Annotated in this window: 33 protein-coding genes and 1 riboswitch; of the genes, 16 read left to right on the top strand and 17 right to left on the bottom strand. The window is 38.0% G+C overall.

Annotation, left to right across the window (positions count from 1 at the left end; translation table 11 throughout):
• Nucleotides 1–99: 99 nt before the first annotated feature.
• The gene (locus tag ACOVQ4_RS13695; RefSeq protein WP_421821193.1) at nucleotides 100–1,338 is read right to left on the bottom strand and encodes a NupC/NupG family nucleoside CNT transporter; all 1,239 of its coding nucleotides are present in this window, start codon (nucleotides 1,336–1,338) and stop codon (nucleotides 100–102) included.
• A 179-nt stretch (nucleotides 1,339–1,517) separates the two neighbouring features.
• Nucleotides 1,518–2,060 (bottom strand): YfiT family bacillithiol transferase, encoded by a 543-nt coding sequence (locus ACOVQ4_RS13690; protein WP_421821192.1) that lies wholly within the window; start codon nucleotides 2,058–2,060, stop codon nucleotides 1,518–1,520.
• A gap of 1,601 nt (nucleotides 2,061–3,661) precedes the next feature.
• Between ACOVQ4_RS13690 and ACOVQ4_RS13685 the strand changes: the two genes are divergently transcribed.
• From ACOVQ4_RS13685 to ACOVQ4_RS13675, 3 genes are all read left to right on the top strand, one after another.
• A complete protein-coding gene (locus tag ACOVQ4_RS13685; RefSeq protein WP_421821191.1) occupies nucleotides 3,662–4,834 on the top strand; it encodes a pyridoxal phosphate-dependent aminotransferase in 1,173 nt (390 codons plus the stop codon).
• Nucleotides 4,835–4,975: 141 nt separating this feature from the next.
• Nucleotides 4,976–6,523, top strand: a complete 1,548-nt coding sequence (locus tag ACOVQ4_RS13680; protein WP_421821190.1) for a flavin monoamine oxidase family protein — start codon at nucleotides 4,976–4,978, stop codon at nucleotides 6,521–6,523.
• A 216-nt stretch (nucleotides 6,524–6,739) separates the two neighbouring features.
• On the top strand, nucleotides 6,740–7,696 hold the full coding sequence (locus tag ACOVQ4_RS13675; protein ID WP_421821189.1) for a Hint domain-containing protein: 957 nt from the start codon (nucleotides 6,740–6,742) through the stop codon (nucleotides 7,694–7,696).
• 665 nt (nucleotides 7,697–8,361) lie between these two features.
• On the opposite strand, the gene ACOVQ4_RS13670 is transcribed toward ACOVQ4_RS13675, so the two are convergent.
• A complete protein-coding gene (locus ACOVQ4_RS13670; protein WP_421821188.1) occupies nucleotides 8,362–9,339 on the bottom strand; it encodes a GSCFA domain-containing protein in 978 nt (325 codons plus the stop codon).
• 160 nt (nucleotides 9,340–9,499) lie between these two features.
• A riboswitch (cobalamin riboswitch) is annotated at nucleotides 9,500–9,705 on the top strand.
• Between the two features lie 132 nt (nucleotides 9,706–9,837).
• Between ACOVQ4_RS13670 and ACOVQ4_RS13665 the strand changes: the two genes are divergently transcribed.
• The 6 genes from ACOVQ4_RS13665 to ACOVQ4_RS13640 all read left to right on the top strand — a co-directional run bounded on the left by ACOVQ4_RS13665 (nucleotide 9,838) and on the right by ACOVQ4_RS13640 (nucleotide 17,083).
• Entirely contained in the window at nucleotides 9,838–11,799 is a 1,962-nt protein-coding gene (locus tag ACOVQ4_RS13665; RefSeq protein ID WP_421821187.1) for a TonB-dependent receptor plug domain-containing protein, read from the top strand.
• A gap of 133 nt (nucleotides 11,800–11,932) precedes the next feature.
• Nucleotides 11,933–12,571, top strand: a complete 639-nt coding sequence (locus ACOVQ4_RS13660; RefSeq protein WP_421821186.1) for a diphthine--ammonia ligase — start codon at nucleotides 11,933–11,935, stop codon at nucleotides 12,569–12,571.
• Nucleotides 12,571–12,795 (top strand): cysteine-rich CWC family protein, encoded by a 225-nt coding sequence (locus ACOVQ4_RS13655; RefSeq protein WP_421821185.1) that lies wholly within the window; start codon nucleotides 12,571–12,573, stop codon nucleotides 12,793–12,795. The genes ACOVQ4_RS13660 and ACOVQ4_RS13655 overlap by 1 nt, the downstream gene beginning before the upstream one ends.
• Entirely contained in the window at nucleotides 12,776–13,294 is a 519-nt protein-coding gene (locus ACOVQ4_RS13650; protein ID WP_421821184.1) for a PAS domain-containing protein, read from the top strand. Before ACOVQ4_RS13655 ends, ACOVQ4_RS13650 begins: the two co-directional genes overlap by 20 nt.
• A gap of 519 nt (nucleotides 13,295–13,813) precedes the next feature.
• Nucleotides 13,814–14,185 (top strand): hypothetical protein, encoded by a 372-nt coding sequence (locus tag ACOVQ4_RS13645; RefSeq protein WP_421821183.1) that lies wholly within the window; start codon nucleotides 13,814–13,816, stop codon nucleotides 14,183–14,185.
• A gap of 225 nt (nucleotides 14,186–14,410) precedes the next feature.
• The gene (locus ACOVQ4_RS13640; protein WP_421821182.1) at nucleotides 14,411–17,083 is read left to right on the top strand and encodes an MGH1-like glycoside hydrolase domain-containing protein; all 2,673 of its coding nucleotides are present in this window, start codon (nucleotides 14,411–14,413) and stop codon (nucleotides 17,081–17,083) included.
• A gap of 465 nt (nucleotides 17,084–17,548) precedes the next feature.
• On the opposite strand, the gene ACOVQ4_RS13635 is transcribed toward ACOVQ4_RS13640, so the two are convergent.
• The 6 genes from ACOVQ4_RS13635 to nadC form a co-directional block, all read right to left on the bottom strand.
• Entirely contained in the window at nucleotides 17,549–18,595 is a 1,047-nt protein-coding gene (locus tag ACOVQ4_RS13635; RefSeq protein WP_421821181.1) for a phytase, read from the bottom strand.
• 138 nt (nucleotides 18,596–18,733) lie between these two features.
• On the bottom strand, nucleotides 18,734–19,981 hold the full coding sequence (locus tag ACOVQ4_RS13630) for a right-handed parallel beta-helix repeat-containing protein (RefSeq protein WP_421821180.1): 1,248 nt from the start codon (nucleotides 19,979–19,981) through the stop codon (nucleotides 18,734–18,736).
• Between the two features lie 20 nt (nucleotides 19,982–20,001).
• Entirely contained in the window at nucleotides 20,002–22,710 is a 2,709-nt protein-coding gene (locus ACOVQ4_RS13625) for a TonB-dependent receptor domain-containing protein (protein ID WP_421821179.1), read from the bottom strand.
• A gap of 283 nt (nucleotides 22,711–22,993) precedes the next feature.
• On the bottom strand, nucleotides 22,994–24,622 hold the full coding sequence (locus tag ACOVQ4_RS13620) for a tetratricopeptide repeat protein (RefSeq protein WP_421821178.1): 1,629 nt from the start codon (nucleotides 24,620–24,622) through the stop codon (nucleotides 22,994–22,996).
• A gap of 439 nt (nucleotides 24,623–25,061) precedes the next feature.
• Nucleotides 25,062–26,051, bottom strand: a complete 990-nt coding sequence (gene nadA, locus ACOVQ4_RS13615; RefSeq protein WP_421821177.1) for a quinolinate synthase NadA — start codon at nucleotides 26,049–26,051, stop codon at nucleotides 25,062–25,064.
• 313 nt (nucleotides 26,052–26,364) lie between these two features.
• Complete coding sequence (nadC, locus tag ACOVQ4_RS13610; RefSeq protein ID WP_421821176.1) at nucleotides 26,365–27,219, bottom strand: carboxylating nicotinate-nucleotide diphosphorylase; 855 nt, start codon at nucleotides 27,217–27,219, stop codon at nucleotides 26,365–26,367.
• 194 nt (nucleotides 27,220–27,413) lie between these two features.
• Between nadC and ACOVQ4_RS13605 the strand changes: the two genes are divergently transcribed.
• The 5 genes from ACOVQ4_RS13605 to ACOVQ4_RS13585 all read left to right on the top strand — a co-directional run bounded on the left by ACOVQ4_RS13605 (nucleotide 27,414) and on the right by ACOVQ4_RS13585 (nucleotide 35,097).
• Nucleotides 27,414–27,779 carry a hypothetical protein gene (locus ACOVQ4_RS13605; protein ID WP_166552893.1) on the top strand — a complete coding sequence of 122 codons (366 nt, stop codon included), beginning with the start codon at nucleotides 27,414–27,416 and terminating at the stop codon, nucleotides 27,777–27,779.
• Between the two features lie 200 nt (nucleotides 27,780–27,979).
• Nucleotides 27,980–30,937, top strand: a complete 2,958-nt coding sequence (gene secDF, locus ACOVQ4_RS13600; protein WP_421821175.1) for a protein translocase subunit SecDF — start codon at nucleotides 27,980–27,982, stop codon at nucleotides 30,935–30,937.
• A gap of 147 nt (nucleotides 30,938–31,084) precedes the next feature.
• Entirely contained in the window at nucleotides 31,085–32,563 is a 1,479-nt protein-coding gene (locus ACOVQ4_RS13595) for an APC family permease (protein WP_421821174.1), read from the top strand.
• 179 nt (nucleotides 32,564–32,742) lie between these two features.
• Nucleotides 32,743–34,344 (top strand): peptide chain release factor 3, encoded by a 1,602-nt coding sequence (locus ACOVQ4_RS13590; RefSeq protein ID WP_421821173.1) that lies wholly within the window; start codon nucleotides 32,743–32,745, stop codon nucleotides 34,342–34,344.
• A gap of 294 nt (nucleotides 34,345–34,638) precedes the next feature.
• Complete coding sequence (locus ACOVQ4_RS13585; RefSeq protein ID WP_421821172.1) at nucleotides 34,639–35,097, top strand: TM2 domain-containing protein; 459 nt, start codon at nucleotides 34,639–34,641, stop codon at nucleotides 35,095–35,097.
• A 63-nt stretch (nucleotides 35,098–35,160) separates the two neighbouring features.
• On the opposite strand, the gene ACOVQ4_RS13580 is transcribed toward ACOVQ4_RS13585, so the two are convergent.
• The 7 genes from ACOVQ4_RS13580 to ACOVQ4_RS13550 all read right to left on the bottom strand — a co-directional run bounded on the left by ACOVQ4_RS13580 (nucleotide 35,161) and on the right by ACOVQ4_RS13550 (nucleotide 42,004).
• Entirely contained in the window at nucleotides 35,161–36,051 is an 891-nt protein-coding gene (locus ACOVQ4_RS13580) for a hypothetical protein (RefSeq protein WP_421821171.1), read from the bottom strand.
• Nucleotides 35,987–36,862 carry a hypothetical protein gene (locus tag ACOVQ4_RS13575; RefSeq protein WP_421821170.1) on the bottom strand — a complete coding sequence of 292 codons (876 nt, stop codon included), beginning with the start codon at nucleotides 36,860–36,862 and terminating at the stop codon, nucleotides 35,987–35,989. Before ACOVQ4_RS13575 ends, ACOVQ4_RS13580 begins: the two co-directional genes overlap by 65 nt.
• 24 nt (nucleotides 36,863–36,886) lie before the next feature.
• Complete coding sequence (gene yidD / locus ACOVQ4_RS13570) at nucleotides 36,887–37,306, bottom strand: membrane protein insertion efficiency factor YidD (RefSeq protein WP_421821169.1); 420 nt, start codon at nucleotides 37,304–37,306, stop codon at nucleotides 36,887–36,889.
• On the bottom strand, nucleotides 37,287–38,006 hold the full coding sequence (locus tag ACOVQ4_RS13565) for a hypothetical protein (RefSeq protein WP_421821168.1): 720 nt from the start codon (nucleotides 38,004–38,006) through the stop codon (nucleotides 37,287–37,289). Before ACOVQ4_RS13565 ends, yidD begins: the two co-directional genes overlap by 20 nt.
• 89 nt (nucleotides 38,007–38,095) lie before the next feature.
• Nucleotides 38,096–38,623 carry a hypothetical protein gene (locus tag ACOVQ4_RS13560; protein WP_421821167.1) on the bottom strand — a complete coding sequence of 176 codons (528 nt, stop codon included), beginning with the start codon at nucleotides 38,621–38,623 and terminating at the stop codon, nucleotides 38,096–38,098.
• Nucleotides 38,624–39,041: 418 nt separating this feature from the next.
• On the bottom strand, nucleotides 39,042–40,796 hold the full coding sequence (locus tag ACOVQ4_RS13555; protein ID WP_421821166.1) for a phospho-sugar mutase: 1,755 nt from the start codon (nucleotides 40,794–40,796) through the stop codon (nucleotides 39,042–39,044).
• A 263-nt stretch (nucleotides 40,797–41,059) separates the two neighbouring features.
• Nucleotides 41,060–42,004: a 3-oxoacyl-ACP synthase III family protein gene (locus ACOVQ4_RS13550; protein WP_421821165.1), complete on the bottom strand. Its 945-nt coding sequence runs from the start codon at nucleotides 42,002–42,004 to the stop codon at nucleotides 41,060–41,062.
• Nucleotides 42,005–42,673: 669 nt separating this feature from the next.
• Between ACOVQ4_RS13550 and ACOVQ4_RS13545 the strand changes: the two genes are divergently transcribed.
• Both ACOVQ4_RS13545 and ACOVQ4_RS13540 read left to right on the top strand, forming a co-directional pair.
• Complete coding sequence (locus tag ACOVQ4_RS13545) at nucleotides 42,674–43,936, top strand: glycosyltransferase family 4 protein (protein ID WP_421821164.1); 1,263 nt, start codon at nucleotides 42,674–42,676, stop codon at nucleotides 43,934–43,936.
• A gap of 14 nt (nucleotides 43,937–43,950) precedes the next feature.
• Nucleotides 43,951–44,709 (top strand): glycosyltransferase family 2 protein, encoded by a 759-nt coding sequence (locus ACOVQ4_RS13540; protein WP_421821163.1) that lies wholly within the window; start codon nucleotides 43,951–43,953, stop codon nucleotides 44,707–44,709.
• Here the strand turns inward: ACOVQ4_RS13540 and ACOVQ4_RS13535 are convergent.
• On the bottom strand, nucleotides 44,684–45,119 hold a 436-nt coding region (locus ACOVQ4_RS13535; protein WP_421821162.1), incomplete at its 5' end, for a hypothetical protein. The genes ACOVQ4_RS13540 and ACOVQ4_RS13535 overlap by 26 nt on opposite strands.

Here is a 45,119-nt window from a genome sequence, read left to right as displayed (position 1 = left end):
TTGCCTTGTGCCTAAACTTATAAATCAAATCTAATGCTACACAATTCCTAAATATACTCTATGCCAGTAACTGATCTACTGTTAACTAATAACTTCCTTTTACAACAAAAGACCAGCTAGCGTTGCCGACAAATAACTTGCTAATGTTCCACAAATCAATGCCTTGAATCCTAATTTTGCTAGGTCCGAACGACGACTCGGAGCTAGTTCACCAATACCTCCGATTTGGATAGCCACGGAGCTAAAGTTGGCAAAACCACAAAGAGCAAAGCTGGTAATGGCAATTGTTTTAGGGGCAAGCGTATGTTCTTGTTTAATCAAATCCAGATAGGCTACAAATTCATTTACCACCATTTTGGTACCCATCAGAGCGCCTGCCGCTTCGATATCTTTGGACGGAACACCCATCGCCCATGCAAAAATGGCAAATAATTTACCTAAAATAAAGTTGAAACTTAGCTCAGGTAAACCGACCATGAATCCAATTTTACCTAAAATTAAATCCAACAATGCGATTAAAGCAATAAAACCAATCAGCATCGCGATTACGTTCATACCCACTTTCAAACCGTCACTAGCACCACCAGCAATAGCATCCACGAGGTTGACGTGTGCTTTTTCAACCTTTAATTTTACCACACCTTGGGTTTCTGACTCTTCTGTTTCAGGCATTACGATTTTCGAAATCACCAAAGCTCCTGGTGCTGCCATAATACTTGCTGCCAAAAGATACTGTGCTGGTACGCCCAAAGCAATGTAAGTAGCCATTACACCACCTGCAATACAAGCAAAACTACCTGTCATCGAAGCCAAAAGCTCCGAGTTGGTCATGCCTTTGAGGTAGGGTTTAATCATAATTTGAGCTTCTACCTGCCCAACAAACGTACTTGCTACGTTTGAAACTGCTTCGGCACCACTTACTCCCATCAACCACTTCATACCTTTGGCCATTACCGCAACTACACGCTGCATCAAACCAATATGATAGAGGATATTTACCAATACTGCCACAAAGATGATGGTAGGTACAACTTTAAAAAAGAAAATAAATCCATTTTCTGGACCGAATACTTTACCCAAAAGCTCTTGCTTTACTAATGGACTAAATACAAACTCGGCACCTTTGTCTGACATTTCTAATAGGCGTTTGATTTTTTCGCCGAGCCATTGGAAAATGTTTTGACCAAGGTCTGTTTTTAAAATAAAAATAGCTAGTGAGGCTTGTAAACCTAGTCCCACACCAACTGTACGGTAGTTGATTGCCTTTCGGTTGTTCGACATCAAATAGGCGATTCCTAGTATCAATACAACTCCGATTAGTCCTGTAAAGCGTTCCATGTTTTATGTAATTAGACCGAGATTAGTGCTTAGTTTTATAGTTGATGAATTTTGCAAAAACAGGTAAAGATAGGAAAAAAACTTCTAAACCTATACGAATATATAGGCGATAGAGCTCAAATGACCTTTTTGGCCAGAAAATTCCTGAAGAAATAATTTGTATTGCCCTTATTCTGTTTTTACCAATTCATTCGTTTGCGTAGCTCCAAGATGTGCGCTACATGGTGTCGGCCGTGCCACGAATACATACCAGTCATTACACTCAACGGATTAGTATGGCGTGTAGCTGGGTGATATAATTGTTTATTAAAATCGGCCTTAGTCATATTTTCTAATAACATTCCCCATCTCAGGTGTAGTGCTTCTAATAAAGTCAACGACCATTCGATAGGAGCGTTTTTGCCATCAGATAGCTCCGCCCAAAGTTGTTCCTCGTAGGGTCTAATGGTAGGGATATCTTCGGTAAGGGCTAGCTTGAATCTGGTATATGCATTGATATGCGAGTCGGCCACGTGGTGTACCGTTTGTCTGACTGTCCAGCCATCAGGGCGATAAGGTGTTGCCAGTTGTTCTTTGTTGAGGCCTTCAGCTGCGTCAGCAAGCTGTTGTGGTAATCTTTTAATGTCAAGAATCCATTCTGCCAAGATAGACTCTGTTATTTCATGGGGTTTTTCAAATTGTCCAATCGGATATTTTAGTAATTCTATATCTTCTTTTTGCATAAGGTAAAAATGGTTTATAACGAATGGAAGGTCTTCTAGGATAGAAGCTTTCCCTAATTTATCAATTTCAGTTGTAAAATAGCTCAACTAAACCGAAAAATTAAGTATTAGGTCATTTATGAATGGCTTCAATAAAATCATAGTCTAAGGATTTCAATCTTTGGGTATACTTGATTGAGTACAAATGCTCATAGTTGTTTTGAAGTTCGTATGATTTTGATAATCCTGATATGAAGAAAACCCTCAAATGGATATGTTTTATAAATTCTTTGAATAGTTAAATTTTCGAAAAAGATGTATGCTCTTGTTAAAAGAAAAAGTTGAAAAATGGCGAAAATTTTAAAATTATATTTTGTTTTTTAGAAATTTTTTGTAAAATAGTGTAAGCTTTTTCCAAAAACACAAAATATAATACTGATTTAAGAAAGGTGTAAATTCAATAAAATTTATCTACTAAGTATTATTTCTTAGACCAGTTTAGTTGCCTCAAACAATCCCAAAATCGCTTCAATTTATAAAAGTATTCATCAGCTTGGAGGAGCCCATCTCCGCTCTCACTGATATGTATTTGATAGAATTTCCCATTGATACCTATATTAAACTCATTATTCACCCTTAAAAAAACAAGTTATGAAACATTTAGACAAACTACCTCCAGTGGTATTAATTATGTTATTTGTTTTGTTGACCTTGGTTAGTGCTTAATAAGTAATGCCATCGTTTTCCAAACACAGCGATATTCCTTTGCTGATAACATGCAATGCCTTGTTCATGACAGGTGATAGGAATCATCATCTGGACCCGTATCCAATTTTTAGATTTTACTTGATTACAATCTTATCAGCTTTTGCCGAGCTTTATAGTTAATAGACCTGTGAAGTTGTATTTTACAGGTCTTTTTGTTTTACATGATGTTCTATTCCTTTTTGAGCCGAAATGAGAGGTTTGCCTTTACACTGAGATTGTATGACCCGCATACGTTTATTTATTGTATCTTATCTAATGCTACTAATTGGGTAATCGAGTCAAATATTTATTGAAATAATACAATAATTACTCTTTTTTGTCTCTTGGAAATATCTTTTACGAAAGGTTTTAATTTGTTCCTATTTTTTGTATTTTTACATAAATGAAAAGGTTATTAGTCTTTTTGTAAACCTATTTTATTAATTTTTGTAAAAATTTATTAAAAAATAGATAAATTTTAATGTAGTTTTTGTAATTATTGATAAATTTGTATTATTGAAAAAGTGCTATATACTGTTTCATTTTTTTCCCTTAACTATCAATTTATAATCAACAAGCTAGAGCCGTACTTTATCCTTTGTTTCACTACTAACTAAGACGTGATATGAAAACAGTACTCAAACTCTCAGACTACCTTAAAATGTTGTTGGCTGCCATAGGTGCCTATTTTGGCGCGTGGATAATAGCCTAATGCTTGTTCATGTTGTTTGTGAGTATTCTAGAAGGGCGTCCTTCGCGTGTTTTTGCTCATTCGACTTTCTAGAATTCTCTCGCAACCAAAAGTTAAATCACTGCGTACACTTTTCATAAATAGACTATCATTACTTAAATCACTTCAAAAACAACGTCTTATCATGTCATTCAATATCAATCGCCGTGATTGGCTCAAAAAAAGTCTTATAGCTACCGCAGGTTTGACCGCTGCTTCAACCTACATTCAACGTGCACAAGCAAACCCAACTGTGAGAAGAGAGTTACAAATGAGTTTGTCGCCAGATTTTCAGTTAGAAAATTCTTTTGTAGGAATTAATCCTCCTGTGGTAATGAAGGCTCGTTTGGGTGCGAATGAAAATCCTTGGGGACCTTCTGCAAAAACCAAAGAGGCCTTGATTGAGGCAGTTGGCGCGTCCAATCGCTATGGTATGCAAAGCCGCTCGGCCTTGATTAAGTTGATTGCCGAAAAAGAAGGCGTACCTGAAAACCATATTTTATTGGGTGCGGGTTCTTCTGAGTTGTTGACTGCATCGATGGTAGCTTATGGCTTGAAAGGCAAGATTATCTGTGGTGACCCATGTTATATTTCGGGTAATGAAGAAAAAATCCCAATGGAAAAAGTGCCATTGACTAAGGATTATCAATACGATTTGGATGCAATTGCGGGTCGCTTGAATGGCTCTCAAAGCTTGGTATATATCACAAATCCTAATAACCCAACTGGGGCGATTTTGCCAGCCGACCAACTAACGGCTTTTATCAATAAAGTCTCTGACAAAACCCCTGTATTAGTTGATGAGGCTTATATTGATTATGCCAAAAACCCCAAAACAGATTGTATGGTGGCATCAATCCTTGCAGGTAAAAATGTATTGATTTTGCGTACCATGTCCAAGCTCTATGCTTTTGCTGGTTTGCGTGTAGGTTATGCCATTGCCAAACCCGAAATCCTAAAGACAATTGCACCGTATTGCTCTGGTGGTTTTGATATTTCGGTTCCTTCTTTTGCAGCAGCAATTGCGGCTTTGAAAGATACAGATTTCCAACAATTGACCTTAACAAATACTGCGGAGTCAAAGAAATATCTTTATGATTTCTTGACAAAAGCAGGATATAGCTATGTGCCTTCTTCAGCCAACTTTGTATTGTTTCCAATCAAAATGAAAGGGCAAGACCTCATGAGTAAACTCATGGCCGAGGGCGTTATGGTAAGAAGATGGGAATTTGACCGCCAACACTGGTGTCGTGTTTCTATTGGAACCATGGACGAAATGAAGGCCTTTACGGATGCTTTCTCGAAAATCGCCTCTTAGATAATTGATAAAAGTCATCGATTTGGATTGTTGAGCAACTATTTGATTTTCTTATTTTTACTATTTTTTTCTAACAAAAAATCAAAGTTTGTTTATCAGCAAAATACAAATCAAGCATTTCAATTATTAAGCCATAACATTATGACGAGAAGAGATTTTATAGAAAGAACAGGTGCTGCTAGCTATTTAACATTATTAGGCTTAGGAATGATTCCAGAAGCAAATTCACAACCCTTGGATTTGCAAAGAGGAAAGACCGATAAAAAAATTATTATCCTTGGAGCTGGCTTAGCTGGCTTGTGTTCGGCTTATGAATTAACAAAATTAGGCTATCAGGTTACAGTTCTAGAAGCACGCAGTCGCCCAGGTGGACGTGTTTGGACGGTAAGAGGTGGCACCACAGAAACTGAAATAGGAGGTTCGGCACAAACGGCTCAATTCGATAAAGGACTTTACTTAAACGGCGGTGCGGCACGTATCCCACACAACCACGAAACTACGCTCCATTACTGTCGTGAGTTTAATATTCCGCTCGAGATATTTATGAATATGAACGAGGGTGCTTATTACTACAGCGATAATGGAACAGGCCCTTTGGCAAACAAACGAGTAAAAATTCGTGAAATACATGCCGACGTTCGTGGGTACACAGGAGAATTATTGGCAAAGGCGGCTGACCAAAAAGCCCTAGACCAAGATTTGACCAAAGAGGATATCGACAAGCTTATTGCATATCTGAAAGAGGAATGTGATTTGGATATTACCAAAAAGTACAAAGGCTCCGAACGACACGGATATTTGCATCAGGGTGGGTATGGCGACCAAATCCCACAATTGGCAGAACCTCACTCGTTACATGATATTATTGCAGGAGGGTTGTTTCACCCCGCATTTTCGAATGTAAGCGAATATACTTTCAATCAGCAGCCAGTTATGTTACAGCCTTTTGGTGGTATGGATGCAATTCCGTATGAATTTGCAAAGCGTCTTGAAGGAAAAATACAATATCAAACAGAAGTAAAAGAAATTCGAAAAACCCAACCAGGCGTTCGTGTAGTATATAAAGATAAAGTTGGACAGGAAAAGGAACTTAAAGCAGATTATTGTATTTGTACAATTCCGTTGCCTGTATTACGTAATATACAGACTGACTTTTCTTCGGATATCCGTCGTGCCATAGATTTTACTTCTTACATGAATACAGGTAAAATTGGATTGCAGTTCAAGCGCAGATTCTGGGAAGAAGACGATAAAATATTTGGAGGTATTTCTCGAACCAATATGGATATTACTCAAATTTTTTATCCTTCCTATAATTTTATGGGTAAAAAAGGTTTGTTGAAAGGCTATTATAATTTCCATGACCGAGCCGTAAAAATGGGTAATTTATCTATTGCCGAACGAGAAAAAGCGGCTTTGGAGCAAGGAAGTAAAATTCACCCGCAGTATGCTACCGAATTTGAAAGTTCCTTTTCGTTGGCATGGCAAAAAATACCTTATTCGCAAGGCGGTTGGGCTGAATATACCGATGCACAACGCAAAAGATTGTATCCAGCCTTGATTAAGCCCGACGATGAGATTTACATGGCAGGAGAGCATACTACTCACCTGACAGCATGGATGGCAGGAGCTCTCGAATCGGCTAAGGCCGTGGTAGAACAAATTCACCGTCGTGTAAATGCATCATAATTTTAAAATTATTTTAAAAAATTTGACATACTTTTCTTTGATAATCAATAATTTATTATATTTATAATTATAAAATAATTTTGATTTAATAAGGCTGTATTTCAAATAAGTATCACATACTCTTTCGGTGTAGGAGCTTATTTGTAGAGAGATAGATTCTCTACCTACTTGTTATTATTTCAAGCACCTCCTTATTGAAGATTAAAATTATTCAGTATGAAAAAAGTATTGTTAGTATTTGGTTTAGTTTGCTCAACTCTTTTCGCCAAGGCTCAAGAAGTAGCTAAAGTGGGAATCAAAAATGTTGATTATGATGCGCTTAAGAAAATTGCAGTCAAAAATCCTGACAAGGATACATATATTAAAGAGGGAGCTTATGTATTGGATAACAGCAACCCACCATACATCTTCAAATTCTCAGATGGAAAAGAGCGTCGTATATATTTATACAAAGTCTTAGAAACTGCCGAAATGAAGGAAATGGGCTCTTTGATGGTTTTTACAACGCCTAAAGATGGCAAAAAAATCAACTTAGTAGTGCCCAATCCGATGGCCGAAAAAGAAGTTTGGGGCAAATATATCGATGACCTAAAAGATGGTGAAAAAGCCGTATCTGGATTTTCTTCTTGTGTAGCTTTTGTATTAGCAAAAGAATTTACAGGGGGCGCTTCGGGCGCTGAGCATGGCGCAGAAGATAAATACGAATATTGTTTTCCTGAGACAGCCACTGTAACTATGGCTGATGGTGCCCAAAAGTCTATTGCCGACGTAAAAGCTGGTGAGTTTGTGATGTCTTACAACACCCTAACCAACAAAGCCGAAACAACGCTTGTAGATGAAGTAATCGAGCACGACCATAAGTCTTTTGGCATTGTAAAAGTATTATTGAGCGACGCCGAAGACCAAGCTTTTGCTTCAACACAACCACTTTTTCAATTAACCGAATTGGAAGGTACAGCCAATCATCCTGTGCTTACTACTACGGGGCATGCCAAATTAGGAAATTTAAAAGTAGGTGAACAAGTGTTGATGTACAATAGCGATATGCATACTTTTAATCGCTATAAAGTATTTTCAACTAATTCAGACTATCGTACGGTCGAAAAGGTCTATAACCTTCGTACCGCTAATGATAAATACCTCGTGAATTCTATCGTGGTATTAGAAAAATAAGTGAAATGGTTTAATGCACACCGAAGGTTTCGACCTTCAGCCGAAATATTAAGCCTACCGAAAGGGACTTAATTTTTTTGAGATTGTTTTTGGATAATTTTTAAATCCTTTCTCTTCTAGGGAAAGGATTTATTTTTTTTAGATGTGGCAATATATGCCTTTCGGGCGTTTTTTTAAGCTAATTAAAGACTTGAAATTGCTTTTTTAGATAAAATACTTTTTGGTACTAATCCAAGATTTGTTTTTGGTATAAAAAGAGTAAATAGAAGATTTTGTTTATTTTGTTTAAAAAAAAATTGTTAAAATTATATTTTATTCAAAAAATGCTTTTACCTTTGTAAAGCTAATCAGTTAGCAATATCCAAAAACAATCTATTGAAGATTTTATAATAATAATTGAAACAACAGATTGCAGCTTTAATAAGCCAAAATCTTAAAGATATTTTCAGAGCGAATTTTAAAATGATAAAATTTTAGGGTCACCGTAAGTGACAAACTATGAAAGTACCAATTTGATTAATTTACTAAACTCAAAACAACTATTTAACTTTGAAGCTCTGATAAGCCCCAGCTAACCACTGGGGCTTTTTTATTGAGTAATTTTCTATTGAGAGAGTGTTGAAATTCTCCTTCAAGTTTTGTCAATACAGATAGCGAATATACCGTTAACGATTAATCTCTTTCACGATTTGCGCCAAAATCTGCTGTTTCTCTGCCGATATATCTACTTGGTTTTCTATTACCTCTAATTGCTTTAATACATTTTTTAAAAACTTCTGATGTGCCTCTGATGTAATATCGAAAGGTTTGTGAGTCAAAGCTTTTTTAATTTGTTGCCATTTGGGCAAAAAAGCTTGTAAATCATCTGAGAAATAGGTTTTTACGAACTGCTCAAAAATATATTGCTCCGCCACTTCATTCGGATGAATCATGTCGGCTTTGTAAAAACGATAATCACGGAGGTCGTCTATCATGATTTCGTAGGATGGAAAATACGTAACATTTTCATAATCAGTACTGAGATAATGGCACGCAGTTCGAAGAATTGATTTAGATAATTGATTTTCGGCCAGTCCTTCTTTGGTATGTCGCACTGGCGAAACGGTAATAATGATTCTTAAAGAAGGGTTCAACTCACTAATGGCTTTGTGTATCTCGGCGAATTTTTTACAAATATCCTTCACACTCAATAAGTCCTTTTCGAATAAACTTGCAGGCATTTTATGACAATTGGCTACATAGCTTGGCGTAGCTTTGAGCTGATGTACAAATGCAGTTCCGAAAGTCAAAACCAAGAAATCATATTGCTGAATCTGAATTTTTGCTAGGTTATGATTCAATAATTCCTTTAAAGACGCTTGTTGAGTTGCAAAAAACTGTGAGTGAAAATCATAGTGAAACCATGTTTGCTGGTGTTGCACAAACAGCCGCTCGTCGACGTTTTGATAGCCAGGATTCAAAAGTTTGAAAATAGACATGGGGTTAAACAAAGTCCCAAAAGGGTTCACATCTGTGGCAATTTTGTTTTCCTCAAGCTTTTGTCCAATAACTTGTGCAAAGCATGAACCGACTGTCAATATCTTGGATTGAAGTTGTATTTGAAAGGGCGATTTTTCTATATTTATTGGCGTTCTGAATTCCATAGGGCAATTTTGACAAAATATTTTGTAAAGGTAAAGTTAAGCAATTTAGGCTTTGATAGTTTTTAAAACCTGTTTAACGAATACCCAGATAGTCATAAAATAGGATTCTAAAATTGAAAAGAATTCAGAATTCTCTAATTCCCTCAATCACAATTTACTACCTTTGTGGTAGATATAGGTGCTTTATGCTTCAAATCTTGGAAGTGTCAAAGCTTAATAGGGAATTAGGTGAAAAGCCTAAACTGTCCCCGCAACTGTAAGTTTCGTTTTGTGTCGAATTCAATCTTCATGGCCACTGCCCTTGCGGCGGGAAGGCTCGAAGTCGATGAAACAAGTCAGGAGACCTGCCTTTTATCTATTCTTGGTACAATTTACGGTGGATGAATTGTTGCTGAGCGTTCGCTTTTCTGTTCATTTTCTATTCTTTTATATCCAATCATCAAACCTATTTTTTAGGTTTAGGAATTGATATTTAGCTAGAAAACAATTATCAAATCAATGTTTAAATCTTTATTTTTCTGTTCTGGATTACTTTGTATGGCAAGCCTGAGTATGGCTCAAAACAAGGTAACAAACCTTAACGAAGTTGTAGTTACGGCCAATAAAGTACCTCAAAAACAATTACAGACAGGAAAAGTTTTAACCGTTATTTCCAAAGAAATTTTGGAGCGGAATGTAGGCAAATCACTTGGAGAGCTCCTCAATCAGCAAGTAGGTATGCAGGTAGTAGGCTCTCAACTAACACTTGGGGCAAACCAAGAAGTTAGTATACGAGGCTTAAGTAATGGCTATGCTTTGTTGTTGATGGATGGCATTCCATTAAATGACCCTTCTACGATTGGTAATTATTTTGACTTAAACGTTATTTCAATCGACCAAATCGAAAGAATTGAGATTTTGAAAGGCGGACAATCCACCCTTTACGGCTCGGATGCTGTAGGAGGCGTTATTAATATTATTCGTAAAAAAGCTGATAATAAGCCGTTTAGCGCACAAGCTAACCTTTCGGGAGGCAGTTATGGTACATGGAAGGGTGCACTGAATTTAAGTGGTACATTGAGTAAAAATTCGAGTTATGCTGTGGCATATACCAAGTTGTACTCAAAAGGAATTTCGCAAGCAGCCAATAAAAAAGATGATAATCTGAACGAAAAAGATGCCTTTAATCAAGATGCGTTTCGTGCTCAGTTTCAGCAAAAATTTGGAGAAAACCTTACAACCAAAGTTTTTGTAACAAACGAAACTTATCGTGCCGACATTGATAATGGGGCGTTTAGCGACGACAAAGATTTTGTAGCAAATAGCCGAAGCACACAGATAGGAGTAGGTGCGGAGTATTTTGTAGGAGGAGGCAAATTAGTGGCCAATTACCATTACAACGACCTCAAACGTAGCTATATCAACGATTCTAACTATGTGGCTCCTGATGCCTATGATAAGTATTCGGCGAGTAATTATGGTGCCAAAACCAACTATGCCGAATTATATGGTAGTTGGAGTTTGGGTAAAAATATAACTTGGTTGGTCGGTGCAGAATATCGCACTCAGAAAATGAACCAAACGTATTTGTCTATCAGCGATTGGGGCCCTTATGAAGATGCGCCATTGAGCGATGCCTTAGCCAATGTAAATCAGGTGAGTGGTTATACCTCGTTTACTTTGAATAATTTGGGTGGTTTTGGCGCTGAAGCGGGTGGTCGTTACAATCATCATTCTTTGTACGGAAATAATTTTACCTACACGCTCAATCCTTATTATTTATTGGGTAAAAACTTAAAAGTATTAGCCAACTTCTACTCAAGTTTCAAGTCGCCAACGTTGTATCAATTGTATTCTCCTTATGGCAATACAGCCTTGAATCCTGAAAAGTCATTCACGCAAGAAGGCGGTTTTCAGTTGTTTAGCAATAATCAACAATCCTATTTTCGAGCGGTGTATTTCAATACAACCATCAATGATGTGATTATTTTTCAGTCAATTAGTACTGCGCCGTATGGCAAGTATGTTAATTTTAACAAGCAAGCAAGTAAAGGTTTAGAGTTGGATGCTCAAGCACAGTTAGGCAAGTTTAATCTTTCGGCTACCTATACGCACCAAATTGGCGAGCTAACAACCAAAGTGGCAGGAAAAGACACGACTTATAAAAATTTGATTCGTCGTCCAGAAAATGCCTTTACCTTGAGTTTGGGTTATCAGGCTACTTCAAAATTATATGTGAGTTCAACTTTGAGAGGCGTAGGTACTCGCAAAGATACCTATTATGACAATGACCAATTCAAATCTATCAATGTAGACTTGGATGCGTATCAATTATTAGATGTATATGGTGAATATCGCATCAATTCAAAAATCAAAGCATACGCTGATTTAAGAAATATATTGAATACCCAATTTGTAGAAATTACAGGCTACCAAACCCGCCGATTCAATGCAAGTATTGGGTTGAGTTTGCTGTTTTAAAATAGGCACTAGGCATTAGGCAAGAGGCAATAGTTTTTAGTTAGAATAAGATAGCATTGTTTAATGCTTAGGAATTTTACATCCAGTAATTATGCCACTAGTGCCTCTTGCCTAGTGCCTTTACCCTCAAAAAATGAACCTCCTTTGCTCTTGGTCTGGTGGTAAGGATTCTTGTTTTGCTTTAATGCAAATGAATCAACGACCTACCGTCATTTTTACAACACTTAACGAATGGGGCGACCGCTCACGTTCGCATGGTTTGAGCCCAGCTATTCTGGATGCTCAAGCCAAGGCTATTGGCTGTCCAAGTGTTACAATTAGTACCTCTTGGGACAATTATACCGAAAAATACATCGCACGTCTCAAGTCGCTGACTAATGAATACCAATTGACAGATGCCGTTTTTGGAGATATAGATCTACAGCCGCATCGTGAATGGGAAGAAAAAGTTTGTGCCGAGGCTCAGCTCAACTGTCACTTGCCACTTTGGAAAAAGAACCGTAAGGAATTAGTATTTACGATGATTGAGTCAGGGATAAAAACCATGATTGTATCTTGTAATGATACTTTGGGCGCATCTTTTTTAGGAAGAATTATGGATGCCAAAACAGTAGAAGATTTGGAAGCTCGGGGAGTGGATGTTTGTGGCGAAAACGGAGAGTTCCACACTGTAGTATTAGATTGCCCCTTGTTTCAATATCCCATTGAAGTAATTCAAAGAGAAAAATTAATTCATAACAATTATCATTTTTTAGAGTTATCATTGATATAATGTTGAAAATACAAATTCATTGTCCACGTTGCCAACAACCATTTCAATGTAAAGTTGACGAGATAGCGCATTGCGATTGTCAACAACTAACATTAAACTTTGAACAAACTCAACAATTGAGACAGTTGAGTTTAAATCAATACCAAGGACAATGTTTGTGCAACACTTGTATAAAGTCTCTCATTAAAACCCATTTTAAAGACCATGATGCAGCTCAGTCCTAAAACCTTCTGCGACACTTTCTCAAGTGTAAATAACTCGATGCCAATTTTGACTGGTATGGAATTTATGCGTCGCCCTGCAAGACTCAGCGATGCATTGCAACATGAATATGAGTGTGTGAGTAGAATGGCACATGTACAAAAATGGGATTTTGATTTGTATCATTTCAGAGAATTTATTCAAGACCCTCAACATGCCGTAGTAATTACCAATAGGCAGCAAACCATTCAGTGGGTAAATCATGGTTTTGCCAACATGACTGGCTACCAAGTACAAGAAGCTCTGGGAAAAAAACCAAGTTTTTTACAAGGAAAAGAAACCGACCCACTTACAAGGTCAGCTATTAAGGCTTGTTTGTTGGAAGAAAAAAAGTTTGAAGGAAAACTTATCAACTATCGCAAAGATGGCGAACCTTATTGGTGTGATGTTCGGATAGAACCTATTTTTAACGAGCAACAAAAACTCGTTAATTTCATAGCTTTTGAGGAAGAGATTGTTTGATGATTGACACAAGTTATCCAGAATTTTGAAGTAGGATGATGCTATATATTTGATTAAAAAAGCGGTTGAGAAACAATTTTCGGCCGCTTTTTTCATACTTCTGTGCTGTAGCTAACTTGGCTTAAGACGCAATTATGACGTTTTGTTAAAAACATTTATTTATCTAAATAAGTATTAATACTTATTTTATTTATGAGTAATTATTACCAATTTTGTAATAAGTTAATAATTCATCTCATGCTATCGAATTGTAAACTTTAACAGAGAAAAGACCGAACGCCCCCCGAAAAACGTTCGGTCTTTTATTTTTTACACCAGATTCGACATCAAAACTTACGAAAATTATAAAAGTTTCTTGTAAAAACTGAAGAAAATTCTAACTTGTAACCTAATTTGTACTGAGCTATTCGAAGTTTTTGAAGCCGAACTCAAAGGAATATTGTTCAAGAAGTAAAACGTTTTCTAAATCTTCCTAAAATACTTAGACAAAACCCGTTAATCGTAATAACCCTACCAGCAATGAAAAAAATTGTGCTTGCCTTTTGCTTTTGGCTCTTAGGACTTGTGTTTGCCAAAGCTCAGACAATCTATGTAAACGGCCAATCATTAAATGCTATCCGAAATGTGAATTATATCACAATAAAAGCCGAAAAAGCATGGCTTGCAACCAAGCTATCTGTTTTTCTGGATTATGGACAAGGTACTTCCCCTCGTGAACAGGAGGTGACCGACGCAAATCGAAAACCGTTATTTTTTAATAGTAAAGTAGATATTTTTAACTTGATGGATCGTCAAGGATGGGAATTAGTGGATACCTACGAAGAAATAAAAGATGGGAAAACCTTTATCTTACATGTATTTAGGCGAAAAAATGTACCAAGAATCAAATAGGCTTATTTGCTAAAAAACTTGTAAAATTAGTTATAACAATAGATTAAAACGCCTCAACCTTTAGAAGGTTGAGGCATTTTTTTTATCTTTGAAAAGATTTGCAATCTTTTGCGCACAATGAGCAAATTCTTGCAACAGACTTTGAACTAATCATTTTAATTATACCATAACACCACTAGCTTTTAGCGAGATAGAAGTTAGTTATATCCCGAAATTAAAAAATTTATGAGTAAAGTTGTAGTAAGTGCTGAGAAGCTAAGACTAAGAACCCGTGCTGATAATAAAGGATGGAAAAAATGGGGTCCCTATCTGTCTGATCGTCAATGGGGAACCGTGCGAGAAGATTATTCTCCTAATCAAGATGCTTGGAATAATGTAACGCACGACATGGCTCGCTCAAAAGCCTATCGTTGGGGCGAAGAGGGGATAGGTGGTATTTCGGATAACAAATCGTATATCTGTTTTGCGCTTGCTTTGTGGAATCATAATGACCATATTTTGAAGGAAAGATTCTTTGGTCTAACAGGAAATGAATCGAACCACGGTGAGGATGTAAAAGAGTTATATTATTATCTTGACTCGACACCTACGCACTCGTATATGAAAATGCTGTATAAATATCCTATTGCTGCATTTCCTTATTCAAAATTAGTAGACGAAAGCCGTAAACGCTCAAGATTAGAACCTGAATATGAATTGTTAGACACTGGCATTTTTGATAACGATGAGTATTTTGATGTTTTTATCGAATACGCCAAGTCGGACGAACAAGATATATTAGTAAAAATTACGGCGCACAACCGTAGTAATAAGCCTGCACCAATTACCTTATTACCAACTATTTGGTTTAGGAATACATGGTGTTGGGGCTACGAAAATTTCAAATATAAGCCAATGTTGACGGGGGTGTCCAACAAGGCTATTGAAGTAGATAATAAAAGTGTGGGGCATTATAAGTTGTATTGTGAAAAAGCAGATGAATTATTGTTCTGTGATAACGAAACCAACTTTCAGCGTCTGCATGGAGTAGCCAATAACACTCAGTACACCAAAGATGGTATCAACGAGTATATTGTCAATAAAAACAAAGCAGCGGTCAATCCAAACAATATTGGTACCAAGGCTTCGGCTCGTTACACGCGTGTGGTGAAGGCTGGCGAAAGTGTAACCGTTCGTTTACGTTTATCTGACCACTCTATTTCAGAGCCTTTTGGAGGCTTTGAGGATATTATGGACAAGCGTATTCGTGAAGCAAATCAGTTTTATGATGAGTTGCAAGGAGGGGTAGAAGACCCAGAGTTGCGTTCAATTCAGCGTCAAGCTTATGCTGGTATGTTGTGGACAAAGCAATGGTATTACTACAATGTCAACGAATGGATTAAAGGTGATCCTTCTATGCCAAAACCTTCAGAACACCGTAAGTTTGGTCGAAATTCAGGTTGGCGACACATGTACGCAGCCAATATTCTTTCGATGCCCGACAAATGGGAATACCCTTGGTTTGCTGCATGGGATTTGGCCTTCCATACGATTCCATTGGCAAGACTCGACCCCGATTTTGCAAAACGCCAGCTTGCGGTAGTTTTACGTGAGTATTATATGCACCCTAACGGACAAATTCCGGCATACGAATGGTCGTTTTCGGATGTGAACCCTCCTGTACATGCTTGGGCAACGTGGCGTGTATATGAGATAGATAAAGAAATGAATGGGGTAGGGGATGTCAAATTCCTTGAGCGCGTTTTTCATAAATTACTCCTCAACTTTACTTGGTGGGTAAACCTCAAAGACGAAGGTGGTAATAATATCTTTGGTGGTGGTTTCCTTGGAATGGATAATATTGGGGTATTTGACCGCTCGGCAACTTTACCAACAGGCGGACGCCTCGAGCAAGCCGATGGTACAGGCTGGATGGCGATGTATAGCTTGAATATGCTTCGTATTGCCTGCGAAATTGCAGTTGAGCGCCCTGTATATCAAGATATGGCTTCTAAGTTTTTTGAACACTTCTTACACATTGCAGGTGCTATGCAAATGTTGGGTGGTTCAGAAATTAGCCTTTGGGATGAAGAAGACCAGTTTTATTATGATATGCTACATTTGCCTAACTCGCAAAGTATGTTGCTGAAAATCCGCTCGATGGTAGGGTTAATTCCACTTTTTGCTGTAGAAATTCTTACACCAGAAATGTTGGAAAAACTTCCAGATTTCAAACGTCGCGTGGATTGGGTTTTGGCCAACCGACCAGACTTAGCAGGTTTGATTTCGCGTTGGTATGAGCCAGGCAAGGGTGAAAACCGTTTGTTGGCCATCTTGCGTGGTCACCGAATGAAGATGATTATGAAAAAGATGTTTGACGAAAATGAATTTTTGTCAGAACATGGCGTTCGTTCATTGTCAAAATATCATCTCGAAAATCCGTATCAGTTCCGTGTACACAACGAGGTATTCAGAGTAGATTACACACCAGCCGAGTCTACAGGAAGTATGTTTGGGGGTAACTCCAACTGGCGTGGTCCTATCTGGATGCCAATGAACTTCTTATTGATTGACTCCTTGTTGAAATTCCAATCCTATTATGGAAATGATTACGAAGTAGAATATCCGACCAATTCGGGCAACATGGTGAGCATCAAACAAGCCGCTTTGAGTTTGGCAGAACGTTTAATCAAAATCTTTAGAACTGATGAAAACGGAAAACGCCCTATGTATGCCAATTACGAAAAAATGCAAACTGACCCTCATTTCAAGGATTTAGTGTTATTTTACGAGTATTTCCATGGTGATGATGGCAAAGGGCTAGGCGCGGCACACCAAACAGGTTGGACAGGCCTAGTGGCAGAGTTGATTTTGATGGTAAATGAGGCAAATAAGGCAGAAATAAAAGAGATTTTATAAGTAGGAAAAGGTCTTTAGTATATTAGAACTGTACGGAGGATTTCCAACAATTGCGGATTTCTGATTTCGGAAATAAAGTAAAACGACTTTATTTTTAACAAAATATAGCAAAATACACTTCCGAAATTCAACATCGGATATCCGAAATAAACAGTTTTATAATCCTTCGTACAACCTTAATAATATGTCATCAAATCATGAATCATCCAGAATTTAGTGATTTTTTATGTTACAAGCATTGCGTCTAAATCGGGATGATTCGAAATAGAGTATCAAAAAAGGCGTTCGAAATTAGATTTTCGAACGCCTTTTGAATATACGGTTAAAACATTACCCCATTGTCAAAATTCGAGAAGATTTCATTCTTAGAAGAAAATATAAATACCTATAGACCGACAACTCAAACTAATTTTGTACTCCTACGGAATAAACGTTAAATTATGCTCTGTTGAAGAAACTTAAAGATTATTTTAAGTCCTTTCCAGCAATATCTTCCCAGCGATAGAAATGAAAAGTTTTATCATCGCTCATCACGACGAATAACCCTTTTTTGAAGGTTTTATTCAAGGGTACTGCTGTAACGTCAGAACCATCACTTTGTTTGGCTTCGACTTTTACTACCTTGAGCTCAGGATGCTCGTTAGGATTTTTCGCAGAACCTTCTCTTGGGAAAATATGAAATTGATTGGCTCCTTGGTCGGAGACAAGAATATAGCCTTTACGAGCGGATGTTTGATAAATCGAAATTCCTTCGTGGTCTTCTGAGAAACCTGTTGTAGCAAACAAAGCCAATTCTTGGTCGCCTTTTGAGGGTTCGGCATAGTATTTTCTTACGCCGATACCTTCGTCCGAATAATAGACATAGCCTAAGGCATCATCAACTGCAATGGATTCAATTTCTTTTTTACCACTATAAGTACCAAATTTTCGAATAAAAGTAGCTTTTACTTGTCCTTTACCATTATCCGATAATTCATATTGCCAGATATATCCGCCTGTTGTAGGGCCGTTTTTACGACCTACCATAGCATAGATTTTCCCTTCAGGAGTTTTGTACAAAGCTATCCCCATCAAATCACGGAATTCTGTTCCTGTTTCACCTTCAAACATTGGAATTCCACCATTGTCGATAGGCTTCATGTCGGGCAATGAATAAATACGCAACTGATGATTCATTCGCTCGGTAGTAACGGCGATATCTACTTTTTTTCCTCCAATTTTTAAACCATATTCTATATCTACATTATTAGGACGCTTCAGTCCTCTCACTACTTTGTCTGACTGGATTTTTCCCTGTAAATCAAAGACAAACAACGCTCCATCCTGATTTTTATCGGTACCAATAATTAAGCTTTTGCTTGGGTTTTGAGGGTTTATCCAAATAGCAGGATCGTCGGTATCATGCTTAACTGAATCAGTAATAACAACGGGTTTAATAATCGTTTGAGCACAAGCATTCTCAATAGTCGAAACAATCAAGCTCAAGGATAATAATTTAAAGAGAAGTTTCATGAAATAAGTTGGTTTTGTTCAAAGTGAACAGGCGCAAAGGCATAAAGTGACAAAGTATTTTTAAATTAATGAAGCTTTTATAAAACTCCACACCCTTTGTGCCTTTGCACCTATGTGCCTGTTCACTTCATTATTAATCTACTTCCCACCAAAAGCACCAATATAATTAGCTGGTTCTGGGGAAGTGTATGTTTTGCCGTTGGCCGTAATACCTGTTTTGAAATTACGCGTAAAGGTAGTGATACCCTTGTTCAAAGCAGCCGAGCCTGATAATAACGAGAAATCCCATGAGCTATTGTAATCGGCGTTCATGACATCGGTTGATAAGGGGTAGTTCGCAAACTTTGGATCGTTATCTCCCGCCTTTGTACCACGGATTTCGTTTGTGCCCGATGCGATTTCGGCTGTTGGTTGGAACTGATCTACCGTCGTTTGATTATAGCCATAGTACAAGTTGTTTTGAATCACCGAACGAGAATCTTCTGGTTTTTTCACATCACGTTTGATACCGAAACGACAATTAGCCAATAGGTTGTTGTACAAATCAGCACGCACACTAGCCTCGATCCAGATAGAACCGCCTTTGATGGTTGGGCGTCTCCAGCCTGTGTTTAACAAGGTATTGTTGTAAGCTACCACGTATGCTTGTGGAGTACGGTCGCCTGAGTTTGATAGTTTAAGAGCGTTGGTGTTGGTACTGTAAACCAAATTATAAGCCACATCAGCAATACAGCCCGATTTGATATTGATAGCTTCGCCACCTGTAACACCTGTAGTATAGAATTTATTATTTGAGAAAATAATACTTCCACCTTCTAAATAAGTACAGTCTTCATTGAAATTGCGGAAAATGCTATTAACCACCACCAATTTACCTGATACATTTGAATACCAAAGCGCTGGCACGTTTTCGCCACTAGCCGCTTTATATAAACCTAATTTTACCGAAGTAGAAGCTTCTGTAGTGGTAGCACCACCATATTCTAAGATAACATTGTCTAACACTAATTCAGCACAAGTTTTGCTAGCCAAAATTCCACCCCAAAGCTTACCAAATTTGTATTTTGTGGTACGAGCCGTTTCTGGAACCGTAAATTTGACTGGATTACTCGCATTACCTGTAGCATATAAGTTACCATTAACGATAATTTCAGGCTTTGCCGTTGTGTCCATCACCACGGTTACTCCTTCTTCGATGCTTAGCGTTTTTCCCGCAGGCACAATAATGTCGCCAGTTACTTGAATAATGCTTCCTTTTTTCCATGTACCCGATACTTCGCCCGCTACAGTTTGTTCCTCTGGCTTTGGATCTGAGTTGTCTTTTGTACAGCTTGTGCATAGCGATGCCAGCAACAAGACACTTGCTAAAATGCTTGAAGTTTTCATGTTTTTTGTAAAAATTAGAATTAAAGTTTGAAGCGCAAGCCTAATAAATAGCTGCGTTGATAATAGTCTTGTCGAATTAAAGTTTTGTTACTAAGGTTTGATTGTTCTGGAATAGACGAGTTTACAGGATTGCTATTTTTGATAAAAACACGCATTGGTGTGTTTAAAAGGTTATTAGCCTTAACAAAAATCGTCCAATGTTTCCCTATATTTTTTTCGATAGAAGCATCCATTTGGATAAAAGCTTCTTGCCAAAGGTCATTGTTCAAAAATTGAGATACGGTGTTGATACGCTCGCCCGTATACGAAGCTGCCAATTGTGCGTCAATGCCTTTTTTACCATCTTTATAAAAAACAGATAGATTTCCTACATGTGCCGACTGCCCATACATCGGACGAGTTTGGTCAACGCTACGAGGCTCTAGGTTGCCTTGGGCATTACGAATACGAATCATCTTCTTGGTCGTAATGTTTGAGTTGGTATAGGTGTAGTTGGCTTTGAAGCCAAAGTTTTGGAAGTTTTTAATCACATCCAATTCCAAGCCATAGTTCTGAGCTGTTCCAAAATTGCCTGGGGTATAAAACACATCTTGTCCACGGGTTTCGTCCACTTGCAATGTATATTCAATAGGATTCTGAATATTTTTATAAAAAACACCAGCCATCAATTGGTCTGAGGCATTAGGAAAATACTCATAACGGAAATCAATGTTGTCGGCAACAGCACGTTTTAGGTCTGGATTACCACGTTCTTGGTATTCTTCGTTGACAATTTTCCCCGGCACAATTTCAAAAAATCCTGGGCGATTGATAGAACGGAAATAAGAGAAACGTAAGTTTTGATTATGCTCCAAAGCATATTTTGTGTGAATGCTTGGCAAAATATCCCAATAATCTTGCGTGCCAGATGGACGAAGCTCGCCCAAAGGATATAGCATATCATATCCCTGCGAAGTATGCTCGGCACGAACTCCTGTGATGATTTGCCACTCTTTTGAGCTCCATTTTCCCATAACATACGCTGCTCCTATTTGCTCGGAAGCTTTGTAATTAAGTGCCGATGCTACCGTACCACGAGGGTTTTCCAGAGACCAAGACAAATCGCTATATTGCTTGTAATCTGTTTGATAAAGGGCAAAAGGATTAATAGGTTTAAAGATATAGTTGTTATAAAAATTATCTCGTTGCTTGGTTCTAAACAAACCACCAGCACTCCAATCAATGCCTTTGAATAGGTAATTTACATTTGCATAAAGCGCTATATCTTGGTCGTTGTTATGTTCCCAACGACGAGCGCTTTCAGTTGGATAGGTAAGTGTTTCAACAAATTTTTCTCTTTTTCCTAAAAAATTCACACTAGTATTTTCTGGTACAGCATTGGTTGCCAAAGAATACACAGCCGACCAGTTCACTGAAAGGTTTGTTGCTAACTGGTGTTTAGCTTGTAAAGTTGAATTAAAAATACTTTGTCGAGTATATCTTAAACGAGTCGAAAATCCTAGACCAGCATTGCCTGCCACAGGGTCATAGCCACCAGAAGAAAAATCAGTAGTTTTGGTTTGGCGAACCTGCCAGTTTTGCAAATTCATAAACGCATTGTACCACTGTAATTTAGTACGTGAGTTGAGGGCAAAATCTAGTTTGGCATGTAGTCCCAAACGTTGTTGTTGCTCTGAGTAATTACGTTGCGCCAAACTAGTAATTCGAGAAGTTGTTTCTGTATCGTAAACAGTAGAATTGTAAAAATCACTATTACTACCACGGAAAGTATTTTGGAAACTTCCTGCCAAAATTACCCCCAAACGATTATGCATATAGCGGTTGCCTGCCGACAAACCCGCAACGATATTTGGCATAGGCGAAGCTGATTTTGTATCTAAAAACCCTTTCGCAAAATCCTGTATCGTAGCAGAATACGTTTTTCCATAGGCCTCATACGGTGACTGGGTGTGAATCAAACTTTTGTTCATCGAGTCAAATGAGCGATTCATAAACAATTCGCTGTATCCTGTAGCCAAATTGGCTTTTAGTTCTAGTTGTGTCGGTGCTTCTTTCATCACCATGTTGATTACACCACCAACTGCATCGCCTTCTTTGTCGGGCGTAAGAGATTTGCTTACTTCTAAGCGACCTAACAGCTCGGAAGGGAATATATCTAAAGGTACATAGCGATATTTATTGTCTGGACTTGGAATTTTGATACCATTGACCAAAGTATAATTATAGCGTTTGTCCATACCACGCATAATGGCGTATTGCCCATCACCATTGCTATTTCGTTCGATTGAGATACCCGAAACACGTTGTACCAAGTTGGCAACCGTTAAATCAGGTGAAATTTCGATGGCTTTTCCCGAAACGATATTCATCAACTGTAGCGCATTGCGTTCGGCGGAGCGAGCGGCAAGTTCAGAAGATTTATCACTATTAGCCGACACCACCACTTCTTCGAGTGTCTGATTAGCATGAGGTTTAAGCTGAATTTTGCGGTTGGTATGTTGCGAAATTTCGATAGTTTCCTCAAAAGACTGATAACCCACATAGCTTACTTTGATGGTATGAGTTCCTTTTTTGAGTCCTTTGATACGAAAGTTTCCGTCTAATCCCACCACATCATAAACTCCTTGTGGAACAGCCCTTACGACAGCACCAACGAGCGGTTCGCCTGTTTGTTGGTCGGCAACTGAGCCATGAAGTTGAAAGTTTTGCGTAAATCCAATGTGTGCCATTAGGCAACACCAAAGCATTATAAAATATTTGCACATAATTGTCGATTGAGACCTAACTTGAATACGGATGAGCATCGAGAGCCTCGTTGTTTTTGCTGTGACAAAGGTGCGACAAGTCTATTTTGATTTGCAAATTTGTGCCGTTACAAAAAGGAAACAGCGTTACAAAGAGCGTTAACAAAAAAGCAACAGCGTGAATTTAATCCGTTTAACTATTTGTAAATCAGTATTTTTTGTTTTTAAAAACGTTACATTATCAAATTGTTAACGTTACGTTTCTGAATTATAAAGACTGAATAAAGGAAGAAAGATTTTCTCCTTGAGCCAAATTGAGCTTCTTGCGAAGACGATATCTGAGCACTCGCAAGCTATCTTGTGATACACCTAATAAGGAGGCGATTTCGGCAGAATTAAGATTCATTTTGAGTAAAGCAATCAAGCGAATATCGTTGGAGGTAAGTTGTTCGGTATGAGATTTTAGTTTTTCTAAAAACCTTTGATGCACCTGCTCAAACACATGACGAAAGTGCTCCCAATCGTGATCGTGGGTAAAACTTTGATGGATTTCCTGCATGATTTGTTTCAGATTTTTTGAAACATTTTTTCGGTCATCTTTCAACGTCTCTTCCAAACGCAAATACAGTTTTTGCAAAAGCTGATTTTTTTGAATGACGTGCAAAGTGTGTGCGCTCAATTCTTGCGTTTTGATTTCGAGTTGATTTTTCAGGTACTCTTCCTCCAATTGCTGATTGCGCAAAGCCGCTTGCATCAAGGCCTGTTCGGTTTCGGATACCTTTTGATTTTGTTGGTTAAGATGTAATTCATTAGCAATTTTCATACGTTGGCGACTCATAATCACAAAGCCCAAGCTTCCTAACAAAACCAATACCACTGCTACAGCAATACCCACAATTTGGTTGGTTTTGGTGGCATGGTCGAGACGTTCGATTTCTGCATTTTTTTTGGCAATATCATACATCACTTGTAGTACAGCCATTTGCTGCATACTTTTTTCGGAATAAATATCCATAGTCATTTTCCGACTCAGTTCAAGATAGAAATAGGCACTATCGTTACGTCCTAAATCGTGCAAGGCTCTCGATATATCTCTGTAAGCACTGGCTTCTTGATATTTTTCTTTAAGTGATTGTGAAAGCAATAGGGCTTTTCTCGAATAATTAAGTCCCTCTTGGGTTTTTCCCGTTTTTCTTAAAACATCTCCCAAATTATTGAGCACTTCTATTTGTGACAATTCATCTTTAGCTATTTGGTTGACAGTTAGGGCTTTGTTGAAATAGAAATAGGCTGAGTCATACCGAGATAAATCTTCAAAAATACTTCCTAAATTTTCATAAATTTTGGCAATACCACTCTGATTACCAGCTTTTTGATATTCATTGATAGCTTTACGTTGAAAGTCGAGTGCCAAAGGATATTTCCCTTGCTTTTCATACAAATGTCCCAAACGGCCATAAGTTTTGGCGATTCCACTTGGTTCTTTTTGTTTCTGAAAAATCTGTAAAGCTTCCTGATATTGTTGCTGAGCCGCATTGGGATTGCGGAGGTAATAATACAAAAGTCCCAAGTCGCAAAGGTTATCAGCCAAAAGTAGGGGCTTTTGTTGGCTTTTCAACACCTTATTAGCTTGTAAATGAAGCTCCAAAGCTTGTGGATAATGCCCAAAATGAAAACATAATTGTCCCATTTGTTGAAGGTACAGTCCAGCCTCAAGCATTTGTTGTCTTTCGACAGCCGAGTTGTATTGGGCTTTGAGCTTGAGCAGTTTGGTATCTGGATGAGGGATTTCACTGTAAAAAGTATCTTTATCGAGGGTTTGAGCCGAACCATGAAGTACAATACCCAAAGCCCAAAGGACAAGCAGAAATTTGGCGTGCAGTTTTATAGACAACATATCAAAGGGAAATTTGAAAATCAGCACAAAGTTGCCCCAAGATTCCCAAAGCGTAATAGCTAGATAATATTGTTAATGATTATTTAATGAAGAGGGATGTTTAGGGGCAAAGGCACAGAGGCACAAAGTGGGGTTAGGGAAAAGTCGTGATTTGTTGAAAAGGTTCTTGGGATTGTGTGGTGTTTATATAAGTCTGTTGATTACTGGATAAAACGATAAAGTATGATTCAGGTTTTTATACTTTTCTACTGAATTTTATAAAAACAGTTTCAAACTGTTAAAGAATGAGTCCAAGACTAAGTCTTGAACTAGTATATTCAATTTTGTCCAGTAATCAGATAAATCTGCAAATTCTAACGGCATAATCCATATAAGTCTATACAAGAATAGGGACACATCAGCGCCCCTATTCTTGTATAGACTAAGTCCTAAAGTATTTCTATTTACTAATATCCAACATAGCTTTCAAAGCCTTAAGTGCTGGCTCACGAACGTCTTCTGCTACCTGAATTTCTGGTAACTCATAGAACATCGCGTTGTAGAGTTTTTCCAAGGTATTCATTTTCATGTATGGACATTCTGAACAGGCACAAGTGTTTTTCTCGTTGGCAGGAGCTGGAATAATCTTTTTGTTTGGAACAGACTCCTTCATTTTATGTAAAATACCTGCTTCGGTAGCTACGATAAACTCTTGGTAATCAGAATCTTTTACAAAATTTAAAAGAGCAGTAGTTGAGCCTACAAAATCAGCTTGCGAAAGAATCACTTCTTTACATTCTGGGTGAGCGATTAATAAAGCATTAGGATTTTCTTCCTTTACTTTTTTCAATTTCTCTAACGAAATATCGATGTGAACGATACAAGCTCCATCCCAAAGGATAAGGTCACGACCTGTTTTTTTCGCTACATATCTTCCCAAGTTGGCGTCTGGTGCAAAAATAATTTGCTTATCAGCAGGAATTGATTCAACTACTTTAAGGGCGTTCGACGAAGTACAAATAATATCTGTCATGGCTTTTACGTCAGCTGTACAGTTGATATAACTTACCACAACAGCTTCGGGATACTGCGCCTTGAAAGCAGCAAATTCCTCTTTTGGCGCAGAATCTGCCAATGAACAACCTGCATTAAAATCGGGGATAACCACTTTTTTGTTAGGGTTCAAAATTTTGGCTGTCTCACCCATAAAATGCACGCCACAAAATACAATCATGTCGGCATCTGTCTTTTCGGCTGCTTGTGCCAAGGCAAGACTATCTCCCAAAAAGTCGGCCAAATCTTGAATTTCGGCATCTACATAATAGTGAGCCAAGATTACCGCATTTTTTTCCTTTTTGAGCTTTAAAATTTCTTCTTTTAAGTCAGTGCCCTTAAAAGGTACCGAACGGCTCACATAGCCTACTTTATTTACTTCGTCTAGTAAGTTCATCTTTATTAATCGGTGAATTGTTGTCTAGTTAAAAAATTATATCGGACTTTGATAGATAGATAAAAGGAGGTTATTTATTAACCGTATTTACGTTATTAGTATCAATTCATGATAAATACTATAGCTATGTCATTAACTTTATTTTTCATGCTATCCAGTACCATGGAGTTGTGAGCTATACCAAGCGGAGTTGAGACATGCATCTTTAGCTACTTTTATGAAAATGAATGTATTTTTCTATTTTTTCCGAAATCAGCAATCCCAAATCCACAATCGCTGAAAACATTCATAACTCACAATTCCTCATTATTCCTTAGTACGCTTTCAAGCTTAAATCTAAGCTTTTGATTTGGTGTGTCAATGCACCACTTGAAATATAATCTACGCCACATTCTGCATATTGGCGAATGGTAGTTTCGTTGATACCGCCCGAAGCTTCAGTCAAGTATTTGCCATCGATTAAGCGAACTGCCTCACGAAGATTTTCAAAGCTAAAATTATCCAACATGATTCTGCTTACTTGACCAATTGCTAAAACTTGCTGTAGTTCATCGAGGTTACGTACTTCTATTTCGATTTGAAGATTTTTACCCGTTTGTACTAAATATTCATTTGCCTGTCGAATCGCATTGGCAATACCTCCCGCATAATCTACGTGATTATCTTTTATCAAAATCATATCAAAAAGAGCATAGCGGTGATTTACGGCACCCCCTATTTTGCAAGCCCATTTTTCACAAAGTCGAAAATTTGGCGTTGTTTTTCGGGTATCTAATAACTTGGTATTAGTTCCCTCAATCAAATTAACCATCGAGCGTGTGTAGGTAGCAATACCCGACATACGTTGCATACAATTGAGTACCAAGCGCTCGGCCTTCAATATCGACTGCGAACGACCCTCTACGGTTAATACGATTTGTCCACGGTCGATGGCGGTACCATCTTCGAGGATAGTTGTAACCTGAAGTTCAGGATCAACTTCTGCAAAAATCATTTTGGCGAGTTCGACACCAGCCAAAATCCCTTTATCTTTTACCAATAATCTGGCACGTCCAATGGCATCATGCGGTACAGTCGAGAGCGAAGTATGGTCGCCATCACCGACGTCTTCAGTCAAAGCATTTTGAATGAAGTTTTTGATATAAGTTGGTTCTAAATAATTAAACATGCTAGATACAGATTGTTTTATGCCCCAAAAGTAAGAAAATTATTCAATTGTACTTTTGAAATTTTTTGTAAGCAATACCTCTCAATTATTATAAAAATCCCAAGAAAATAGGGTAAGTCTCTTTTTATACAGACGTAAAATTTGGTGTAAAGTTTGCGATACTTCTACAAAACTTGCTACTTTTGTGTTCAACAATGAAAAAAACATCTCACATATCGCGTTTGTTCAGCACTTTTTTTGTGTGCTTGATGCTGATGTTTACTGTTTTTGGTAAAACATTTTCGGCATCACAAGTACACTATTCTGGTGTAAAAAAAGCGAAAACTGAGCAGTCAAAAAAGCAAAAAGGAGCTACTCCCGAATGTTCGGTTAGTGAGTTATCGGTAATGCACGCTAGTCCAAGTATTAGTTTCGATGCTGTTAGCGATTTTGTTTTTTCGATTCCTAGCGTTGCGATTCCTGTGGCGGTTCATGCTCTGGGTCAGCAATTGAAGGTTACTTCTCCTAATATTCTTTACGAAATTCTGTTCGAGCATTTTATTGCTACCAATGCTCCCTGATTCCCTTTTTTCTTGGTTTAAATGATTGAAAGTCTAACGACATAGGCTTTATGGGCAATTTGTTGGTCATTTGTATCACAATTCCCCCAGGCTTCAGGCTCAACATTTACTCCGCCCTTACCAAATCCTTTTCTAATCTTGTAATAGGCAACTGTTACACACAAGTAATTCACATTCATTTTTCAAATAACTAAAAACAAATGCGTTACAAAGGTGCCATTGTGTGGCTGACTGGTATTATTTCAGCCCTATGTTTGTTCTTCCTTTCGTTTACATGGAAGGCTAATGCGGTTCGTGAAGATGCAATTGCGTATGCAACATCGAAAGATGGTAAACTCGACCCAGCTAAAAAAACTCGTTATATCGATTCATTGTGGAAGCAACCAGTATATTTGGGCTTCACATTGCAAGATGTAACTACTTATGCTCTTCACAAAGGTCTTGACTTGGAAGGTGGTTTCAGTGCAGTATTGGAAGTTTCTCCAGTAGAAATTCTACGTGCATTATCTGGGAAAAGCAATGATCCAAATTTTGAAAAAGCTTTAGAAAGTGCTTCAAAATTACAAGCAACTTCTACAAAGCCTTTCAACGACATTTTCTTCGAAGAATTTGCTAAAATAGCTCCAAATCAGCGCTTGGCTACCATTTTTGCTAACTCGGTAAACCGCGATAAATTGAACTCAGGTTCTTCTGATGCTCAAGTAGTAAAAGTGGTTAACTCAGAAATCGATGGTGCTGTAGACCGCGTATATAAAATTATCCAAGCTCGTATTGACAAATTTGGTGTAGCCAACCCTAACATCCAACGTTTGCCAGGTACCAACCGTATTCAAGTAGAATTACCAGGCGTAGACAACCCTGAGCGTGCTCGTAAATTATTGGCAGGTGCTGCTAAATTGGAGTTTGTTGAGGTTGCTGAAATCAACGAATGGGGACAAGGTTTGAATGCTTTAGGCGAATATTTAGCTGCTGAATCAAAAGCAAATAAAGCTACTGTAGCATCAGCTGCTGCTTCTACAGATACTACAAAAGGAGGTTTGGCAAGTCAGTTGTCAGCTCCAAAGGCTGCTAAGAAAGATACTGCTAAAGCTGATACTACAGCAGGTGCTGCATTGACAAAATTATTCTTGCCTTTGGACAACCAAGGAAGAAACTGGGGTGTAATGCGCAAAGACACGGCTCGTGTAAACGAATTGTTCCGTCGCCCAGAGGTAAAAATGATGTTCCCATCAAACTTGACTTTTGTATGGTATGCTAAAGGTATTCCATCAACAACTGGTGACGAAATTATCCAATTAGAAGCAATCAAGAAAACTGAAAACCAACCAGCTCCTTTGGAAGGTGATGTAATTGTAGATGCTTTTCAAGACTTTGATCAAAATAACCGTGCTGAGGTTACTATGGTAATGAACGGTACAGGTTCTCGTATTTGGAAAAACTTAACAGCTGCAAGCATTGGTAAACGTGTAGCAATCGTTTTAGATAACTATGTATATTCTGCTCCAGTAATTAATGGTGAAATTCCTAACGGTCGTTCATCTATCTCTGGTTCATTCACTGTAGAAGAAGCAAAAGACTTAGCAAACGTATTGAAAGCAGGTAAATTGCCAGCGCCAACCCGTATTGTTGAAGACGCTTTCATTGGTCCATCATTGGGTCAGGAAGCTATCAACCAAGGTTATTTGTCAATGGCTGTAGGTTTGATTTTGGTGATTGTATTTATGATTGGATACTATGGTAACCCAGGTTGGATGGCCAACGCTGCATTATTGTTCAACGTATTCTTTATTGCTGGTATTACTGTTCAAATACAAGCAGCCTTGACATTGCCAGGTATTGCAGGTATCGTATTGACTTTGGGTATGGCTGTAGATGCCAACGTATTGATTAACGAACGTATCCGAGAAGAATTACACCGTGGTGTGGGACTTTTAGAATCAGTTAAGTTAGGATATGAGAAAGCGCTTTCTGCTATCTTGGATGGTAACATAACAACTATTTTGATTGGTGTTATCTTGATTATCTTCGGTTCTGGTTCAGTAAAAGGGTTTGGTGTAACACTTTGTATTGGTTTGGTTACTTCAGTATTTACGTCAGTATTTGTATCGCACGTATTAGTAGACTGGATGGTACAACGTAAAATTGCTGCGGGTAAAGAGAAAGAAGTAACATTCGAAACATTCATTTCGAAAGACCTTTTCAAAGGAATGAATTTCGACTTTATCGGAAAACGTAAGTATTCTTATTGGTTCTCTTGGGGCTTGATCGTATTGGGTATGGGAGTATTGTTTGCTCAAGGCGGATTCAACTTAGGTGTTGACTTCAAAGGTGGTCGTTCTTATGTGGTTGAATTTGCTAAACCGGTAGATGCAACTAATATCAAAGAAGCATTAAAAGATGATTTTGAAGAAAAAGGTGTTGAAGTAAAAACTTTCAACGGTCCTACTAAGATGAAGGTTACAACAGCCTATTTGGTTGAAGATGAATCTGCTGCGGCTAACCAAAAAGTTCGTGCAGCTTTAGAAAAAGGCTTGACACAATTTGCGGCTGACAAACCAGTAATTGTTTCAGAATCTAAAGTAGGTGCTACAATTGCCGATGATATCTTGACTCAGTCATTTGTATCAATTGGTTACGCATTAATTGCCATCTTTATCTATATCTTGATTCGTTTCCGTAAATGGCAATATTCATTGGGTAGCGTTATCGCCTTGTTACACGATACATTAGTAGTATTGGGTATGGTAGGTATCGTTCGTATCTTTGGTTTGGAATTAGAAGTTGACCAAATCTTTATTGCTGCGGTATTGACGGTTATTGGTTATTCAATTAACGATACCGTGGTAGTATTTGACCGTATCCGTGAAGAAATCGGTGTTGACGCAGACTTGTCAAACAAAGAATTGATTATCAAAACAATCAACACGTCTATTAACCATACTATGAGCCGTACTGTAATGACAGCCACCACTGTATTCTTGGTAGTATCAGTATTGTTGTTCTTTGGTGGTGACATCTTGCGTGGATTCTCATTTGCGATGTTTGTCGGGGTTGTATTTGGTGCATACTCATCTATCTTCGTAGCTGCTCCAATCGTTATTGACCTTGGAACAGGAAAGAAGAAAGCTGTAGCTCCAGCTGCAAATCCTTCTAAGTAATTACTCTCAAAGACCTCATAGCCCTCAAAAGCTATGAGGTCTTTTTTTGTTTCACGACAAAATATTAACTATCTTGAAACACAGTTTATACAATTCTGTTCTGTAATTACCTTCAATCACAATAAAATAAACTAAAACCTTTTCTTTATGAGTAACAGTATTTGGCGCAAGAAGCCTATGTCAGCTTACGAGGCAGATATTAAAAACAGTGAGCTGAAGCGTGTTCTAGGTAAATGGAGTTTGACGGCTATCGGTATCGGTGCGATTATTGGTGGTGGTATCTTCGTATTAACTGGTACAGGCGCTCACTATCATGCTGGTCCAGCTTTGGCATTATCATTCGTTTTAGCAGGTATCGGCTGTATCTTTGCGGCTCTTTGCTATGCTGAGTTTGCAGCTCTACTTCCAGTAGAAGGCTCGGCTTATGCCTACGCTTATGGTACAATCGGTGAATTCTTTGCTTGGATTATTGGTTGGGGACTTGTGTTAGAATATGCCATGGGGGCAATGACTGTAGCTGTGAGTTGGTCCGGTTACTTCAATAAGCTACTCCACTTATTTGGTATCGAAATTCCTTATTACTTAAAAAATGACCCGTTCTCTGCTGCTACTTATGCGAAGTCCGCAGGGCTCGAACACGTAGGCTGGGGAGTAAACCTACCTGCTTTCATTATTACTTGGGTAGTAACTTATATTTTGGTAAAAGGTATAAAAGAAGCTGCAAGTGCCAACAACATTATTGTAATCTTGAAAGTAGCCGCGATTTTATTCGTAATTATCGTAGGTGCCTTTTTTGTAAATACTGCAAACTGGACTCCATTTATCCCTGCTCCTGAATTGGTAGAACATGCTGATGGTTCTATGAAAGAAGCTTATGGTTGGGGCGGTGTTGCTAGTGGTGCTGCGGCTATCTTCTTTGCTTATATTGGTTTTGATGCTGTATCTACACAAGCTGGTGAAGCTATCAATCCTAAGAAAGATATGCCTTTTGCCATTATCGCTTCATTGGTAATTTGTACAATCCTTTATATCTTAGTTTCGTTGGTATTGACAGGTATGATTAACTACAAAGACATCGTAGGTGATGCTTTGAAAGCGCCTGTAGCTTACGCATTCGACAAAGTAGGTCAACCTTGGGCGGTATTTATTATCACTGCTGCCGCAACGGCTGGTTTGATTTCGGTAATGTTGGTAATGATGTTAGGTCAAACACGTGTATTCTTGGGTATGGCTAAAGATGGTTTGTTGCCAAACTTCTTCCGTCAGGTTCACCCAACTTTCCGTACTCCTTGGAAAAGTACTATCTTGGTAGGTTTCTTAGTATCAGTTGTATCGGCCTTTACTCCAATTGGCGTATTGAGCGATATGTGTTCATTCGGTACTTTGTTTGCTTTTGCTATGGTATGTTTGGCAGTATTATTATTGCGTTACAAAGAGCCTAATTTAGAGCGCGACTTCAAAGCTCCAGCCTTGAAAATCGTTGCCCCACTTGGTATTTTGACTAACTTATTCTTGATTTTAAACTTGGATGGTTTGGCTCAAAAACTAGCATTCGGATGGTTGCTAATCGGTCTAATCGTATATTTCCTTTACGGTAAACCAAATAGTAATTTGAATGAAAAATAAGTATAAAAATTAAGCTTCGAGCTTGATTCTCTATATTCTCAAGAGGCTCTAACATACCCATGTTAGGGCCTCTTGTTTTTTAATTCACTCAAATTCAAAGCACTCAATTCCAAAAAACTGTTGGTTTTGTTTTTTTATCTGTAATTTTGCATTTCGATTTTTACAGTCGGTTTTTAAATATGGCAACGTTACAAGAAGAAATACAAAAACGCCGTACATTCGGTATCATTTCCCACCCCGATGCGGGTAAAACTACGCTTACCGAAAAGCTACTTTTATTCGGTGGAGCTATCCAAACAGCTGGTGCTGTAAAATCTAATAAAATCAAAAAGGGGGCAACCTCCGATTTTATGGAAATCGAGCGCCAAAGAGGTATCTCGGTGGCTACCTCGGTAATGACTTTTGAATACAATGATGTAAAAATCAATATTCTAGATACTCCTGGTCACAAAGACTTTGCCGAAGATACTTATCGCACGCTTACGGCTGTAGACTCTGTAATCTTGGTAATCGACTGTGTAAAAGGGGTTGAGGAACAAACCGAAAAATTGATGGAAGTATGTCGTATGCGCAATACGCCAGTAATTATTTTTATCAATAAAATGGACCGTGAGGGTCAATATGCGTTTGACCTTTTGGATGAATTGGAACAAAAACTTGGCATTAAAGTTCGCCCATTGACTTGGCCGATTAATATTGGTGCCAACTTCAAAGGGGTATATAACCTTTATGAAAAGTCTTTAAACTTGTTTAATGCCAACAAAACCAAAATTGAGAAAGAAGTTGTTTCTGTAGATATTTGGTCGGATGAACTAGACAAACGTGTTGGCGAACGTGATGCCAATCAGCTACGCGAAGATGTTGAACTTATCGAAGGTGTTTATAACGACTTCGACCGTGCTGCGTATTTGTCGGGTGAGGTAGCTCCTGTGTTTTTTGGTTCAGCTGTTAATAACTTTGGTGTACAAGAATTGTTGGATACCTTTACTCAAATCGCTCCATCGACTCAAAAACGCCAAACTGATACTCGTACTGTTGAACCAGATGAGAAAAAATTCTCTGGTTTTATCTTCAAAATCCACGCAAACTTAGACCCTAAACACCGTGATAGAATCGCTTTCTTGCGTATCTGTTCGGGCGTATTCGAGCGTAATAAGTTTTATAAGCATGTGCGTTTAGACAAAAACGTGCGTTTTAACAACCCTTACAACTTTATGGCGCAAGATAAGGAAGTCATCGACGAAGGCTTCCCTGGCGACGTAGTAGGTTTGTATGATACAGGTAACTTTAAGATTGGCGATACGCTTACAGAAGGTGAAAATATGTTTTACCAAGGTATTCCAAGTTTTTCTCCTGAAATCTTTAAAGAACTTATCAATCTCGACCCAATGAAAGCCAAGCAATTAGAAAAAGGGATTGAACAGTTGACAGATGAAGGGGTAGCTCAATTGTTTACACAAACACATTTGGGTAATCGTAAGATTGTAGGTACCGTAGGAGAACTCCAATACGAGGTAATTCAATATCGTTTAGAACATGAATATGGAGCAAAATGTCGCTTCGATCACCGTGATATTGCTAAGGCGTGTTGGATTACGTCGGAAGACCCTAAAAAATTAGCAGAGTTTGTGCGTTTGAAAGGACAACAAATTGCTACCGATAAAGATGGTAATTATGTATTCTTAGCCGAATCTGATTGGATTTTGAGAATGAATATCCAGAATAACCCTGATATTCAATTCCACTTTACTTCAGAATTTAAGTTGGCTGCTGAAGCATAAAATAGGCATTAGATTTTAATAAAAAGGCTCAAATTAATTTAGGCAAATGCAAAAGTTAATTTGAGCCTTTTATATTAATGCAAAATAAACTATGATTTGGTATTCTTGCTAATTTGCTTATAAAACTGTATTTTGTTGTTGTAAAGCCCTGAAAATCATTCATGTTAATTCTTTATTAAAAACAATTATTTTACCGTTTATTCAGAGATGATAATTCTTTGATTTTTCTTGAGAATTTATCTATATATTGCAGTGCTTTATTAATTATCGTTCAATTACAAAGCTTTCTTAATTATGAAAAAATCTATCATTTTATCAGCAATGCTTTTTGCTTCTGTATGCACTAAGTCATTTGCTTCATCATCGTCTGAGTATTTTGTAGATGACGCTGCTATCGAAACTACTTTGAATGAAGGGGTTGAGGTAAATTACCTTACTCCAGTTTCAAATGCTGAGGTTTCTGCTCAAAACAACATGTTAGCGGCGGCTGCTTCTATGCCAGCTAGTTCTGTTGCAGCTAGCAAAGACCCTGTTGTAGCATTCGTTTTATCAACATTTTTAGGCGGCTTGGGTATCCACCGTTTCTATATGGGTACTGCTACATTGACTGGGGTAGGGTATATCCTTACTTTGGGTGGTTGCGGTATCGTAGCGTTTGTTGACTGGGTAGTATTGTTAGTCGCTTTGGTACAAGACGAAGGTATCGGCAAATATACAGACAACCCTAAATTCTTTATGTGGGGAGGAAGATAAGAATCTGATGATTCAAAAAATAAAAAAAGCTGAAGGAGCCCCCTTCAGCTTTTTCTTTTACAGCTATTTCCGATTTGCTAAAAGTCCTTTTTTCACTTGTTGATAATACTGATTTTTCAACTCCATATTCTTCTGTTCTGCCAAATAGCCACTCCTTCGAACCCCTCCAAAATAAAAGGCTTGAAAAAGTCCCAATCCTGTGAATATCCCTGTAAAATAATAGCCATTGACGATACTATAAGCACCATAACCGAGCGTTCCAAGTTGTAATACCAGCGATACTATTCCTTGTGTGGTATTGCCGGCATAAATCATTCCTGCCCCTGGCACAAAAGTGGCCAAAGCTTCTGCTTTTTTGACACTTCTAAACTTTGGTTTTTGCGCAAAAGCAAACAATTCCTCTGCATTAATTTGTGTATGAAAAGCTTGATTATAGGCTGGAACAAGGGTTTTGGCTTCGTCATACCGTGCCAATTGCGTGAGCGAAAGAATCTCCCAAATGAGTACCGAAGAGTGTCGTGTACTATCTTTTACAAAATACTTGAATTGCTGAATATTATTGAAGCAATCGTCATACAGCCCAGCCAAAAAACTACATACTACCGCTTCGTATCGAAGTGGTATCTGTTCTTGATCGTCGAGGTTACTCAAATCAAACCTTTGACTAGTTTGTAGAGCCATCGTAAATTTTTGTGCTGCTTTTTGACAATAAAGTTTTTTTAGTAAAAAAGCATTTTTCATGTCCTGTATTTGCTGAGTACCAAGACTTGAATCAGGCCATTCGCTGAGCTCAAAAAAAGCCTGTTCGTAGCCCAACATCGCTTCGTCGTATTTCTGTTGACGAAACAAACTATCGGCTTTTGATATAATGCTATTACCATTTTGTGCCTTAGTTAAAAAGGGTGCGCAAAGGAATATGCATATCAAATAGAATTTGCTCGTCGATTTTTTCATTAAATTCTTGTCTTTTTATTTTGACACTTAAAGCACTTCCCCAAATATTTCCAATATAAAATAAGCTGAATAAGCTTCCATAAATAATAAACCGAGGACTACCAACGCCGTCTTTACGCAAGCCTTCGTAGGCCTGTAAACCAAGAATGGTATTTTGTAAAAAGGCAGAAATTCCTTGTCCCAATTGTCCCCCTGCATAAATCTTACCTGCTCCCGGAATAATGGCAGATAATAGTCCAGCCTTGAAACCAGATTTTTTTTGTTGTTTCAAAATGTCCTCTCGGTAAAGCAAATAATTGGCTTGTTGTTTTTGTAAGGCGTAAAGATTGGGATCAAGATGTTTTTGTAAAGAGTCAAAGCGTTGTTGATTTCTTTGTAAAAGTGCCAATCCTGCCAGTTCAAAGGTTTGTAACGAACGATTGAGACTATCTTTCGAATTAGTTGCCTTAAAGTGCTTTTCTGCTTTTGTAAAATCTCTTAAATAACTATCTGATAATCCTGCCCAAAATTGGGATTTTGGGAAAAATGGACTTTCGGAGGGCACTTTAGAGAAGTAGACACTCGCCGAGTCGAGTTGTTTGAGCGAATAAAAAGCAAATCCTTTTTGGTAAGCTAGTTGTAATTTGGATTGTATCGAGATAGGGTATTTTCGCTCAAGTTGATTGGAAAAGGTAATAGCATCATAATATTGCTCTTTCCCAATCAAATGTTGTAAAAAGAGGCTATCTTTTGTGATTTGAGAAATACCCGATTGATAGCAAAGCAATAAGCCAAGACAAAAGCAAAATCGGATATAGAGCTTATCAGACATAGTGGAGTAAAATACAGTGTTGGCTTACTTGTACATTTGAGGCGAGTCTATGACTTTTCCTTGTTCGTTTACCCTAAAAGGGTTGATGGTAGTGCCACTAATTCGGTTACAACGTGCCAAACGGTCGGCACTAAGAGCGATACCCTTGAGCGGCCCATACATACGAATCGCCTCCCGACTAAAGCGTGAACAGGATAGTTCGTAGAGACAATTGGCCGAAAATTGCGGAGAAATTACTTTTTGATAGAAAGTTAGTGTACCATTCAATACAAACGAAATAGGGTGAAAACCTTTCTTTCTCGATGAGGAAGATGCTAGGGTATGTTCAGCCTGTTCTTTTTTATCCAAAAGTTGTAAGTCTGTATCTAAACTCTGCGCTTTAAGAGCGTTGTCAATAAGAAGCCCAAATACCAATAAAAGTATCTTACTTAAGTGCTTTGGCATTGAGTGGTATCGTAAAGTTGAGAAGTTCATTATTGATAGCCTCGTTAATTTTTACATCAGTATAAGACGTTTTGGTAATAACAGAATCTTTTGCCGTAAAAAAGTCAATTTGTGTTACTGCTAACGGAAACTCGATATCGCCTACTTTCTGGAAATTATAGTAATATACCTTTTTCATCACTTTACCTTCTCCGTCGGTATATTTGGTATAAATTGGATTTCCGCCATTATGTACCAACTCCACCGAACGAATACTTTTACTCAATTTGGCAGGCGCTATCCATGTACTAATCATCAGGTTTTTCTCAAATTTAGTCGCCTTATTAGTAAAGCCCATATTTCTTAAACCCAAATCTGACTTTTGGTTATTTAAGAAATAGTAGAATTGTGTAGTTTCGGTACTAAAAATGTAGTTTACTTGTTGAATAACGGTATTCTTCGCAGGGTCATAAATACTGACCTCTCCTTTGGCATTGTTGATTATGTACTGATTATTAGGCTGGGTAAAATGACTTACCATTTTGCCTCCTGCTACCTGATAAGCTATTTCTGATTTGATAGTAGCCGTTTTTCCGTTTTTATTAGAACGAGAAACCATTATCATACTGATTTTCTTAACGGTATTGGCAGAAAAAGAAAAAGCCAACGACATGGCAGACATCAAGCCTAAAACCACATAAAGATGTTTTTTTTGATTCATAGTCGAGATATAATAAAAGCCAAATTTACTTTCTTCCAGATATATATGAAAGTAAACTTGGCTTTAACCTTGTAGTATATTCAAAAATACTAAAATCCGAAAGAGACTCCTGCTGTTACCCAAGAAGCTCCCCAACCTACCTCGCCAAAACCTGATAGATTATTGCCCAAGGGAAAACGAGCTCCTGCACGAGGATTAATAAATATGGTTGTTCTTGTGGCGTAGGTTACATTGCCAGTGGTTGTGTTATACGTATAATTATTACGGTCAAAGAGCAAGCCTGCACCAACGGCTACATAAGGGTCGATAGAATCATCTCCTAAATTAAGGACATCTCCCAAGTGATACGCCCCTCTAGCGCCTACTCTAAATTGCCCATAGCTATAGTCACCATATCCTACCAAACCACCCGAACTATAATGAGTATAGCCTACCATCGGGCCAATCCCAATGTTGTCTTCAATGGCAAACTCAGCGTTGGCGTATACACCAAAATATAATAAACCAATACCAGCGTTCAAAATTTTGTCACCACGTTTAAACGTTTGTGCTTGAGAAGAAAAACCAAGCGATGCTATAAGAGCTAAAAGTAGAGCTGAAATTTTTAAGTTTTTCATGATTTTGAAATGTTTAGAATAAAACCGAAATGGATGTTTTATGGGTTTTAATAAAAATAGAACAACATGTGAAGCCCGCAGCACTTAGGGCGAATAACGACGATGGATAAGTTTAAAGAGTAAAAACGATATTCAAACCAAAAGTTTAGCAATGACTTCTAGCGCTAATTACTGAATAATTCCTGAAAAAGTGAATGATTTAATGAGTAAATGGTCAAAAAAAAGCGATGTTACCAATGAAGATAACATCGCTTTTAAGTAATTACACAAAATTAAATTTATGTACTCGGCTTTAGGCTGTAAGCTGTATGCCTTAGGCAAAAGGTCTTTAAAGTTTCATAAAAAACGCTTTTTTCTTTAACTTACGGCTTAATGCCTAAAGCCTATTGCCTGAAAAATTGCGTACTAACTTACATCATTACTTCAATCCTAAATCTTCTTGAATTGCTGAAACCTTTGCTTTTAGGGCTGCCAGTGTATCGTCAAAGTCAGCAGGATTAGCTAATGGCGCATTTACCGAAACATAGAATTTGATTTTTGGTTCTGTTCCTGATGGACGTGCCGAAACTTTTGAACCATCTCCCAAAATCAACTGAATTACGTTAGACGACTCCATCCCCAAACCTTCAGGAATTGCAGTGATTTCGCCTGTTTTAAGATCTTTCGAAGTTAAGTTTTTGTAATCCAAAACCGTTACTGGCTCCGAACCAGCTACAGAAGTTGGCAAGTTGGCACGAAGATTAGCCATCATTTGTTGAATTTCTTCAGCACCAGCTTTTCCTTTTTTAGTCAAAGAAATTAAGCCTTCGTAGTAGAAATTATTTTCTTGGTACATTTCTGTCAAGAAATCAAACAAAGATTTACCGTTATCTTTAGCATAAGCGGTCAATTCTGCAATCATCGCACAAGACGCTACTGCATCTTTGTCACGAACGGCATCACCAATCAAATAACCGTAAGATTCTTCACCACCACCGATAAATTGCTCTTTGCCTTCCAACTCACGAATTACCGCAGCGATGTATTTAAAGCCCGTTAAAGTATCGTAGCATTTTACGCCTTTGCTAGCACACATTTTCGCAATAATTTCAGTTGTTACAATGGTTTTAGCCACGAACTCTTTACCTGTAAGTTTGCCCGCTTTTTCCCAAGCTCCCAACAAATAATAGATAATTAAGCTAGCCATTTGGTTACCGTTCAACAATACCCATTCGCCATGAGGATTTTTTACGGCAGCCCCTACACGGTCAGCATCTGGGTCGGTAGCAATTACCAAGTCAGCATCAATATCCTTAGCCAAGTTTACCGCCAAAGTCATTGCTTCGGTTTCTTCTGGGTTTGGATATACTACCGTTGGGAAGTCACCATTTGGTTCGGCTTGTGCTTCTACTACGTTTACATTTTCGAAACCTAACAAAGCCAAAGCTTGAGGCACCAAGGTAATACCTGTACCGTGAATAGAAGAATATACAATTTTCAAATCCTTCTGACGAGCAATTACGTCTGGATTGATGCTATTATGCTGGATAGTTTTTAAGTATTCCTTATCTACTTCTTCACCAATAAACGTAATCAGCTCTTCGTTGCCATTGAAGTTGATATCATCTACCGAAGTAATGTTATTTACCTCTGTTACGATATTTTTATCGTGAGGAGCAACCACCTGCGAACCATCGTTCCAATACGCTTTGTAACCGTTGTATTCACGAGGGTTGTGAGATGCTGTAATTACCAAACCCGCATCGCAACCCAAATGGCGTATCGTAAAAGATAGTTCAGGAGTAGGACGAAGTGCCGAGAAAAGATATACCTTAATACCGTTTGCCGAGAAAATATCAGCACAAATACGAGCAAAGAAAGGAGAATTATTACGAGAATCGTGCGCAATAGCTACTTTGATTTCTTTGCCTGGAAGACTTTGTTTAAGATAGTTTGAAAAACCCTGTGTAGCAGCTCCTACGGTGTATTTATTCATACGGTTCGAACCCACACCCATTTCTCCACGCATACCACCAGTACCAAACTCCAACGATTTATAGAACGAATCCGAAAGTTCTGTTTCTTTTCCTTCGTCTAGCAACTGCTGGATTTTAGCTTTTGTTTCTTCATCATAGTTACCAGTTAGCCAAGTATCAATGTTTTTCTTGGTAAGAGCGTCTAAACCTGTTGACATAGTTTTATCTATTTGAGAATATTTAGAAATGAATAATCTGGTTTAAAAAATTGAGGCCAATGTGATTTTTAGGTCAAAATTTTTGGTTGACATCAAAGCAAATATAAAAATTATTCTGAATAGGAGAAGCCCCTTTTAATAATTTCGGTCAAAAACCGCAATATGTCTTTCTTTTGTCCAATAAAAAAACCACTAAGCAACTTAGTGGTTTTGGTTTTTGTATGAAATCTTTAAAAAATTGAAATATTTTTCGATTTTCTAGTTTAAATCTCAACAAGCATAGCTCCATAAGAGTAACCACCGCCAAATACTGTTACGATGATTTTGTTACCTTTTTCGAACTTGCCTTTATTTTCATCCATGGCAATAGCACAACCAGCACAACCTGTATTGCCTAAATAATGGATATTTGAAATCATTTTTTCGTCGGGCACACCTAAAGTTCCAGCTACGTTTTTAGTGATACGATAGTTGGCTTGGTGAGGAATGACAAACGAGATATCCTCCACAGTCAATCCGTTTTTCTCCATCACTTGTTTACTTACTTTTGGCATATAAGTACAAGCATTGATGAATACATCCTTTCCATAAGGCATAATCAAACCACGGTGAAGGGGCTTAAGCGTTACACCTTCCGAAGCTTTACCTACGTTGGCAGCACCACCAGTAATCAAATCTTTGATTTCCCAGTTTTGGGCTCCCGCTTTTTCTTTAGAGATAGATAATACCGCTGCGCCGTCGCCCCAAAGGTGTCCAGCTTTGGTATCGTCTTCGTTGTTATAAGCAGTATTATGCTCCGAAACAACTACGAGTGCCTTGCTAGCCTTGTTCATAGCAAAATATCCCTGAACTATTTCGATTGCATTGAGTAATGAAGAACAAGCAGAAGAAATGGTTACTACTGGAATTTCAGAAATATTTAATGCGTGTTGTAATGCGTGGCCTAGTGTAAATATATTATCGTGTGGAGTGTAGGTAGCACCTACAATTAGGTCAACTTCAGAAATGTCGTAAGGTAAACTTTCAGTAATCTTTTTGGCTGCCTCCAATGCCATTGTATGCGTATTCTCCTCAGGCGATGCTTTGCGACGCTCACGAATTCCAGTACGCTCAACAATCCATTCATCGGTCAATCCATTGAGTTCTTGAAAATAGGCATTCGTAACAACTTGTTCGGGCAGGTAACTTGCAATTGCGTTAATGAACATTACGTGTTAGTTTAAGATATTAATTATGAAATACAGTCCAACTTCGTTGCAAGGTTAATGCTAACTTTGGGCTTTGCTAGATAGCGGAAGGTTTACATATTGGTACAAACATCAAAGATTTTAATCGCTGGTTGCCTAATATAATCATCAATTTTGCACCGATACGCCCGTATTTCCATTACCTAGTAAATATTATGTGACTAGCTGATTATCAAGGCTTATCACTAATACAATACCTTTGAACTACAGATGGTTGGGATTTTTAGTTCAATTCATCGCTGCAAAAAGCAAAAACTATGAATTGAATTTTTATACAAAGGAAATTAATGTTTTAGCATAGTACAAGAAATTATTAGATAAATATAATTTATACTTCTTTAAATCCAATATTTTTTTGTATTATTTTGATGTTTTTTGGATAATACTTATAAATGTCAGAAAAAGAAGGTAATATCATTCCATTTGCTATAGATTGTCATTGTACGTAATCAAAAATAGCCTTCAAAACCATGACAATTGGATGCTTTTTAGATAAATATCAGGATAACCAAGGCTTTTACACAAACTCGAAGGATATTTGTAAATAATTTCATGACTAAAGGGAAAAAGTATGATGATTACAATTTGAGTTTTGCGATTATCCTTTTATAATAAAAGAAGTAAAAGTTGGTGAAAGTAACTATTTTTAGCACATTTGATACTTTTGGAGGAGCCTCGATTGCGGCTTCTCGCTTACATCAGGCGCTTGGGCGTCATGGTGTGAAGTCACGTATGCTTGTACAAGACAAAAAAGGAAAAGCGCCAGAGGTATATACTGTTGCTAACAATTGGGTGCAACAAAAAATTGCTTTGGCTCGCTTTGCAGCCGACCGATATCAGTTTGCTTTTTACGAAAAATCAAAAGCAGTTCGTTTTGTATTTTCGCAAGCTAAAATAGGCATAGATGTCACCGCTGAGTCTGTTGTGAAGGATGCTGATGTTTTTCATTTACACTGGATAAATTTTGGGTTTTTATCGGTACAATCCTTAACCCAATTAGCCAAACTCAATCGCCCATTTGTGTGGACATTGCATGATATGTGGGCGTTTACAGGAGGTTGTCATTATAGCGGTACTTGCGAAAGTTATCAACAAGCCTGTGGCAATTGTGAACCCTTTTTGCGAAAACCATCTTCCGATGACCTATCGCATCAGGTATGGCTTCGGAAAAAGGCACTATTCGAACAAATGGATATCACCTTTGTGGCTTGTAGTGAATGGTTGGCTGAAAAAGCTCGACAAAGTAGTTTGTTACAAGGTAAAAAAGTCATTTCGATTCCTAATCCGATAGATACCAAGCTTTTTTATCCTCAACATAAACGAGAAGCTCGCCAACAACTTAATTTGGCACAGGATAAGCAATATATCTTGTTTGCTGCCATGAAAATCAGCGATGCGCGCAAAGGCTTTCAATATTTTGAAAAAGCAATTCAGCATTTAATAACACAAAATCCCTCGTTAAAAGATAGTGTAGAATTATTGGTGATGGGTCAAGCTCAAGAAACTGATTTTGTAAATATTCCCTGCAAAGTAAATGTTTTAGGTCGCCTATCTGATCTTTCGAAAATAGCAACAACCTATGCGGCCGCAGATGTGTTTGTGATTCCTTCTTTGGAAGAAAATCTTCCGAACACCATCATGGAGGCTATGGCATGTGGTACGCCAGTGGTAGGATTTGAAACAGGAGGTATTCCCGAAATGATAGAACATCTTCAAACAGGCTATGTGGCAAAAGCTCCTTCAGCGGAAGATTTAGCCAAGGGAATAGCACATATTTTACAACATCCCAACTATGAGGATTTAGGTAAAAATGCTCGCTCAAAAGTAGAATCCGAGTATGCAGAGGCTGTAGTAGCCAAGCGTTATGAAACACTTTATCAATCACTTCTTTAATACGTTTTTTGATTGTGAGAAAAATATCAATAATAACCATAACCTACAATGCTGAGGCATTTTTGGAACGAACGATTAAAAGTATTTTGGCACAAACCTGCCAAGACTTTGAATATATTATCATTGATGGCAAATCAAAAGATGGTACGCTTGCTATAGCGGAAAAGTATCGTGCCCGTGTTGACTTATTAGTTTCGGAACCCGACAAGGGTTTATACGATGCCATGAATAAAGGGCAACGTATGGCAACGGGCGATTTTGTGTGGTTTGTCAACGCAGGCGACGAAATCAACGACCCTTCGGTTGTTGAAAAAATATATCAACAAATTACTCCAGAAACGGATGTTTTGTACGGGGATACCTATTTTGTGAATAATGAAGGCGAAATCCAAGGATTGCGTTCGGTAATAACGCCGCATAGATTACCGAAAGACCTACAGTGGCGAGATATGAATTTGGGAATGCTCGTGTGTCATCAATCTTTTATTGCGAGTAAAAGAGTCGCGCCTGTCTATTGGCAAGAAAACTTAAGTGCTGATGTAGATTGGGAAATTACCTGTCTTAAAAAAGCTCAACAAGTGGTTTATTTGGATTTTGTTGTAGCCAAATACCTAACAGGAGGAATTTCAAACAAACAGCTCAAACGCTCACTAATTGACCGTTATAAAGTATTACAAAAGCATTTTGGGGTGTTTGGAGCGATTGGTGCACATGTTCAAATCCTTTTTAGAGGTATCAAACTCATCATTACCAAGGGTGGGAAATATTGGTAGGATATACCAACATAGCTCTGGCTTCTAAAGACATGACTTCTTCTTTTTGATAAAATAACAAAGCCCTATTACGATCGGCACGTGGACTTTCGAGAAATGCGTTGCAGGTATCTAATAGGGCTTTTTCACGTCCATACTCATTAAGAAACGCTTCGATAGTTTTGAGCCAAAACCAAGTAAGTGTTTCGTGATACCCTCGCTCAAAACCTACGGATCCACCAACAGAGCTATTGAACAAAATGATGCGTTGACGCACCAATAACATCGCCTGAGTAAGCGTGTATTGTCGCAAATACCAAACACCCATAGCCAAGTGCGCCTCATGCGTCCAAGCCTCCGCGGGAAGACTACAAGTATTGAATTTTTCGATTAACGTTTCGATTTCTTGGTTGGATTGGAATGGTTGCATA

The organism is Flectobacillus sp., from assembly GCF_049240685.1.
In the GTDB taxonomy this organism is placed as follows: Bacteria; Bacteroidota; Bacteroidia; order Cytophagales; family Spirosomataceae; genus Flectobacillus.
Note: the sequence above shows the minus strand (reverse complement) of the source record. Positions and strands in the feature narration are given on the sequence as shown.

Bases quoted from the DNA above. Each gene is read 5' to 3' on its own strand.
- ACOVQ4_RS13550 (WP_421821165.1), bottom strand. From the start codon at position 42,004: ATGTTCATTAACGCAATTGCAAGTTACCTGCCCGAACAAGTTGTTACG.
- yidD (WP_421821169.1), bottom strand. From the start codon at position 37,306: ATGCCAAAGCACTTAAGTAAGATACTTTTATTGGTATTTGGGCTTCTT.
- ACOVQ4_RS13690 (WP_421821192.1), bottom strand. From the start codon at position 2,060: ATGCAAAAAGAAGATATAGAATTACTAAAATATCCGATTGGACAATTT.
- ACOVQ4_RS13650 (WP_421821184.1), top strand. From the start codon at position 12,776: ATGATGCAGCTCAGTCCTAAAACCTTCTGCGACACTTTCTCAAGTGTA.
- nadA (WP_421821177.1), bottom strand. From the start codon at position 26,051: ATGAACTTACTAGACGAAGTAAATAAAGTAGGCTATGTGAGCCGTTCG.
- ACOVQ4_RS13680 (WP_421821190.1), top strand. From the start codon at position 4,976: ATGACGAGAAGAGATTTTATAGAAAGAACAGGTGCTGCTAGCTATTTA.
- secDF (WP_421821175.1), top strand. From the start codon at position 27,980: ATGCGTTACAAAGGTGCCATTGTGTGGCTGACTGGTATTATTTCAGCC.
- ACOVQ4_RS13585 (WP_421821172.1), top strand. From the start codon at position 34,639: ATGAAAAAATCTATCATTTTATCAGCAATGCTTTTTGCTTCTGTATGC.
- ACOVQ4_RS13630 (WP_421821180.1), bottom strand. From the start codon at position 19,981: ATGAAAACTTCAAGCATTTTAGCAAGTGTCTTGTTGCTGGCATCGCTA.
- ACOVQ4_RS13660 (WP_421821186.1), top strand. From the start codon at position 11,933: ATGAACCTCCTTTGCTCTTGGTCTGGTGGTAAGGATTCTTGTTTTGCT.
- ACOVQ4_RS13635 (WP_421821181.1), bottom strand. From the start codon at position 18,595: ATGAAACTTCTCTTTAAATTATTATCCTTGAGCTTGATTGTTTCGACT.
- ACOVQ4_RS13565 (WP_421821168.1), bottom strand. From the start codon at position 38,006: ATGAATCAAAAAAAACATCTTTATGTGGTTTTAGGCTTGATGTCTGCC.
- ACOVQ4_RS13685 (WP_421821191.1), top strand. From the start codon at position 3,662: ATGTCATTCAATATCAATCGCCGTGATTGGCTCAAAAAAAGTCTTATA.
- ACOVQ4_RS13625 (WP_421821179.1), bottom strand. From the start codon at position 22,710: ATGGCACACATTGGATTTACGCAAAACTTTCAACTTCATGGCTCAGTT.
- ACOVQ4_RS13675 (WP_421821189.1), top strand. From the start codon at position 6,740: ATGAAAAAAGTATTGTTAGTATTTGGTTTAGTTTGCTCAACTCTTTTC.
- ACOVQ4_RS13620 (WP_421821178.1), bottom strand. From the start codon at position 24,622: ATGTTGTCTATAAAACTGCACGCCAAATTTCTGCTTGTCCTTTGGGCT.
- ACOVQ4_RS13590 (WP_421821173.1), top strand. From the start codon at position 32,743: ATGGCAACGTTACAAGAAGAAATACAAAAACGCCGTACATTCGGTATC.
- ACOVQ4_RS13655 (WP_421821185.1), top strand. From the start codon at position 12,571: ATGTTGAAAATACAAATTCATTGTCCACGTTGCCAACAACCATTTCAA.
- ACOVQ4_RS13695 (WP_421821193.1), bottom strand. From the start codon at position 1,338: ATGGAACGCTTTACAGGACTAATCGGAGTTGTATTGATACTAGGAATC.
- ACOVQ4_RS13595 (WP_421821174.1), top strand. From the start codon at position 31,085: ATGAGTAACAGTATTTGGCGCAAGAAGCCTATGTCAGCTTACGAGGCA.
- ACOVQ4_RS13670 (WP_421821188.1), bottom strand. From the start codon at position 9,339: ATGGAATTCAGAACGCCAATAAATATAGAAAAATCGCCCTTTCAAATA.
- ACOVQ4_RS13580 (WP_421821171.1), bottom strand. From the start codon at position 36,051: ATGAAAAAATCGACGAGCAAATTCTATTTGATATGCATATTCCTTTGC.
- ACOVQ4_RS13560 (WP_421821167.1), bottom strand. From the start codon at position 38,623: ATGAAAAACTTAAAAATTTCAGCTCTACTTTTAGCTCTTATAGCATCG.
- ACOVQ4_RS13575 (WP_421821170.1), bottom strand. From the start codon at position 36,862: ATGTCTGATAAGCTCTATATCCGATTTTGCTTTTGTCTTGGCTTATTG.
- nadC (WP_421821176.1), bottom strand. From the start codon at position 27,219: ATGTTTAATTATTTAGAACCAACTTATATCAAAAACTTCATTCAAAAT.
- ACOVQ4_RS13665 (WP_421821187.1), top strand. From the start codon at position 9,838: ATGTTTAAATCTTTATTTTTCTGTTCTGGATTACTTTGTATGGCAAGC.
- ACOVQ4_RS13605 (WP_166552893.1), top strand. From the start codon at position 27,414: ATGAAAAAAACATCTCACATATCGCGTTTGTTCAGCACTTTTTTTGTG.
- ACOVQ4_RS13645 (WP_421821183.1), top strand. From the start codon at position 13,814: ATGAAAAAAATTGTGCTTGCCTTTTGCTTTTGGCTCTTAGGACTTGTG.
- ACOVQ4_RS13555 (WP_421821166.1), bottom strand. From the start codon at position 40,796: ATGTCAACAGGTTTAGACGCTCTTACCAAGAAAAACATTGATACTTGG.
- ACOVQ4_RS13640 (WP_421821182.1), top strand. From the start codon at position 14,411: ATGAGTAAAGTTGTAGTAAGTGCTGAGAAGCTAAGACTAAGAACCCGT.